39 protein-coding genes and 3 pseudogenes are annotated in these 57671 nt (G+C 39.7%); 32 read left to right on the forward strand and 10 right to left on the reverse strand.

Annotation, left to right across the window (positions count from 1 at the left end; all coding sequences use genetic code 11):
- The first annotated feature begins 189 nt into the window (after positions 1-189).
- The 7 genes from HC179_RS14040 (at position 190) to HC179_RS14070 (ending at position 12269) form a co-directional block, all read left to right on the forward strand.
- Positions 190-8490 carry a leucine-rich repeat domain-containing protein gene (locus HC179_RS14040; RefSeq protein WP_168864862.1) on the forward strand — a complete coding sequence of 2767 codons (8301 nt, stop codon included), beginning with the start codon at positions 190-192 and terminating at the stop codon, positions 8488-8490.
- Between the two features lie 62 nt (positions 8491-8552).
- Positions 8553-8819, forward strand: a complete 267-nt coding sequence (locus HC179_RS14045) for a hypothetical protein (RefSeq protein WP_168864863.1) — start codon at positions 8553-8555, stop codon at positions 8817-8819.
- A gap of 566 nt (positions 8820-9385) precedes the next feature.
- Positions 9386-10207, forward strand: coding sequence for a flagellar hook-basal body protein (locus HC179_RS14050; protein WP_168864864.1), 822 nt, complete (start codon positions 9386-9388; stop codon positions 10205-10207).
- A gap of 24 nt (positions 10208-10231) precedes the next feature.
- The gene (locus HC179_RS14055) at positions 10232-11068 is read left to right on the forward strand and encodes a flagellar hook-basal body protein (protein ID WP_168864865.1); all 837 of its coding nucleotides are present in this window, start codon (positions 10232-10234) and stop codon (positions 11066-11068) included.
- 28 nt (positions 11069-11096) lie between these two features.
- Entirely contained in the window at positions 11097-11399 is a 303-nt protein-coding gene (locus tag HC179_RS14060; protein ID WP_168864866.1) for a DNA-directed RNA polymerase subunit beta, read from the forward strand.
- 79 nt (positions 11400-11478) lie between these two features.
- Positions 11479-11910 carry a 3-hydroxyacyl-ACP dehydratase FabZ gene (gene fabZ, locus HC179_RS14065; RefSeq protein ID WP_168864867.1) on the forward strand — a complete coding sequence of 144 codons (432 nt, stop codon included), beginning with the start codon at positions 11479-11481 and terminating at the stop codon, positions 11908-11910.
- Positions 11911-12029: 119 nt separating this feature from the next.
- The gene (locus HC179_RS14070; RefSeq protein ID WP_168864868.1) at positions 12030-12269 is read left to right on the forward strand and encodes a hypothetical protein; all 240 of its coding nucleotides are present in this window, start codon (positions 12030-12032) and stop codon (positions 12267-12269) included.
- A 61-nt stretch (positions 12270-12330) separates the two neighbouring features.
- On the opposite strand, the gene HC179_RS14075 is transcribed toward HC179_RS14070, so the two are convergent.
- Positions 12331-12798, reverse strand: coding sequence for a hypothetical protein (locus HC179_RS14075; protein WP_168864869.1), 468 nt, complete (start codon positions 12796-12798; stop codon positions 12331-12333).
- A 284-nt stretch (positions 12799-13082) separates the two neighbouring features.
- On the opposite strand from HC179_RS14075, the gene HC179_RS14080 reads away from it, so the two are divergent.
- From HC179_RS14080 to wecB, 16 genes are all read left to right on the forward strand, one after another.
- The gene (locus tag HC179_RS14080) at positions 13083-13829 is read left to right on the forward strand and encodes a YveK family protein (protein ID WP_168864870.1); all 747 of its coding nucleotides are present in this window, start codon (positions 13083-13085) and stop codon (positions 13827-13829) included.
- Positions 13819-14526, forward strand: a complete 708-nt coding sequence (locus tag HC179_RS14085) for a CpsD/CapB family tyrosine-protein kinase (RefSeq protein WP_205825329.1) — start codon at positions 13819-13821, stop codon at positions 14524-14526. Before HC179_RS14080 ends, HC179_RS14085 begins: the two co-directional genes overlap by 11 nt.
- Positions 14527-14620: 94 nt before the next feature.
- Positions 14621-16456: a polysaccharide biosynthesis protein gene (locus HC179_RS14090; RefSeq protein ID WP_168864872.1), complete on the forward strand. Its 1836-nt coding sequence runs from the start codon at positions 14621-14623 to the stop codon at positions 16454-16456.
- A 15-nt stretch (positions 16457-16471) separates the two neighbouring features.
- Entirely contained in the window at positions 16472-17365 is an 894-nt protein-coding gene (gene galU, locus HC179_RS14095; RefSeq protein WP_168864873.1) for a UTP--glucose-1-phosphate uridylyltransferase GalU, read from the forward strand.
- Between the two features lie 184 nt (positions 17366-17549).
- Positions 17550-17657 carry a prepilin-type N-terminal cleavage/methylation domain-containing protein gene (locus HC179_RS20905; RefSeq protein WP_205825330.1) on the forward strand — a complete coding sequence of 36 codons (108 nt, stop codon included), beginning with the start codon at positions 17550-17552 and terminating at the stop codon, positions 17655-17657.
- 67 nt (positions 17658-17724) lie between these two features.
- The gene (locus tag HC179_RS20910) at positions 17725-17898 is read left to right on the forward strand and encodes a hypothetical protein (protein ID WP_205825331.1); all 174 of its coding nucleotides are present in this window, start codon (positions 17725-17727) and stop codon (positions 17896-17898) included.
- Between the two features lie 291 nt (positions 17899-18189).
- On the forward strand, positions 18190-19305 hold the full coding sequence (locus HC179_RS14105; RefSeq protein WP_168864874.1) for an aminotransferase class I/II-fold pyridoxal phosphate-dependent enzyme: 1116 nt from the start codon (positions 18190-18192) through the stop codon (positions 19303-19305).
- Complete coding sequence (locus HC179_RS14110) at positions 19305-19949, forward strand: sugar transferase (RefSeq protein WP_205825333.1); 645 nt, start codon at positions 19305-19307, stop codon at positions 19947-19949. Before HC179_RS14105 ends, HC179_RS14110 begins: the two co-directional genes overlap by 1 nt.
- The gene (locus HC179_RS14115; protein WP_168864875.1) at positions 19946-20569 is read left to right on the forward strand and encodes an acetyltransferase; all 624 of its coding nucleotides are present in this window, start codon (positions 19946-19948) and stop codon (positions 20567-20569) included. Before HC179_RS14110 ends, HC179_RS14115 begins: the two co-directional genes overlap by 4 nt.
- A 20-nt stretch (positions 20570-20589) precedes the next feature.
- Positions 20590-21756, forward strand: a complete 1167-nt coding sequence (locus HC179_RS14120) for a glycosyltransferase family 2 protein (protein ID WP_168864876.1) — start codon at positions 20590-20592, stop codon at positions 21754-21756.
- Positions 21757-21766: 10 nt separating this feature from the next.
- Positions 21767-23044, forward strand: a complete 1278-nt coding sequence (locus HC179_RS14125; RefSeq protein ID WP_168864877.1) for an O-antigen polymerase — start codon at positions 21767-21769, stop codon at positions 23042-23044.
- 2 nt (positions 23045-23046) lie between these two features.
- A complete protein-coding gene (locus tag HC179_RS14130) occupies positions 23047-24411 on the forward strand; it encodes a lipopolysaccharide biosynthesis protein (protein ID WP_168864878.1) in 1365 nt (454 codons plus the stop codon).
- Between the two features lie 221 nt (positions 24412-24632).
- Positions 24633-25568, forward strand: a complete 936-nt coding sequence (locus HC179_RS14135) for a glycosyltransferase (protein ID WP_168864879.1) — start codon at positions 24633-24635, stop codon at positions 25566-25568.
- Between the two features lie 68 nt (positions 25569-25636).
- Positions 25637-26131 carry a serine O-acetyltransferase gene (locus HC179_RS14140; RefSeq protein ID WP_168864880.1) on the forward strand — a complete coding sequence of 165 codons (495 nt, stop codon included), beginning with the start codon at positions 25637-25639 and terminating at the stop codon, positions 26129-26131.
- Between the two features lie 37 nt (positions 26132-26168).
- Entirely contained in the window at positions 26169-27335 is a 1167-nt protein-coding gene (locus HC179_RS14145) for a nucleotide sugar dehydrogenase (RefSeq protein ID WP_168864881.1), read from the forward strand.
- A 58-nt stretch (positions 27336-27393) separates the two neighbouring features.
- Positions 27394-28491: a non-hydrolyzing UDP-N-acetylglucosamine 2-epimerase gene (gene wecB / locus HC179_RS14150; RefSeq protein ID WP_168864882.1), complete on the forward strand. Its 1098-nt coding sequence runs from the start codon at positions 27394-27396 to the stop codon at positions 28489-28491.
- Positions 28492-28552: 61 nt separating this feature from the next.
- Here wecB and HC179_RS14155 read toward each other — a convergent pair.
- From HC179_RS14155 to HC179_RS14170, 3 genes and pseudogenes are all read right to left on the reverse strand, one after another.
- Positions 28553-29182 (reverse strand): annotated as a pseudogene (locus HC179_RS14155) (helix-turn-helix domain-containing protein); the annotation flags it as partial.
- Positions 29183-29296: 114 nt separating this feature from the next.
- Positions 29297-29803 (reverse strand): annotated as a pseudogene (locus HC179_RS21025) (competence protein ComK).
- Positions 29804-29868: 65 nt separating this feature from the next.
- A complete protein-coding gene (locus HC179_RS14170; RefSeq protein WP_168864886.1) occupies positions 29869-30150 on the reverse strand; it encodes a helix-turn-helix domain-containing protein in 282 nt (93 codons plus the stop codon).
- A 397-nt stretch (positions 30151-30547) separates the two neighbouring features.
- Here HC179_RS14170 and HC179_RS14175 point away from each other — a divergent pair, with 397 nt between their 5' ends.
- Positions 30548-31126: a DUF4878 domain-containing protein gene (locus tag HC179_RS14175; protein ID WP_168864887.1), complete on the forward strand. Its 579-nt coding sequence runs from the start codon at positions 30548-30550 to the stop codon at positions 31124-31126.
- A 130-nt stretch (positions 31127-31256) separates the two neighbouring features.
- Here the strand turns inward: HC179_RS14175 and HC179_RS14180 are convergent, their stop codons facing one another.
- Together HC179_RS14180 and HC179_RS21030 are read right to left on the reverse strand one after the other, a co-directional pair.
- On the reverse strand, positions 31257-31553 hold the full coding sequence (locus tag HC179_RS14180) for a hypothetical protein (protein WP_168864888.1): 297 nt from the start codon (positions 31551-31553) through the stop codon (positions 31257-31259).
- Between the two features lie 43 nt (positions 31554-31596).
- Positions 31597-32835: a C39 family peptidase gene (locus HC179_RS21030; RefSeq protein WP_240948535.1), complete on the reverse strand. Its 1239-nt coding sequence runs from the start codon at positions 32833-32835 to the stop codon at positions 31597-31599.
- A 296-nt stretch (positions 32836-33131) separates the two neighbouring features.
- On the opposite strand from HC179_RS21030, the gene HC179_RS14190 reads away from it, so the two are divergent.
- The 5 genes from HC179_RS14190 (at position 33132) to HC179_RS14225 (ending at position 48947) form a co-directional block, all read left to right on the forward strand.
- A complete protein-coding gene (locus tag HC179_RS14190) occupies positions 33132-36263 on the forward strand; it encodes a bacterial Ig-like domain-containing protein (protein WP_168864889.1) in 3132 nt (1043 codons plus the stop codon).
- A 1258-nt stretch (positions 36264-37521) separates the two neighbouring features.
- Positions 37522-44088 (forward strand): 5'-nucleotidase C-terminal domain-containing protein, encoded by a 6567-nt coding sequence (locus HC179_RS21035; RefSeq protein ID WP_240948536.1) that lies wholly within the window; start codon positions 37522-37524, stop codon positions 44086-44088.
- Positions 44089-44255: 167 nt separating this feature from the next.
- Positions 44256-45335, forward strand: a complete 1080-nt coding sequence (locus HC179_RS14215) for an acyltransferase family protein (RefSeq protein WP_168864890.1) — start codon at positions 44256-44258, stop codon at positions 45333-45335.
- Between the two features lie 177 nt (positions 45336-45512).
- The gene (locus HC179_RS14220) at positions 45513-46679 is read left to right on the forward strand and encodes a nucleotide sugar dehydrogenase (protein ID WP_168864891.1); all 1167 of its coding nucleotides are present in this window, start codon (positions 45513-45515) and stop codon (positions 46677-46679) included.
- A 264-nt stretch (positions 46680-46943) separates the two neighbouring features.
- Positions 46944-48947, forward strand: a complete 2004-nt coding sequence (locus HC179_RS14225; protein ID WP_168864892.1) for an acyltransferase family protein — start codon at positions 46944-46946, stop codon at positions 48945-48947.
- 676 nt (positions 48948-49623) lie between these two features.
- Here HC179_RS14225 and HC179_RS14230 read toward each other — a convergent pair.
- The 3 genes from HC179_RS14230 to HC179_RS14240 form a co-directional block, all read right to left on the reverse strand.
- Positions 49624-50391, reverse strand: a complete 768-nt coding sequence (locus HC179_RS14230) for a TerC family protein (protein WP_168864893.1) — start codon at positions 50389-50391, stop codon at positions 49624-49626.
- A gap of 267 nt (positions 50392-50658) precedes the next feature.
- Complete coding sequence (locus HC179_RS14235) at positions 50659-50826, reverse strand: hypothetical protein (protein WP_168864894.1); 168 nt, start codon at positions 50824-50826, stop codon at positions 50659-50661.
- A gap of 168 nt (positions 50827-50994) precedes the next feature.
- Positions 50995-51717: a bacteriorhodopsin gene (locus tag HC179_RS14240; protein WP_168864895.1), complete on the reverse strand. Its 723-nt coding sequence runs from the start codon at positions 51715-51717 to the stop codon at positions 50995-50997.
- Positions 51718-52123: 406 nt separating this feature from the next.
- Here HC179_RS14240 and HC179_RS20920 point away from each other — a divergent pair, with 406 nt between their 5' ends.
- Positions 52124-52915 (forward strand): nuclease-related domain-containing protein, encoded by a 792-nt coding sequence (locus tag HC179_RS20920; protein ID WP_205825334.1) that lies wholly within the window; start codon positions 52124-52126, stop codon positions 52913-52915.
- Positions 52916-52918: 3 nt separating this feature from the next.
- A pseudogene (locus HC179_RS21380) lies at positions 52919-52984 on the forward strand (hypothetical protein); the annotation flags it as partial.
- Between the two features lie 394 nt (positions 52985-53378).
- Here HC179_RS21380 and HC179_RS14250 read toward each other — a convergent pair.
- Positions 53379-54218 (reverse strand): TetR/AcrR family transcriptional regulator, encoded by an 840-nt coding sequence (locus HC179_RS14250; RefSeq protein WP_168864896.1) that lies wholly within the window; start codon positions 54216-54218, stop codon positions 53379-53381.
- A gap of 94 nt (positions 54219-54312) precedes the next feature.
- Here HC179_RS14250 and HC179_RS14255 point away from each other — a divergent pair, with 94 nt between their 5' ends.
- Positions 54313-57393: an efflux RND transporter permease subunit gene (locus tag HC179_RS14255; protein WP_168864897.1), complete on the forward strand. Its 3081-nt coding sequence runs from the start codon at positions 54313-54315 to the stop codon at positions 57391-57393.
- The last annotated feature ends 278 nt before the right edge of the window (positions 57394-57671 follow it).

Consider the following 57671-nt stretch of genomic DNA (forward strand, 5'->3'; position numbering starts at 1 on the left):
CCCCGCGGGGGACTGACCCCGCCCTAAAGCTCTACCGCACTTAATCTCTTCCTTCCTCTCATTAAGTCAAAACTCCCAAAAAACAAGAAAAATAACCCAAAATTATATTCTCAAATTACTAGATTAGAAGTATAATGGAAACTGCGCCAAAAAAGAAATACATTTTATGTAAATGGAGGTTGATACTGGTTGAAAGCTTTTTCTAGTAAGTTCATTAACTTGATTGCTATTTTCACGTTAGTAATCTCCCTATTCAGCCCGGCTATCGCAAGAGCTGAAACGGTAACAAAAGAAGAATCAGAAAAAACAAGCCTTACCATACTAGAGGCAGTGGAAACGGAAGAGGGGACTACCCTTACCTTCCAAGCGATCACTCCGGAAGGTCAAACTCCCACCGACTTCACTCTAGTAAAAAATGGAGTCGAACAAAACATAACACCAGAATTACTAGTAGAGGAGACACTAGAGGGCTACACGAACAGAACTTATACATACATAGATGTAACCATTGTGCCTGAAGAAACGATCCACTACGCGCTAAGCGCAATTAGTAATGAAACCCTTCTATTCAGCAACACGTCCCTTTACGAACCAAAGGCACAAGCTGTCGAAGAAGAACCTGAACAAGAAGAAGCATCAGAAGAACCAGAAGAACCAGTACAAGAAGAACCACCCGCAGAAGAACAAGAAGAACCACCAACAGAAACAGAAAAAGAAAATGACGAATCAAACGAACAAGTCAACCAAGAACAACAAGAATCAGTTGACACACAACAACAAATCGTCAATATTCCTGACGAAAACTTATCGAACCATTTAAAATTAGCCCTAGATATCACAACCGAAGATATCTATGTAAGTGACATGGAGAGGCTAACGCAGTTTACTGCTATGGGATCAAACATTACCGACCTCACTGGTCTTGAATATGCTGTAAATCTTGAAGATCTAAGTATTTACAACAATAACATCACAGACATCACTCCTTTGGAGAACTTAACAAAGCTAACGTACTTGGATATTGAGATCAACAACATCCATGACATAACACCACTTGCCAACTTGACGCAATTGGAAACATTATGGTTGAGCAATAACCCAGTAGAAGATATTTCTACACTTTCAACATTGACTAATCTACAGACGTTATATCTGCATGGTACAAGTATTACCAACATAACTGTTCTATCTGAATTGGATCACTTATTATATGTTTCCCTTTATAATACGCCTGAATTGGACAAGTCAGAAGGCTCGGAAGCAAGTGGCATCATCTCTGAACTGCGCAATCGAGGAGTAGATGTGTCCGTTGGAGATTTTGAAGAGAATTATGTTTGGATCAATCATGAGTACAGCACCGAAGATAGCATACGAATCTACTATGCATATGCTGGAGAGGTGTATCCGGTTGAATATGAAATTTACCTAAATGATACATTAGTCACTACTACAGAAGATACGGCTTATCTATTCACAGACCTTCAGCCTGACACAGAGTATGCAATCAAGGTTGTTGCCTTCCATGATGATGAAGAGCTAGGAACGGCAACAGCAACTTACAGCACAAGAAGCTTACCTTCTGGTGATGTGATTGCATTTGCTGATTCCGCTTTAGAACAAGCGGTGAAAAATTCACTTGGGATTGGTGACCGAAAAGTGTACCAATCTGATATGGACTATTTATGGTTCATTGAAGCTAGTTACCTTGAACTAAAAGACTTATCAGGTTTAGAATACGCGACAAACCTAGAATACCTATTCTTAGATGGAAATGAGATTTCAGATCTTACACCATTAAGTGAATTAGACTCACTCGTTGATTTAACAGTAAGATACAACCAAATTACGGATCTTTCACCTTTAGAAGGACTAAACCTGGAATGGTTGGACGTACAAAACAACCCAATTTCAGACCTTTCCGTCCTGTTAACTTTAGATAACCTGTCTTATGTTAACATCCTTAATCTTGGTGACCTGTCATATGAAGAAGGATCGCCTGAAATGGCAGTGGTACAAGAACTGCTAGATCGTGGTGTAGATGTCTATTATCAAGAAGAACCCTACTTCGTATTGGAGCTTTATACAGATGAAGTAACCGCTGATTCTGCGCTTGTCAGCTGGTTTATAGATAGCAACGTAGAAGCAGCCTACTACCAAATCTATCTTAACGGTGATCTTTTGGACACGTTTAGTGACCAAAGCTCATACTTGGTCGAAGGCTTGACCGAAGATAGAGGCTACGAAATTGTTTTAGAAGCCTATGACGAAAATTCCAATCACCTTGCTACAAGCGGAATCATCGTCTATCCATCTTCCGGCGAAGGGGAGGGAGAAGGAGAACCGATTCCTTTTGAAGACGCAAATCTGGAAGAAGCGATTAGAAACAGTATTGGCATTCACAACAGACAAATTACATCCGGTGATTTAGAGAACGCTGAATATCTTAACATTTCCGGATATGAAATCACTTCATTGGAAGGTCTGCAGTTTGCCACCAATTTAAAGGCTTTAAACGCAGACCATAATAACATTAAAGATGTTTCTCCGTTGGCGGAGTTGACGCAGTTGACAGATCTCGTCCTATGGAACAATCAAATAGCAGACATCTCAAGTCTGGAAAAATTGACGAATCTAACATTCTTGGATCTAGACACGAACAATATCAGCGACATTACAGCATTAAAGAATATGGACAAATTGGAAATCCTGTGGTTAAAAGATAACCCAGTCACAGACATTTCCCTGTTACTTGAACTGCCTTCCTTAACCGATCTATATCTCGAAGGAATTGCTGTAGATTTCTCTGAAGGAACAGAAGGCTATGACATCATACAGACCCTTATGGAAAACGGGGTGAATGTTTCCTATAGTTCTGGTGGTTATGAGCCTGAATTCATGGGTTACATTAACTACACATCTCCAACATCCATTGGCGTGGACTGGATGACAACTATTCCGTTTGAGCAAATTGATCGTGTGGAGCTTGCTGTAAGTGGCGGAGAACCGATTACGCTCGGACCGGAAGAAAACTATTACGAAATAACAGGCCTTGAGCCGAATACGACGTATACAATCACATTCCGATTAGTTACAACCGATGGAATGGATTATACGCATCAGTTAGAAGCAAGCACAACAGACCAAACCAATGAATTCTGGATGGATTTAATCAGTATGGAAACTACAGCTGACTCCGTTCAATTCAGCTGGGAAACTTCTGTTTATGCAGGCTTCAACATTTACCTTGACGATGTACTTTACGGAGATACGTGGGATAATACTTACCAAATCACCGGCCTGACAGAGGGTCAAGAATATAAAATCAGAATAGATGCCTTGGATGAAGCAGAAAACATCTTAGGTGATATCACATTCTGGGTAACGCCATACGGAAGCGGCGAAGGAGAAGGCGAAGGGGACCCAATCACCATCGAGGACCCGAACCTGGAAAACAAAATTCGTGAAGTCCTGAACGTCTACGACAGAGACCTGACAACAGGCGATATGGAAGAAATAGAAATGCTAGATGCAGGGGACCTTGGGATTGAATCCTTAGAGGGACTTCAGCATGCAGTAAATCTTGCATACTTAGATGTGAAATTCAATGACATCACCGACCTTACACCTTTAAAAGACTTAACAACTCTAATTAATCTTGTAATTTGGGGCAATAGCAATATCACGGACATTACGTCCTTAACAAACCTGACGAATCTAACGTACTTAGATGCAGATGAGACGGCTATTTCCGATCTTACTCCATTAAAAGACATGGACAATCTTGAAACATTATATTTTTCTAGCACAGATGTAACAGATTTATCCGTTTTGTTAGAGTTAGATTCATTAACATTTGTTTCAATGTATGCAATTCCTGCAGACCTATCTGAAGGAACACCGGCATACCAGGTCATACAAACCCTAATAGCCAACGGCGTTGCTGTCTTCTATGACCAAATGGAAGCAGAAAAAGGAATATCAGCCATGACAGCCATGGTCACACAAGATTCCATTGCCATTGAATGGTGGACAACGAACATCCCAACGGAGGAAATTAATCACTTCGAAATCCTCATAGACGATGAGGAACCAATTGTATTGAATGCAGATAGTACAACATATTCGTTTGAAAATCTCACTCCAAATACCGAATACTATATCGAAGTGAAACTCATTACGACAGACGGATCAGAGTATGCAGTCTATCTATATGAGAGTACATCTTATGAACCAACCCTATGGCTGGACCTCTATGCAGAACAAGTAACAGCGAACTCTGTCCAGTTAGTCTGGGACACTTACGGTGACCTGACCGCACATCACTATGGAATTTTCGTAGATGGCCAGTTACATGGGAACACATTTGATAACTTCTACACAGTAGACGGTCTAACAAGCGGAACTGAATACGAAATTAGAGTAGCTGCACTTGATCGAGAAGGAAACGTTATGGACCAAGCCTATCTATATGTCACACCAAACGGTGAAGACGATGGTGCTGGCGAAGGCGACCCGATTACCTTCGAAGACAACGTCCTGGAAGAACAAATTCGCTTCCAACTGGACATCTATGGACGACAAATCACAACCGGCGACATGGAAAAATTAACAACATTCTATGCTCCATCCATGGGCATCACATCTCTAGATGGACTGCAATATGCGGTTAACCTTGAAGGCCTTGATGTTGCACATAACCAAATTACAGACATCTCGCCTATCGCACAGTTAACAAACTTAACAAGCATAGTTATTTGGGATAACAACATTTCGGATATTGCTAGCTTAGAACTGTTAACAAACGTAACGTATCTTGACATGGATACAAATAATATCAGTGACATCACGCCATTAAAAGGCATGCAAAACCTTGAAGCGCTATGGCTGAAGGATAATCCGATCACGGACATATCCGTTTTACTGGACCTTCCTTCACTGATGGAACTGTATATGACTGGTATCCAAGTGGACTTCTCCCAAGGCTCTGAAGGACTAGAAATAGTCCAGGCACTTATGGACAGAGGAGTAATGGTACACTATGACGGCCAACAAGAAACGATAGAATTCTATGGCTATGAATACCTTCTGACAGAAACAGAAATCGGGCTGGAATGGTGGACAAACCTGCCAACAGAGGAAATTGAACGATTTGAAGTGACAGTGGATGGCGGCGAACCAACCGTTCTTTCCGCCGATACAACATCACTTTTACTAAAAGATCTGCAACCTGCAACAACGTACCAAGTAGTATTCACGATGTTTACACAAAGCGGCACAGAGTACACGTCTACTCTGGAAGTGACGACGATGCAAACTCCTGAAAACTATAAAGACGTAACATTGGTAGCAAGAGACAGTAAATCATTAACGGGCGTTCAAGGACTTTACTATGCCATTAGCGGCGTAGATCCAGCAACGCACAACCAGTACCACTATGGCTACACCAATGCAAATGGTAAATTACGTGACTATAACGGCCCATCTGGCGTGCATAAATTGCCGGTTGGAACATATGAAGTCACACTTTACGGTCACCAGGATTATGTAGAAGATATCTTCTTAGTGACAATCACAGAAGACGGAGACTACATCACCAATCCGATCGAGCTACTCGTAGAAAAGATCGAAATGGAAACGGCAGAAGTACAAGTAAAAGTAACAGATAAAGCAGGAAACCCTGTAACAAACCTAGAATACATCTCTCTGTACAGCAGCAAAATGGTCAGTCAATTTGGCTACGATCATGGCTACTACACAGACTGGAGCCTGACAGGTGAAAACGGCGTGTATTCCTTAGGTACACTTGCTGCAAGCGATGATTACAACCTAAGCCTGCAAGCAACAGACTACAAAATGCATGACGAGTACAACGTCACGCTCCTTGAAGGAAACAACACATTAGAAGTGGAGCTGTCCGAAGGGGCAAAAGTAACCGGAAAAATCGTCGATGCGAACAATAACCCGTTACTAGGAGCTTACTATTATGCATACGGAAACACTTCTTATGCTTATGGCCAGACACAATCAGAAGGCGAAATGAAGCTTTCCGGCATCGCAGTGGAAGACATGACGCTTGAGATCAACATGCCTGGTTACCAAACGAAACAGCTTTCCATCAAAGCAACAGACTTTGACGGAGAAACGCTGAATCTCGGCAGCATCGTCATGGACCCAGAGCAATACGTACACGGGAAAGTGTTGAATGAAAAAGGCGAGCCTGTACGCCAAGCATATGTGTACCTCTATGAAGAAGGCGCAAGCTGGAGCTCTTATTGGGCGCGTACCGATGCAACTGGTTACTTCAAAGTAAGAAATGTCGAAGCTGACACTACCTATACGTTGAAGACAGAAGCATACAACCAGCCGCAAGCAGTAAAAGAGGTAACTGCATCAACAGATGAATACACAATTATTCTAGAAAAACCGGCAACAGGTAGCTTTGCTGGAGAAGGAAACAGCATCTCCACGAACAAGCAAACCGTAACAGCTGGTTCTACCGTAGAATACAGAATCAACTACAAAAACAATGGCAATGCCAAAGCGGAAAATGTCAAAGTGGACTTCGCATTACCAGCAGGAGTGACCCTGATCGAAGAATCCATCCTAGCAAGTAAAAAAGATGGATCCACAATCGACAGAACGACAGTCACGCTTGCAGAAGTAAATGCAGGAGAAGCTGGCACAATCTCCTTTAAGGCAACAGTGGATGCAAGCTACCAGGCGGCAAACTTTGTCACGACAGCAAGCATCACAGCCGGAGAAAACCAAACGAACCTTTCCACGACGACAAGTGTGAACTTTGTCACCTTGACGGCACCTGAAGCAACTGCAACATCTACTGTAAAAGTATATGGAGCGGCAAAAGCAGGTTCAGAAGTGGAAATTTACGATGGAAATGTTTTAGTTGGCAAAACAACTGCACAAGGACGCTTCTGGTATGCAGATGTGCAGCTACAAACAACAGCTGGCGTGGATAGCGAACACATCCTGACAGCCAAGGTGAAAAACGGCGAACAGACTGCTTACTCAAGCCCTGTCACCGTAAAATACATCCCAGCAATCCCAACCGTGAAAGATGTAACGATTGATGCAGGATGGAACCAAGATATCAAGCTAGATCCAAACACAGGCGTGGCAACATTCGCCATTGTAGAATTCACACCAATCGATGTGGAAATCGCCTTTGATATGGATATTGAAAAAGGCAAGATCCTTTTCCTTGGAGAAGAATATGCCCTAGAAAAATCAGGAGATGTGTACAAGACAAATATCCCTGGTACTTGGAGCTCCTATGGCGAGCAAATGTTTGAATTAGAATACACAGTAGGCGAAAATACAATCCGTCTGCCATTGATGGAAGTCATCGTGTTAATCGACCCATCCGGCTATGTGTTCGAAGGAAGCATGGACAACCGCTTATCCGGAGTAACAGCAGAAGTATTTGAACGCGACAGAAACTTTGATGAAATTTGGAGATCTTGGAACGCAGCATTCTTCGGCGGCCAGGTGAACCCACAAATTACGGACAAAGACGGCCGCTATGGCTGGGATGTTCCAGAAGGATTCTGGAAGGTAGTATGGACAAAAGAAGGCTATCACACATACGAAAGCCGAATCGTCGAAGTACCGCCTGCAGAAACCGAGTTGAATGTACCAATGGTGCGTAACTATGACCCTGTCCTAGAAACGATTACACCAACAGACTCCACGCATGATGTTGCCCTAGACAGCAGCGTCACAGTGGAATTTGATCGATTGATGAACGAAGAAAACATCCAAGACTACATTAAAGTGTTCAACACAAAGGATAATTCCGAAGTGGAAGGGACGTTCACATTAGAAGGCTACAATGGCTACCGTGAAACAGCACCAAACTCCGGTTACTTTGAAGAAGACGAAAGCATCAAGCTTTCCAAAACTTTCGTATGGACACCAACAAATAGCTTGGAAGCAGGAACAGAATACCGCGTAGAAGTATCTGCTCAACTAACTGACTACGACGGAAAAGTACTTGGAGAAACACAAACAAGCACGTTCCAAACAGTAGCAGCAGAAGAAGAGCCAGGTGACGGAACCGAAGAGCCAGGTGACGGAACGGAAGAGCCAGGCGATGGAACCGAAGAGCCAGGCGATGGAACCGAAGAGCCAGGCGACGGAACAGAAGACCCAGGTGAGGGAACCGAAGAGCCAGGCGACGGAACAGAAGAGCCAGGTGACGGAACAGAAGAACCAGGTGACGAAACAGAAGAGCCAGGCGACAGCAACGAACAACCAGGCACAACTCCTGGTAAAGACAAAGCACCTGCAAAAGATAAAGAAAAAGATAAAAACAAAGCGGACAAAGACGTGAAAAAGGAAGACAAAAAAGAGCAAAAAGGCTCCAAACTTCCAAACACAGCCACACCGCTATACAACTACCTATTGTTAGGAACACTCCTCACAATAGCAGGCGCAATCATCTTCCTATTCAACAGAAGAAGAAACGCCTAACCAAAACCAAGGCGGGGAACACCAACACGTTCCCCGCTCCATAAAAAAGGAGAACACAAATCATGACAAAAAAACTAACCAACCTACTACTGCTATCAGCCCTCATCCTAACACTATCAGCCTGCTCCAACGACTCCAAACAAACGGACGCCCAAGCTGAAACCCAAACACAAACCACCCAAACAACCGAAGACCTACAAGCCCAAATCAAAGAACTAAAAATCGAAAACAGCAAACTAAAAACCGAAAACGCCAAACTCCTAAAAAAAATGCAACACCAACAAAAACAAACCCAAACAACCAAAAACACAACCAACAACAACAATTAACAAACAACAAAACGAAAAAGAAAAAACCTTTGGGGGTCTGACCCCCAAAAAAGAACCCAAAAAATAACAAAATCCCCCTCGCGGGGGTCTGACCCCGCCCCTAAGCTCTTATCTCTTCTAAACAAAAGTCAAACCAACACCCCAAAGGGCTCTGAACCCCTCTTAAGCCCCAAAAACCTAGTCCTTTAACCTCAAATGCCTATGCCAACCCCTAAAAAGTTATAAACACCTCACGAAGGGTATATACATAACACAACCCTACAATTCGGAGGTGTCCCAAATTGATCCAAAACCTAATCATAAAGTGGCACACAATCAGAGCAAGCTATCACGAGATCCTCATACAAGACTGCCTAGACGAAACCCTAAAACAATCCCTAATCAAAAAACGTAACTACCATAACCAACAACTTCAAAAATACACACAAATAAGCGCCTAAACCAAGGCGCTTATTTCCTTTCCCCCAAACATTCACAAAATTACATATATCGACAATTCAAAATTTATACTATAATAGAAATTAGACAAATATGTACGTTATCAAAACCAAGAGGTGAACCCTATCATGTTACGTGGATTCCACACAGCAACAGCAGGAATGCTCTCTCAACAACGCAGAATGGAAATGCTATCAAATAACCTATCCAACGCCAACACACCAGGCTACAAAACAGACCAATCATCCCTAAGAGCATTCCCTGAACTACTGCTCAAAAAAATGGAGCAGGCAAGCATCCCGACAACCAAACCTATTTCATTCAACCAGAACCAAACCATCGGAGCTTTACATACAGGAGTTTACCTCCAGGAAACAGCACCAAAACACACCCAAGGCGACCTGCGTCCAACTGGCAACCAAACAGACCTTGCCATCCTAAATCAAACACTACCTGAAGGAGCATCCATCTTCTTCACAGTCGAAAACCAGGACGGCACACCAAGATACACAAGAAACGGTAACTTTGCCATCGACCAGCAAGGATATCTAACAACAAACAATGGCTTATTCGTCCTAGACGAAAACAACCAAAGAATTCAACTCCAATCCGACACGTTCCAACTACAACAAGACGGCACCATTCTGGAAAATGGTATTATCAACTCTAGGATCGGCATCGCCCTTGCACCAAACGCCAATGGCCTCACACGAGATAATAACGGTCTATACAGACTGAATAATGGCGAAGCCTTACCGAATACCACGAACATACCAGGAACTGCTTTCCAGATCCTACAAGGCCATATCGAACGTTCAAACGTCGACACCGCCCAGACAATGGCAGACATGACCGCTGCCTTCCGAGCATTCGAAGCAAACCAAAAAGTCATCCAAGCTTACGACATGAGTATGCAAAAAGCAGCCAACGAGATCGGACGAATCAACTAACACATCCAGAAAGGAGGAACCTAAATGAACAGAATTATGCTGAACGCAACCAACACCATGAACCAGCTTCAAAAGCAGCTGGACACAATCGGCCATAATATCGCCAATGTAGACACGGTCGGCTACAAAAATCGCCAATCAAGCTTTCAAGAGCTATTGGTTCAACAAACCAACAACCAGACACTGAACCAATATGAAACAATAAGAAATACACCGACGGGAGTCCGTCTTTCATCTGGAGCAGGGCTTGCGCAAACAAAACTTAACCTCTCACAAGGTTCTTTAAAAACAACCGACCGTATGCTGGACTTTGCCCTAGCTAAAGAAGACCAATTCTTCACAGTGCAGGTAACGGAGAACGGAGCAACAAGTACCCAATTCACAAGAAATGGTGTATTCTATTTATCACCGATCAACAACACAGAAGTGATGCTCGTAACAGCAGAAGGTCATCCTGTGCTGGATAGCAGCGAGCAACCAATTGTCTTGCCTGAAAATGTGAAAGAAGTTAAGCTTCAACCTGAAGGGGTTATCTTAGCAGAGTTAACGAACGGACAAGCAGTTGCGAGAGAACTGGGAATGGCCCAAGTCATCCGTCCGCAAATGCTACAGGCAAGACCGGGTTCCTTATTTGCGCTACCGCCTGCGGATGTTGCTAACCCACAAGATGTTGTGGGAGCCATCCAAGGTGCGGACCGACAAAACATCAGCATCAGACAAGGAATGCTCGAGCAGTCCAACGTGGACCTCGCATCAGAAATGACAGAAATGACGCTCATGCAGCGTTCTTACCAATTTAATGCTCGGTCCGTTCAATTCGGTGACCAAATGATGGGTCTTGTGAACGGGTTGAAATCATAATGAATACAGGCAAAGAGGAGGTTGCGCAATGGAGCAAAAAGAATCAAAAAAGAGCTTAACTAGGGAAGAGTTGCGCAAAGCTCAGAAAAATAAAGCAAAACATCAAGAGGAAATAGCAGCATCAGAGGAACAGGAACGCCCAGAAAAATTAAAATGGCGTATCCGTCTTATTCCGATCTGGTTGCGAATTCTAATCCTCATCGCAGCAATGGCAGTAGCTGTTGTCGCTGGAGCGATGGTAGGCTATGGAGTGCTTGGAGGAGGAGATCCAATGGATGTCCTTGAAAAGGAAACCTGGCAGCATATATTTGATCTGGTCAACAAAGAATAAGGAAGCCTTACATAGGACTTCCTATTTTTTATGCCTTCCTTTATAATTGTAAGTAACTATTAGTAGGAGGTCTTAAAACATGCTTGATATTAACCAAATCAAAGAAATCATTCCACATAGATACCCGTTCCTTTTAGTCGACAGAATCATTGAAATGGAAGAGGGCCAACGCGCAATCGGCATCAAAAACGTAACAGCCAATGAAGAGTTCTTCAACGGGCACTTTCCTGAGTTCCCAGTTATGCCTGGTGTATTAATCGTAGAGGCCTTGGCCCAAGTCGGAGCTGTAGCCATGCTGAAAAAAGAAGAAAACAAAGGGCGTCTTGCTTTCTTCACAGGTATCGACAACTGCAGATTCAAAAAACAAGTAGTGCCTGGGGACCAGCTTAGACTGGAAGTGGAAATGACCCGTGTACGCGGCAGTATCGGCAAAGGAAAAGGTACTGCAACGGTAGATGGACAGCTTGTCTGCGAACTGGAAATGATGTTTGCGCTAGGACCAAAGCAGTAATTTGAAGAAATTTGCAAAAGTCATGCAAGCTTTCTCGAAAAATGGGGAATATAAAAAGGGACCAAGCAACTTGAATTAAATAGGTCTTGAAATTCCATTTATGAAAGGAGAAGGTTTATATGAACAGCAAATGGTTATTAAAATTAACTGGTACTGCTTTAGCAGCGATGCTAATTACAGGATGTGCAGCAAACAATCAGGATGTTCCTCCGCCAGAAGAAGAGCCACCAATGGAAGAACCTGCAGATCCTGAAATGGAAGATGAGAACAACATGGAAGAGGAAATGGAAGAAGAAGGTAATGAAATGGAAGAAGAGATGGATGAAATGGAAGAGGACATGGAGAACGACGAGCAATAATCTCTTTGTTTCATACAACGGGGACAGTTCACAAGGCTGTCCCTCTTTTTATATATGGGGTTTACTCTTTATAGTCCCACACAATCCTCCACTCATCTTCTTCCTGAACCACATATACATACTGCACAAATAAAAAATGTCCATACTTCCCATGATACTCCTGCCTCACTTCAAACTTATACGCAGTATCAAAAGCTTCCCCATCCTTCTCGAACCTCCAATCCGAAAGCTCAATCGGTTCGCCAACGTCATATGAAAAAGTATCTGCACCAAAGTGCCCATTGAAGACATGTGCCCGATCTTGCGCGTAGGCCCCTCTGGCAAACCTTGCTTGCATCGATGAATGTAACAACTCCCAAGACCTTCCGTAATTCGCCGTACTCTCATAGTCGTAAAAATTGGCCACGATATTCTTTGCTTTTCTTTCCTCATCTAAGAAGAAAGCAGACAATAGTATATATAATAAAAAAATAAACAACCCTAATCCGATAATTGGAACAAGTATATGGTTTTTTCTTCTCCTGCGCATTGTCATCTCCCCTAAGTTGTCCCCGGCATATAATTCAATATATGCACCCCCATAAAAATTATTTGTTGTTCGACAAACATCCTCATACATTCGACAAATTCCGATATAATTGAAAAAAATTTCATTAATTTTATTGGGATTTCTTAATATTTTCCTCTTTTATTACAAAGAAATTACAATTAATATGTAGATATGCCAGAAAAACTGAACTATAATAGTGTCTATGTGAAATAAATTGAAGAAATATGTAGAAAAGTAATTTAACTATAAAAACGGAGGCTCACATGGAAGAAACAATCAGTCTAAAAGAAATATTCCAAACAATAAAAAAACGTTTATGGCTCATCGTACTCTTAACCGTCGTATTAACAACAGTCAGTGGAGTAGTGAGCTATTTCTTATTAACTCCAATCTATCAATCTTCTACGCAGCTATTAGTCAATCAATCTAAAAATGAACAAGGTACGGTAGATGTAAACCAAATCCGTTCCAATGTGGAAATCATCAGTACGTATAATGTCATCATTAAAAGCCCAGCCATTCTTGATACAGTAAGTACGGAATTAGGTGGGGAAGAAACGGCATCATCCCTCAACTCTATCATATCAGTAGGTCCAGAAGGGACTTCTCAAATACTTAAGATTACAGTGGAACATCCAGACCCAGTCATGGCAGCAAAGATTGCCAATACTACGGCTGAAGTGTTCCAAAGCAAAGTGATGGATCTGATGAATGTAGACAATGTGACGATCTTATCACCTGCTCAAATAGGTGAAAATCCTTCCCCAATCAAGCCCCAACCTATACTTAACATGGCAATTGCCTTCGTAATAGGATTGATGGCAGGTGTGGGACTAGCATTCTTATTAGAGTTCCTGGATAACACAGTAAAGAACGAACAAGATGTAGAAAAACTATTAAACCTACCTGTCCTTGGCTCTATCACCGTTATTGAAGACAAAGACATCCAAGAAGCAATGCAAAGGAACCAATTAAAAGCAAGAACAAGAGGTGAGACAGTTGGCTCTTAGAAAAAAACTAAAGAAAACGACAAAAGCAACCACTAGCAGACACTTGATATCAGACAAGCTGCCAAAGTCTCCGATATCTGAGCAATATAGAACAATCCGAACAAATATCCAATTTTCCGCGGTAGACCAGGAATTACGTTCCATCATGATTACCTCCACTGGTCCAGCAGAAGGGAAATCCACAACGGCAAGTAACCTAGCGGTAGTGAATGCGCAGCAAGGAAAAAAAGTATTGTTTATTGATGCAGACATGCGTAAACCAACTGCACATTACACTTTCCAACAGGATAATTTCAGAGGCTTGACGACGGTATTGACAAGGCAAACGTTCCTAAGTGAGACAATTCAGCCAACTCGTATTGATAACCTTGATATTCTGACAAGTGGCCCGATTCCTCCTAATCCGGCTGAACTTCTTAGTTCCCGTGCGATGGACGATCTGCTTGCTGCCGCATACCAAAGTTACGATCTGGTTGTAATCGATACCCCTCCTGTACTTGCGGTAACAGATGCTCAAATACTAGCAAATCAATGCGACGGAACAGTTCTTGTAGTAGCAAGCGGATCCACAGACCAAGAAAGTGCCGTGAAAGCAAAAGACCTATTGGAATCTGCAAAAGCTAAATTGCTTGGCGTCGTATTAAATATGAAAAAGAAAAGTGACAATTCGTATTACTACTATTATGGCGGAAAATAAGAGGATTCTTCATCCTCCTATTTTTCGGAAATGAACCATGACTATATTACTATAATTATAATAATAAATTCAAAAGAAAAGGAGGGTTCCACCTATGACGTACAAAAAGAGGTTATCCTTACTAATTATTGTTGATTCATTAATTGTCCTATCATCCATCTATGTGAGTTTCTGGATGTTGATACCCGATCTTAATATTTTCAGCTCCAAAACGTTGCTTCTAAGCTCGTTAACCTTAGTCATTTGGCATCACCTATTTGCTTATACATACAAGCTTTATCATAAGGCATGGGAATATGCGAGTATTGGAGAGTTAATGGGGATTACAAAAGCTGTGACCTACTCCGTTACGGTAGCAGGTTTTGTGCAACTTCTAGTTATCGGCAATGTATACGTTCGTGCACTCATCATTACCTGGATGCTACATATGATTCTAATCGGTGGATCCCGCTTTTCTTGGCGTGTATACCGAGACTTCTATAATAAGAAAAACAAAAATAAAAAACGCACCCTCATCGTCGGTGCAGGTGCAGCAGGAACAATGGTAGCCCGACAACTCCTTCAAAACAGAGATGCGGAGCTAATTCCGGTGGCATTTGTCGACGATGACCCGAAAAAACAAAAGCTACAAATTTTAGGCGTACCGGTTAATGGTGAAGTCAGTGATATTGAATCTGTTGTAGAAGCAATGGAAATTGACAACATCATCATAGCTATCCCATCCCTAGGAAAAAAAGAAATCAACACCATCTACCAAGAATGCGTAAAAACAGATGCAAAAACAAAGATTATCCCGATGCTAGAAGACCTAATGTCAGGTAAAGTTTCTGTCAATGAGTTCCGGGATGTAGAAGTAGAAGACTTACTAGGAAGAGATCCGGTAAAACTTGATATGGCAAGTATCTCGGAATCTATCACGGGGAAAACAGTTCTCGTAACAGGAGCAGGTGGGTCCATCGGATCGGAAATCTGTCGTCAGATATCTAATTTCACTCCGAAAAACCTAATCCTACTCGGTCACGGAGAAAACAGCATCTACTCCATTGAGTTGGAGTTGCGTACAACATACGATACAACTATAAACATCTATACTGAAATTGCAGATATACAAGATAGAAGTAAGATTTTCTCAATCATGGAAAAATACAAGCCAGATGTTGTTTATCATGCGGCAGCTCATAAGCATGTCCCATTAATGGAACGCAACCCGGAAGAAGCAGTGAAAAACAACATCTTCGGGTCTCAAAATGTTGCAGAAGCGGCGGATACCTTCGGAGTTAATACATTTGTGCTCGTTTCTTCCGACAAAGCAGTAAACCCGACCAACATCATGGGATCCACTAAGCGTTTTGCAGAAATGGTGGTCCAGCAGCTGGCACAGGAAAGCAAGACGAAATTTGTGGCTGTTCGCTTTGGGAACGTACTTGGAAGCAGAGGAAGTGTTATTCCTCTATTTAAAAAGCAGATTCAGGCTGGCGGTCCGGTAACCGTGACACATCCAGATATGACTCGTTATTTCATGACCATACCAGAGGCATCGAGATTAGTTATCCAAGCCGGCACCTTAGCTCGCGGTGGAGAGGTCTTTGTATTGGATATGGGAGATCCGGTAAAGATTGTCGACCTTGCGAAAAACTTAATCACTCTTTCCGGCTACTCCATCGATGAGATTGGAATCAAGTACTCCGGCATTAGGCCTGGAGAAAAGATGTACGAAGAATTACTGAACGAAAATGAAATTCATAAAGCGGATGTTTTCCCGAAAATCCACATTGGGAAGGCGCCGTTAAAAGATCAAGAAATATTAGCTTACTTCTTGAGAAACTTCGAAACGATGAGTGAGACTGAAATGAGGACCTATCTTCTTTCAGTCGCGAACAACAGAGAAGAAGAGTTGCAACACTTATTCAAACAAACAGTTTCTATATAAAAGGAGGAAATCGACATGCAAAAGGTACGAAAAGCCATTATTCCAGCAGCAGGACTAGGGACAAGATTCCTTCCTGCAACCAAAGCACAGCCAAAAGAAATGCTGCCAATCGTGGATAAACCGACCATCCAGTTCATCATTGAAGAAGCAGTTGCTTCTGGAATAGAAGATATCATCATTGTAAGTGGTCGCGGCAAGCGTGCAATTGAAGATCATTTCGATAAATCCTATGAGTTAGAAGAAACGTTGGAAAAGAAGGGCAAATTTGAGCAGTTGGAAGAGATTCAAGCGATTTCGAAGCTAGCAAATATCCATTATATCCGACAAAAGGAACCGCTTGGCTTGGGACATGCAATCGGGTGTGCGAAACGTTTTATCGGAGACGAGCCATTTGCGGTACTACTTGGGGACGACATTGTATACTCACCAGAGAAACCATGCTTGAAGCAGTTGATCGAAGTGTACGAACGATATAACTCTTCCGTTTTAGGTGTCCAACAGGTGCCGATGGAGGATGTATCCAAGTATGGTGTCATCTCCAAGAAAGCTGGAGAGATCGCCGAGCATTGCTTCCATATTGACAGCTTAGTAGAAAAACCAAAAATGGAAGATGCCCCATCTAACCATGCCATAATGGGAAGATACATACTTAGACCTGAGATTTTTGACATACTCGAAACACAAGCCCCTGGTGCTGGTGGAGAGATTCAATTAACAGATGCGATTAAAGAATTAAATGAAAAACAAATGGTCGTAGCTTATGAGTTTAGTGGAGTACGCCATGATGTTGGAGATAAGTTTGGATTTATTAAGGCCCAGTTGGATTTTGCCTTAGAGAGAGAGGATTTACGAGAGCAGATTATCGAGTATATGGAACTACTAGTAGAAAAAGCGAAAACTAGTGTTTAAGTAGAAGAAGTAATAACAAGGTGATGTCTCCTTACCTTTATCATTGGGGGCACTCGGTTGCACTGTGGGTGGGGAGTGATCTCCACCTTAGATACGAGGAGTTATCAGTGGTGTGGTGTGAGGTGGGGTTAAATGCCCCTTTATTTTTTTGTGTATAAATACATCATAGGGTTGGTGTAAATACATGGTGAGGAGAAATGAAGGTTTAACGTTAGTAGAAATATTAGCTGTTGTGGTGATCTTAGGGATATTGGCAGGTATTGTAGTTACCTTCGGTACTTGGGCATATTAGGAAGGCTGAGGTTGAGGTATGTGATGTTAATACTTCAGAGTTAACAAAGAACTATCATCAAGAATTGGTGCTGGTAGGTAAGGAGCATAGTGATGTAGAATTTGTTTCTTTTTTACTAGAACATGGTAATTATGTTTGTCCAGTAGGAGGAACTTATAATTATGTTGATGGGGAAGTTGATTGCAGTGAGCATGATGAAGTAGACCAAACGGAAGATGATGGAGAGGTTCCGTTTATGTAAAAGAATTAGGGAGAGTATAGAAAAGACATCGTGGAGATTAGGGAGATGTGCTCTCTTGATTGAATGGGATATATAAATAGGAAGAAACACAGAAAAGGTGGTTTATGCAGAGGATATTTCTTTTGTATTTGTTTGCTGGATTAAATAGATACTACGAGGTGACTATCAGTAGTAGATAACAATTTTGGAGGTTTAGTAGTTGGTTAGAAGGGAGATCTTCTAAATAAGTCCTAATCTACTAAAATAATAACTTATCATGGGAAGGAAGTCTAGAAGATGGAGTCGACAAGAGTGAAAGAAAGAATATTCCTCTCTTCACCACATATGAGTGATGAGGGTTATGAAATGCAATATGTACAGGAAGCTTTTGATACTAACTGGATTGCACCCCTTGGTGAAAACGTTAATGGGTTTGAAAGAGAATTAGCGGAGAAGGTTGGTTCTAAAGCTGCAGCTGCACTTTCTTCTGGAACAGCTGCTATTCATTTAGCTCTTAAAGCAGCAGGAGTTGGAGAAGGGGATATTGTTTTTTGTCCAACGCTTACTTTCTCGGCAACGGCAAATCCAATCATCTATCAAAATGCGATTCCTGTTTTTATCGATAGTGATTATGAAACATGGAATATGAGTCCGAAAGCTTTGGAAGAAGCGTTTAAGAAATATCCTGAAGTAAAGGCAGTTATTGTCGTTCATTTATATGGCTTATCTGCTGATATGGATAAGATAATGGAAATTTGCAAGAAACATAATGTTGCGGTAATAGAAGATGCTGCTGAGTCTTTAGGTACTTACTATAGAGGTAAGCATACAGGGACTTTTGGAGATTATGGCATCTTCTCTTTTAATGGAAATAAGATAATAACTACTTCTGGTGGAGGGATGCTTGTTTCTAATAATGAAGAGAGAATTGCTAAGGCGAGATTTTGGGCTACTCAATCAAGAGATCAAGCAAGACATTATCAACATAGTGAATTAGGATTTAATTATAGGATGAGTAATGTTGTTGCTGGGATTGGTAGAGGACAGCTCAAGGTTTTGGATCAGAGAGTTGCGAAGAAGAATTCTATTTTTGAGTTCTATAAAAAAGAACTTGGTGGGCTTGAGGGTATTGAATTCATGCCTAGCAATGAATGGAATGAACCGAATTATTGGTTAAGCTCGATAACATTGTCTGGTAAAGTAAGGCCTATTGATATATTTGAAGCATTGGAAACTGAAAACATCGAGTCAAGACCAGTATGGAAACCAATGCATATGCAACCATTCTTTGAGAAATATGACTTTGTTGGTGAAGGTGATTCGGAGAAACTGTTTGAGAATGGTGTTTGTTTGCCGTCTGATACGAAGATGACGGATGAGGACTTAGAAAGAATCGTTAAAACTATTAAAGGGTTGTGGTTTAAGTAATGAATAACTCCAAAGATGGTATATATAGGAGATTTATAAAAAGACCGATGGATTTCATCTTATCATTAATTGCGATTATTGTTCTTAGTCCGATACTTCTTATAGTTGCAATTCTTGTGAGAATTAAATTAGGTAGCCCTGTTCTTTTCAAGCAAAAGAGACCTGGGCTTAATGAAGAGATTTTTATGATGTATAAGTTTAGGACTATGACGGATGAAAGAAATGATAAAGGGGAGTTACTGCCAGATAGTGTTAGGCTAACAAAGTTTGGTAGGTTATTACGTTCTACATCACTTGATGAACTACCGGAGCTTTTTAATATTTTGAAGGGTGATATGTCTATTATTGGCCCTAGACCATTATTGGTGCAGTATTTACCGTTATATAACAATCATCAAAAACGACGTCATGAAGTCAGACCTGGGCTATCAGGTTTGGCGCAGGTTAGTGGTAGAAATGCGATTAGTTGGGAAGATAAATTTAATCTCGATGTCGAGTATGTGGACAATGTAAGATTCATTGAAGATTGGAAGATAATTTTTTTAACCATAAAAAAGGTTTTTGTCAGAGAGGGAATTAATTCAGAAACTGCTGCTACGATTCAGCCCTTTAAGGGAAACAAAAAGGAAAGAATGGAAATATGAAAAACAAACTTTTAATAATTGGTGCTAGCGGCCACGGGAAAGTTGTTGCAGACATTGCATTGAAAATGAATAAATGGCAGAACGTTAAATTTTTAGATGATGACAAAAGCATTAAATCGTCTATGGGTTTAAAGGTCATTGGGACTTCAGACGATGTTTTTACGCATATAGATGAGTACGATATATTTGTTGGTATTGGTAATAATGCTACGAGACAGAAAATTCATGAGATGCTTGAAACATTTGGGGCTAGTATTCCAGTATTAATTCACCCGGATGCGGTAATCGGAAATCAAGTCGAGATAGGGAATGGGACAGCTGTAATGGCAGGAGCAGTAGTTAACTGTTGTTCTAAAATAGGAAAAAGTTGCATTATTAATACCAGCTCTACAATTGACCATGATAATAATATTGAAGATTTTGTTCATATCTCACCTGGAGCACATTTAGCAGGTGCTGTCAAAGTTGGAAAAGGGTCTTGGTTAGGTATCGGCAGTTTAGTTAGTAATAATATAAACATCACTAACGGATGCAAAGTAGGTGCTGGTTCGGTTGTGGTTAAGGACATAGATGAGCCTGGTGTCTATGTCGGAGTACCAGCAAAAAAGTTAGACTACTAAAAGTATAAGGGAGAAATCAAATGGAATTATTATATAAAATTTTATTTTATATAAGTGGATTTATTATAGTATGGGCAATGGTTGGTTATCCAGTATCGTTGAAGTTTATTGGGAAATTATTAAAGAATCGAAGGCTTAATAAAGATTATAATCATCAACCTACAGTAACTGTAATGGTAGTTGCCCACAATGAAGAAAAAGTAATACTAGAAAAGTTAAATAACATTATAGAGTTAGACTATCCTCGAGATAAAATTGAATTCTTAATTGCTTCAGATAATAGTACTGATAAAACAAATAATATCGTAAAGCAATTTATAAAAGAACATCAAAACCTGAATATACGACTTTATGAGGTTAAAGCAAGAAAAGGAAAAACAAATGCTCAGAATGAAGCGCAAAAAACGGTAACAACTGAGTATTTAGTCATGACTGATGCTAATTCAATAATGGATAAAGACTCTGTTAAAGAACTTATGTCCTCTTTTACTTCAGATGATATTGCTTACGTATCAGGAAGATTATCTATCGTAAATCATGCATCTAGTGATGTGAGTAATGCTGAAGCAAGTTATTGGGATAGTGATCTAGCTACCCGTGAGATTGAAGGTAGAATACAGTCAATAACTGCGGGTAATGGGGCTTTATATGCTTGTAGGACGAGGGATTACTATGACTTTGATCCAATTCAATGTCATGATAGTGCAATGCCACCGTTATATGCACTCCAAGGTAAAAGGGCAATTGCAAATCATGATGCTATCGCTTATGAGAAAGCTGGAGAAGTTATAGAGGATGAATTCGGGCGTAAAGTAAGGATGAACCGTATTATTCTTAAACATATATTACCTGATTTGAGAATACTAAACATATTTAAGTATAAATGGTTTTCATATTTTTATTTTGGGCACAGAACATGTAGATATTTATTATGGATTTCTCATTTATTAGTATTTATAACTAATGCTTTACTAATACAAGCGTCCTTGCTTTATATTATAACTTTTGCAGGTCAGGTGCTGTTTTATCTTTTGGCACTAGTAAGAGCAATTACAAAATCGAATAATAAGTATTTGACTTTAGTTTATTACTACTGTGTAACCGTACTTGCGCAATGGGTAGGAGTCTATAATATATTGACTGGAAAGGCAAAGCCGTTTTGGGAGAAGGCAGAATCTACAAGATAAGGAGTAAAAGATGAGCAGTACACTTGGAATTTTACAGCTGGTTTTAATCGTATTAATCATATTATATGAATACAAGATGAAATCAATTTTGATTTTCTTATGGGGGGCACTTCTTATTTTATTCGGAGTACCTCATTTTCTTGAAGTTTTATTTCGTTCAAGTGGTTATACTATTCAAACACTAAATACTGCTTCCTTATTCGTTATACTCTTCAATTTTTTATATATAATAACCAGGTCAATCTTATCAAAAAACCAGAATATTGAATTAGTAGAAGATGAGTACAAAAATAAGGGTGGAAATAGAAAACTAGTTCAACTTCTATTCGGTACATTTATTGTTAGTGTATTAATCTTATATATATCAAACTATATATTTTTCGGCAAGGTTTTTGGTGTTTCCTGGGGAGAATACATCAATGTAAATAGAGAATTAGGATTATTAAATCCTTTTAAAATCTCCTTATATTTGTTTTTTGCAACTGCAGGTGTTGGCTTGATTTTTTATGAAAATTCTAAAAAGATGTATCTTTTAGTTTTAGGAATTATCCTAACATACTCCTTAACTACTGGTAATAGAATAACTATCTTACCCTTACTAATATCTAGCATATATCCCTTCTTATATAACAAAAAAGTGAAATTAACTTCTGTTTTTTATTTAGCAATATTTGGGATGTTAACGGTGTATATAGTATATTTCTTAAGACTTATTAGAATATATGGTGGTTTTGGGGATATGTTAGAAATGAGGTCGTTGGGTGAGTTGAATTCAGAAGTAATGTCTATGCTTTTATCGGGTGATGGGGAACTGTCTTTGAAAAATGCATTCTATTTTTTCATAGAGCATAATAATAACTTTCCAAATTTCCTAGAAGGTCATACTTATTTAAGAATTCTATTAATGCCTTTTCCTACTAGTTATACTTTTGGACTAAAACCTCCAGATTTTACAATAAGTATGGGTAGTGCGTATATATCTAATTTTAATAACAATTCTTATTCAATGCACCCAACCCTCTATGGAGATTTATTCGGAAACTTTGGAATGGTAGGTTTAACTACCTCTATTATCTTAGTAATAATACTGACCTTTTTTAACAAATGGCTCACTAAAATCAAATCTAGTAACAGTACATTTTATTTTCCTGTATTTGTATTGGCGGGTACTATGCTAGTGATTATAGGAAGAGGTTCAGTATACAATGGTGTTTTTTACTTCGCTATTGGATATATTATCATAAAAATATTAAGTATCATTACAAAATTTAAGTTGAAAAGGTATTAAATATGCTGGATTTTTTAAAAAAACTTTTTTCATTCTCTATTGGTAGTTTCGGAGCAGGCATTATAGCATTCATAAGTATTCCATTTTTAACCAGGGTGATGACCCCCGAAGAATATGGAAGGGGTATGCTTTTTATTTCTATCGCGATGGTTTTTAGTAATATTTCAATCATGGGGTTAGATCAATCCTATGCTAGGTTTTACGATAAAGTGAATCCTAAAATTTTACTAAAAAAAATCAGTATACTAACTATACTATCAATAATTACATTTGGTTTAATAATATTAATTAATAAAGATTCAATTAATCATTACTTTAAAGGTGAATATCAATATGCATATTTATTAATTTTTTTCCTGTTTGCCCAAAATATATTCAGGTATATTTTGGTTATTGTAAGGATGGAACAAAAAGGTTATATGTTTTCCTTACTATATATTGGCCAAAGGTTTACTGAACTAACACTGATAGTAATGTTTATATCTTTATTTTCTGCGGTGCATTTGTATCTAATTTATAGTTCAATTATAGGATTTTTTATTCCATCTATATTGGGTTTAATTTTTTTATTTCGATTAATTAACACACAAAGTAAATTTGTTGAGTTGGAAAATTCTGTAAAAATTGGATCCCTTCTAAAATTTGGAGTACCTTTAATGGTGTCAACTGTACTAATAACTATTGTACTAAATATTGATAAAATGTTATTAAGTTTATTTATTACAGATCATGAGTTAGGTATATATACTTCTGCCTTACAAATTGCATTATCACTAAATATTATTCAATCTGCGTTTAATTCCTTTTGGGTACCCTATGCTTATTCTGTTTACCAAACAGACGGTTATAAAGATAAGTTCAACTCAATTAATAATTTATTAACTGTATTTATGGTCATAGTTGCGATTGTGTTAATAAATTTCAAAGAGGCTTTTTCGGTGTTGTTAGGGGAGAATTTTGAAGAATCAACCTCTCTTATTCCAATGTTAGTTTTAATGCCTGTATTTTATACTTTATCTGAAACCGTATCTATAGGCATAAATCTATGTAAAAAAAGCTATATTCACTTTAGAATCTCCTTTTCTATACTGATTTTTCAATTGTTTTTATTACTTATACTGATTAACAATTTAAATTCTATAGGAGCCTCAATTGGTGTTGGTACTACTTTTTTATTTCTATATATATTGCGCTTGTTTATAGGACAAAATTATTTGCGGTTTATCAAGAAATCAAAAATATTAATAGCTATAGTAATAAATTTATACTTTTATGCTTTATTTGTAACGTTTTTTGATATTATCCAGCTCTCAACACTACTTGTAGTACTTCAATTCCTGCTACTGTTCAAATTGATTAGACAATAATATTGGGAGTTTAGTTTGGTGTATGACTATCTGTAACAATCAAGGTTAAAGAGGTGAGGGTAATTAATATTTTAGTACTGAGTGAAGATTATCCAAGTTTAAATAATAAGTACGCTATGTCTTATGTTCACAGTCGAAATCTAATTTATAAAAAGCATTTTAATGTAAGTGTTCTAAGTTTCAAATCAAAAGTTAATTATTCTTATGAAGGAATAAATGTAATGTCTTTAAATGATTTTGAGAAATCTGAAAAAGATTATCATCTATTAATTTCTCATGCTCCTAATGTGAAAAATCATGTAAAATTCATTAATAAAAACTCTAAGTTGTTCAGAAAAATTATTTTTGTAATTCATGGGCATGAAGTATTACCATTAAATAATTATTATCCAGAAAACTATAAATATAACAGAAGTTTCTTCAAGAAAAGCATGCAATCAATTTATGATAAATATAAACTAAGAACTCTTTCTAAGCTATTTAATAACCTTTTTGAACAAAACAAAGTTAAATTTTTCTTTGTAAGCTCTTGGATGAAGGAACACTTCCTTAAAAATATTGAAACATACCAGGATAAGGTAGAAAACAATTCAGAAATAATATTTAATGCTGCTAATGAAGCTTTTATAAGTGAAAAATACCAATTTGATGAAAACAATTACTTAGCTGACTTTGTTTCTATAAGGCCATTAGATCAACCTAAATACGGTATCGACCTAATTGTAAAATTTGCAGAAAGCAATTCTAATTATACTTTTCATATTTACGGAGAAGGTAGTTATTTTGATTATCACGCAATTCCTGACAATGTGAAAGTAATTAAAAGTTTCATTGAGCAAAAAGATATTCCTGCTCTATTAAACAAATATAAATGCGCTTTAATGCCAACAAGATTGGATTCTCAAGGTGTTATGGTATGTGAAATAGCCACTTATGGAATGCCTTGTATAACCTCTGATATACCAATTTGTAGAGAAATGTTAAATGAATTCCCGAATGTTGTTTTTATTCCTAATTCCCAATTCGGATATGATAATAACTATAATTCTGTTTTAGAGCTACATAATATTAAAAACTTACCAGATAAGTTTCATAATAATAATACAGTTAATAAAGAAATAGAAAAAATTAAGAACATTATTAATAGTGAAGCATGATCAATACTAGTCATGTTTATTACCACTAAATCTAATATCGAATCAGTTCTTGCAAAGAGGTTAATTCAATGAAAATATTCTCAATAAAATTTTTAAAAGAAAAATGGAAAATTTCTGGTTATGGAATTTTGAGCATCGGTATTTATAGATTGGGTAATTATATTTATAGTAATCTTCGCTACCCATTGGTTTATCCTATATTAATTAGCTTTTATAAATTATTAGATTTATTGATTGTTCAGGGTTTTAATAACTCAGAAATACATTATCCAACCAAAATCGGGGAGAACCTTAAACTGCCGCACGGTGGGAAAGGTGTTATTATTAGCTCTAAAGCTATCATTGGAAATAATGTAACGATATATCATCAAGTTACAATTGGCACTATAAAAGATAATGGAGAAGCTCCTAGAATAGAAGATAACGTTTTTATAGGAGCTGGAGCAAAGATATTGGGTGCAATAGTTATAGGAGAAGGTGCTAAAATTGGTGCAAATGCAGTTGTGACCAACGATGTACCTGCAAATAGAACCGCTGTGGGGATACCTGCAAAGGTGAAGTGATCAAAAATTATAATTATTTATTTAGGAAGTGTTACTTTTGAATATTACAATTGCTGGTATCGGTTATGTAGGGTTATCTAATGCAATTTTGTTAGCTCAACACAATGAGGTTGTTGCAATAGATATTTTGCAAGAAAAAGTAGATATGATAAATAATAAAAAGTCTCCAATAATAGATAATGAGATTGAAGAATTCTTAGCAACAAAAAATCTGAACTTAACTGCAACAACGGACAATTATAAAGCATTTAAGGATGCTGAATATGTAATTATCTCTACACCTACCAATTATGATCCGGAAAGAAATTACTTTAATACTAGAACTGTGGAGGCTGTTATCGCTAACGTATTGTCTATCAACCCAGATGCAGTGATGGTAATTAAATCTACAGTTCCAGTAGGTTATACAGAAGCAGTTCGAGAAAAGTTTGAGACAGAAAATATTATTTTTTCACCAGAGTTTTTAAGAGAAGGTAACGCATTATATGATAACTTGTATCCTTCAAGAATTGTTGTTGGTGAACAGTCTGAAAGAGCCAAAGTATTTGCTGATTTGTTAGTAGAGGGAGCAGTTAAAGAAAATATTGACGTGTTATATACGAATTCAACAGAAGCTGAAGCTATTAAATTATTTGCAAATACTTATCTAGCAATGAGAGTTTCATTCTTTAATGAGCTAGATTCTTATGCAGAAATTAGAGGTTTAAATACCAAACAAATTATAGATGGTGTTGGTCTAGATCCACGAATAGGTAATCATTATAATAATCCTTCTTTTGGTTACGGAGGCTACTGTCTCCCTAAAGATACGAAGCAATTACTAGCAAACTATGAGGACGTACCAAATAATATTATGGCAGCAATAGTAGATGCAAATAGAACAAGAAAAGATCACATTGCTGATATGATTATTAAGAGAAGTCCTAAGGTTGTTGGAATCTATCGACTCACAATGAAAATGGATTCAGATAATTTTAGACAATCTGCTATTCAAGGAGTTATGAAACGTATAAAAGCAAAGGGAATTGAAGTCGTTGTGTATGAGCCAGCGCTGCAAGAGGATAAATTCTATAATTCTAGAGTAATTAATGACTTCGAAGAATTTAAGAAAGTATCAGATGTAATTGTTGCGAATCGATTATCTGATGATTTACGTGAAGTAGAGGATAAGGTATATACTAGGGATTTATTTAGTAGGGATTAGTAGTTTGCTAGCCGATTTGTTTGTGAGTGAATAATAAAGGAAAAGTTGGTTGATAAGAATGAAAAAGGTAATGGTAGTTTTTGGGACAAGACCAGAGGCTATTAAAATGTGTCCTTTGGTAAAAGAATTGAAAACAAGAGAGAAGTTAGATACTATTGTTTGTGTAACGGGTCAGCATAGAGAAATGTTAACCCAAGTTCTAGACGCATTTAACGTTGTTCCGGATTATAATTTATCAGTAATGAAAGAAAAGCAGACGCTATTTGATGTAACAATTAATATTTTAGAAAAAATGAAATCAGTGCTTGAAGAAGTTAAGCCGGATGTAGTTTTAGTTCATGGCGATACCTCTACAACCTTCGTTACATCTTTAGCTTGTTTTTACTTGCAAATTCCTATTGGACATGTTGAAGCAGGACTAAGAACTTATAACATCCACTCTCCTTATCCTGAAGAATTCAATCGTCAAGCGGTAGGAATAGTATCAAAGTATAATTTTTCTCCAACCGAAATGTCCAAGGAGAACCTATTAAAAGAGGGCAAAGCTCCCTCATCTATTTATGTTACAGGTAATACGGCTATTGATGCACTTAATACTACAGTTAGAGAAGATTATTCTCATGATCAAATTGAATGGGCATCGGATAGTAAACTCATTATGATTACTGCTCATAGAAGAGAAAATCTCGGTGAGCCGATGCGGAATATGTTTAAAGCAATTAAAAGAATTGTGGATGAATATCCAGATATAAAAGCAGTGTATCCAATCCATATGAATCCGATTGTCAGAGAAGCTGCTAATGAAATACTAGGAAATAATGATAGAGTAAGAATAATTGAGCCATTAGAAGTGTTAGATTTTCACAATTTTCTCTCGAGGTCATATTTAATACTTACAGATAGTGGTGGAATTCAAGAAGAAGCACCGAGCCTAGGTAAGCCAGTTCTAGTTATGCGTGATACTACTGAGCGACCAGAAGGTATAGCTGCTGGAACATTAAAATTAGTAGGCACAGATGAAGAAAACATCTATAAGAATTTTAAATTACTCCTTGAAGATAATGAAGAATATGAAAAAATGAGTAAAGCAAGTAACCCTTATGGTGACGGATATGCAAGTAAAAGAATTGCTGATGTTCTGGAGGGAAAAATGTAATTAAACTTGAAGGCCCGCTGAGTAATGACTTGGCGGGCTTATTTGTGTTGCTTATTTTTTCCTAGAAATGTAATTCCTCATAATCAGTTCCTCGTAAAATAATGATACTCGCCTCAATGTCTAAATGAATGGGTTTAAATTGAATATATTGCTCAGCTAGTACACGTCTATCCATAACTATCGAATATTTTGTAATCGGTTTATTGTAAACAGCAAGCCTTCCAAACCTTAGTAGAAGCTGTTGCCTTCCCATCCCCATTCCAGTTGGATACTTACTTACATCTCTCGTATAAAAGAAATCAATATGCCATATTTCCTTCCCTTTAGTTGCAACAATATCTCCTACAGAGCCATGACTGTGCCGTTCTATATTATATCCCTGTGAAATTAAGTTTGGGGTTATATATCTGATCGCTCTTTCCTCGAATTCTTTAATATGATCTAAATGTTGCGATCTATCCTCCTTTTTAATCACTTTCACTTCAAAAGCAGATTCTCCAGTATAATCTTTAGTCAAATCAGTAAAATATTCAGGTTTTACCTCTAATGCTTCTGATATGGCAAAAATCTTATCATATGAAATATTTTTAATGCGTCCCGTTTCATACACCTGTATAGAAGATTTGCTGATGCCAGTTTTCTCGGCCAAATCTTGATATGTCATATTTAAGAAGAGACGTCTTTCCTTTAAGCGTCTTCGTAGAGGTGCTTACACTAAAAAGCTTAGGGACGGACCTCTGCTTCCTCAGTATAAGCAAAGGGTCGAGTGAAAATTTCCTAGACCTTTTATAATAATAACGCTATCTTACCGAACCGGACGCCTTCTCCCATCCGTAATAAAACTATAACTAATCTTCTGCTCAGTACAAAAGATAGAATAGATAACAGCAGCTTTATGAATCTGCTGCCTCATTGTTTGAGAAGATACTGAAACTTGCATTTCTGTGTAGTTATGGAATTTGAGGTAACAAGAAGTATGTTTCGTATGGATGACCTCTTTAATTTGGTGATACATGATTCATGCACATTGTGAATGATCAGGGGAGTGGGTGGGGAGGGCGATGATGCCATACACCTCCGAGATAAGCACAGGAGTTTTTTGAATGAAGTTGGTCAACTTAGTGGCAGCATCACGTCTGCCATCAAAAGTGGCACCATATTTCACACAACTCCTGCCCAATATCTCAGCAGGTCGTTCACTTGAATAGTAGACTCCCTCCATATCAATAATCTTCGTCTGATACTGAGGATGTACATGAGGCTCAATGGCTATTGTACTCTTATTAATCATATAATCATTAACTATCTCCATATGTCATCTCCTTAAAGGGTGGATACCCTTATGTAATATGTAAATCTACATTCAAACGCTGAAAACTAGTTATTTTCATCTCCATGTTTTTCTGGATTCTCATAGAAACCAGACTCCATCAATTCCTTATGCGTTTCATCAATTAACTTATCAATACTTAATTGAGCACCAGTCCTTAACTTATACATCGTCATAAAATTAGGAACTCTTTTCCCATTTTCAAACCTTGTCAACGACTTCTGGCCAATATCTGCATCCTCCTCCATCTGCTCCTGACCTACATCTAACAAATCCCTGTGACGCTTAAGAACTCTTCCAAAAACTTTTATAACAACCTTCTCATCCAATTGGTCACAGCCCCTTTTTAAACCAATTATCGATGTCGAATAATGACAACAACACCGCCAACAAGGCACCTTTTGGGATAAGAAGGAAATATGTCTTTGGATTTGAGGGGATATGTTTGTAAAACAATTTTACATAATTGAATTAGGGATCCATATGGAACCTGAAAGGTTGAATACACGCACTTAAGTAAGCTTTTCATGGGGTAACATTGGCACGCACGAAAGAGAACAAAAACTTGATTGCCCTTCAAATGTAGAACTCAAGTAGTAAAAAAGTAGTGAGTTTATATGGATATTTATTACTATATAACCTATGATTGGGTTATGCAGTTGAGGAACCTAATTCGTTCAACATTCATCAGAGGCTGCTAAGATTATTAATCAAGGAGTGTAGAAATTGTCGCTAAATCATTGTACAAATTGCAATCATCCATTCTCAGAAGGACAAAAATATTGCGGGAATTGTGGAGTGGGATTACTAGAACAGAAAAGTGAATCTAATAAGACAGTAGACTATTATGTTAGTCCAAAGTCGCCAATCCTATCTACTTTTCAAGGATTACTTAAGAAAAAACAAAATATAACTATTATTGGAATAGTGTTAATTGCTCTTTTAGTTCTTTCATTTATTCCTGGAAAAAACACACCCTCAGATGTAGCAGAAGAGTTTATTATCCTTACACAAACCGGAGAATATGAAAGCGCGGAAGCATTATGGTCACAGGATGGGATAGATTACATGCTCTCACAATTGATGGGAGATGAAAGATGGATCGTACAAAGCATGAGAAACTTTACTCACCGAACCGACGGTGACTTGATTGAATATGAAATTACGGATGAAGAAGAAATGGAAGAAGGTATGAAGGTAGTATACGCCAATTTTGAATTTTCCAATGGAAGAAGAGAGACCGCAGAACTTGCCATGGTTAACGAAGACGGAGAGTGGAAGGTATTTGCTTTTAATAGTTATTAAAGTTGCTTGATAGAGTGATAGATTGATTTGCAGTATTTTACCGTAATCCTTTCATTCTAAATTGATCTGCTGCAGTCCACCAAATCTAAAAAACCCAAGCCACAAAAATGGCTTGGGTTTTAAAGCTATATCACGCATTACTTCTCCATTTGTTACTAAAATCCAATACAAGCGCCATTATAATGGAAATAACGAACACCACAGATAAAAAAATAATACCTAAAATGTCATATATTCCAGAAAGTGCTTGGGCATATAGATTTAGTTTCAGTTTAACATAGAGGAATAGAATCCCTATTGCAGACGTTATTGCGGGAACATATAAGCTTATTTTCGGATACTTTTTCTTCCCAACAAAATAAATGAAATAAGATACTAAAATGGTTAGACTAACTACAATAAATAAACTTAAAAAGGCATCCATCATATCCATCCTTTTAATAGAAAATGAATTTCATTAAATCATTTTATTATGGATATATTCTGGTAATACTTCCACAGCATGAGAATGCATTTTTGTCTATATATCTAGTTGAAGTTGTCCAGTTATCCCTAACTTGTATTAAATTTACATCAGATCTACCACTTTTACCATAGGATAAATAACCTATTGCCGTCACCGTATGATTTTTATAGTAACCATTCGCCATATTGATTAAATATGGGCGATTATTATCACTTTCTCGCTTGAAGTCCGACCATGACCATACATATAACGAACTGCTATTACCACTTGTATAACCATATTTCGCCCAAACCTCTTTAGCTATGGTTGAAATTTTCGTAGGAGGTGTTCCTCCAGAATCTTTATATCCGTGCTTAAGTGCAATGGTTCTCACATCGTTATAGATGGTAGTTACGTTGGAAGGAATACGAGAATACCCAACACTTTGATAATGCTTAAACACTGCTGTTAAAGATGTTATCGTGCAGTTATCAGGTCCACCTGTAAAATTGCTTTGCAATAATGCGGGGACATAACTGACGTATTTTGAACTTTTCAGGCTCCATCCCGTCCCATATCTATCTGTTACATAATCATAAGGAGCTGTAATACCCGCATAAGAACCATCTGCAGAAGACAATTGCCCTTTGTATCCTAACATCCATTCATCAATATCAAACTTAAACTTCTTTACCTTTTCTTTTATTAGTTTCTTTTCATTGCCACTTTCATTCTCTCTACTCTTTTCTTTTTCTACCTTAATCTGTGAGAATTTCTCCTTTATTCTTTCCTTTTCCACTTCTACAGCTTCATATTCGAAGTAGCGGTTATTTTTGGATACAAAGTATTCAAGCCCATCCGTGTAATAAACCTTATCAAAATCTTCTCCGACATTTTCATAATATAATGGTCTTTCGGTATATGAAAATTCATGAATGACATACTCATCTTCATCTCCAAGATAGATGGTTACGTATCCATTATTTAGATTACCTAATGTAGCAAGTTCAAAAGTTAATCCAATCACATTCTCCGTTTCATCATGCAGTTTTACTATTTTGCTAATCCTGGTATCTTGGGACCAACCCGTACCCTCATTCGTTTGAAGATCATTGGCAATGAATTCAATTAAAAATAACCCAGCTTGATTTTCCAATGTACGATCATTGGTATTAAAAGCTTTTACTACATCTGCATGTAGAGATAACATGCCCAATAACACCACAAGACTTAAAAACATTCCCATCTTTTTTCTACTTAGCATTATTCTACTCCTTTAATCTTCAAATTAAAGAACCGGCCAGTACTTTAAGACTATTATGCTAGTATTTTAGACACAAATCTACGGATATTCCTAGAAGAATATTCCAAAAATGCCAATTAGTTCTCCAAAACCTCACAAAAAATAATTCCCCCACCCTCTACCATTCTCCCAAAATCTAACTATAATTAAAATTAAAGGAATACTTTGGCTCCAAACATACAGAAGATAGGGAGACCCCTTAATGCTGGATAAGTAGAGCAAAATAGTCCATTAAATAAGGTAACGGGGGAGAAAGAATGGCAAGAGGATGGAAGAGTTTTTTGTTTTTTCTAGTAATGCTGCTAATGGTAGCTGGGGGAATGCCTGCTTATCAAGCTACCGCCAATGAAGGTATTCTTACAGAAGTTCCTGAGGGATACATAGGGATTTACACGGTAGAAGACTTAAACGATATTAGATCTAATCTAACTGGCAAGTACATCTTAATGGAGGACCTCGATCTGACGGCTGCGACAGCCGAAGGGGGAGAGTTTTACCGCGATGGTGCTGGCTGGGAACCGATTGGTACCGACCCCGAGCCTTTCAGGGGTATTTTTGACGGAAACGGGTACAGCATTAAAGGGTTGAAGGCACACCCAAAAGCAACAAATAGCTACACCTATGCAGGCCTGTTCGGCTATACGTTTTATGCTGAAATGAGAAATATTAATTTAGAGAATGTGGATATACTAGCAACCAATACATCGACGATAAGCAATAGCTCCTATGCTTTTGCAGGAGGACTGGCAGCATATGCCCATAATGTCAAAATCGAAAATGTAACAGTTTCTGGGAACGTTGATGGGCAGTCCCAATATTACGGCATATCCGGAGGCGTTGTCGGAGTAGTATATACAGATTCCTCATATACGGAATCTACGCTTCTTAACGTTACCAACCAAGCAACAGTCAAGGCGAAAAGTGATGCAGGTGGAATCGCCGGCGATACTCTTTCAACACGCATCACAAATGCAACCAATAAAGGGGCCGTCCAAGGAGAGCGCCGTATAGGTGGGATTGTGGGATCCGCAAGAACCCAAACCTATATGGAGGACGTAACCAACCATGGCGCTATTACCATTACAGGCTCTGGCACAGGTGGGGGCATCAGTGGAACCCTGCACGTTTTTTCCTATATCAAAAACGCCTTAAATGATGGAGATGTGACAAGCAGCTCCCCATCCGTCAGAACCGGTGGGATAACCGGGACGTTGAATAATGTCACCATCATGGACAGCCAGAACAAGGGAAAGGTGACCAACACGGGGGAAAACTCCGATGGTGGAGGGATAGCTGGTTACAGCTACAACCGATCTACTATTACGAGAGTTTCTAATGCTGGTGAAGTCCAATCAACCTCCAATGCCGGTGGGATCATCGGGTCCAGCAACTCCACTAACATAACGGAAACCTATAACGCTGCAAAGGTAGGGGGCGCGTCCTTTAGTGGAGGAATTGCAGGCTATCTGAATGATTCCACGGTAAAAAATAGCTTCAACTATGAATCTATCAGCGCACTGAATGGTGCAGGTGGAATAGTTGGCCGCGGTACTTCTGCTACAACCATCATGAACAGCTATAACATAGGGTCAGTCCAAGCTTCATCCACTGTCGGCGGAATTGCCGGCGAATTTAACGGAGCGATAAGCGATTCCTATTTTATTGACAATATTGCCGATGGTGTCGGAACCGGTTCGGAAGTGGAAGGGGCCAGAAAGACCAACCAAGAGCTGCAGGATATCTCTACCTATCCAAACTTTGATTTTACGGATACATGGAAAATAGGAACACACGCTAGCTATAAGTACCCAGAGCTAGTACGTGTCACTTTTGAAGGGGAAGAAAAGCTTAACTATCTAAAACTGATCACTCCTCCTGATAAAACGACATACCTACAAGGGGAGCAATTAAATCTTTCGGGCACCACCCTGCACGCCATAACGAACCATGGCAAGGAGTCGAATATTCCTCTCACACCCGAAATGACAAGTGGATTCCAACCTGATACACCTGGAACCCAAACGGTTACCATTACCTATGAAGGCATGACAACCAGCTTTTCCGTAAATGTAATCGCAACCTATAACGTAACGTTCAAAGATTGGGATGGTACCATCCTAAAAGAAGAAGTTGTACAAACGGGGAAAGCTGCAACCGCACCGCCACAACCGGAAAGGGCAGGATACAAGTTCATTGGTTGGGATCAAGATTTTTCAACCATCACTTCACACACAACCATAGCGGCAAACTATATAAAAATACCGGATACACCTGCCAATGTGAAGGTGACGGTAGTGGATTTTGATAAAATAACCGTAACGTTCGATAAAGTAAATGAAGCGCACGGATACGAGGTGTATATTGGGGAAACCCCTGATGACTTCTCTACTTTTCTAGTGGATCCGAGCTTAAGTAAAAAAGAATTCGACGGACTTGCTCCAGACAAAACCTATTACTTCTATGTTCGCAGCTATCTACAGAATGGACAGGACAGAGTATATAGTGCTCCTACCACACAATACAGCGGGCAGACCGCACTAAAAACAATTAGCACCCTGCAAACCGAAGCAACAACCTATAATAAAATTAAGCTGAGCTGGAATCAAGTGGACAGTGCTCACGGCTACCGGGTTTACCGTTCCACATCGGAAAATGGAGCCTATAGTAGGGTCGCAACCATCTCAAGCAACAGCACGTTGGAATACACGAATACCGGGCTTTTAACGGGAAAAACCTACTATTACAAGGTGCGCACCTATCGTGTCGAGGGTGACAAAACAATCTTCGGGGCATACTCAGAAGTAAAGAGTGAGAAAACATCACTGGGGAAGGTTGACGGACTTAGTGTAGCCTCCGCAGACTACAACAAGTTAAAGGCCAGCTGGAATCAGGTAAGCGGTGCCAGCGGGTACGAAATCTACCGTGCTACAAGCAAAACAGGTAGCTACTATAAAGTAGGTACCGTCACAAGCGGTAGTACCAAGACCTTTACCAATTCCGTACAAAAAACCGGAAAGAATTACTACTACAAAGTCCGTGCCTACCGCATGGTAAATGACCAAAAAGTCTACGGATCCTTTTCCGATATCAAAAGCGGCAAAACCATATTAGCAGTTCCTGCAAGCTTCAATGTCGTGAAGAAAAACAACACAACCGCTACCCTAACCTGGAACAAAGTATCCGGTGCATCTGGCTATCGGATTTATCGCTCCACATCCAAGACAGGAACCTATACGAGAGTCGCAAGCATCACAAGCGGAAACACCGTCAAATATGATAATACCAATCTCGTAAAAGGCAAAACCTACTACTACAAAATTCGCGCCTACAGAGTCGTAGACGGAAACAATGTCTATAGTGCATATAGTGAACCAGTTCGGTTGAATTGAGAGTGGGTGTTCAACACATTAGAATGTAAAAATGTAAAAGCAAAGGGCTGGGACAAAAGTTTTTTAATCTAAATGAGACCCGAACTAATTTGAAATCTCAAATTAGTTCGGGTCTGTTTTCGTTTAAAAGATACATTTAGTTTTTTGGTTGCACCAGCTGTTGATTGGAGCAAAAGGCGAAGACTCCTGAGGGAGATAGCGGTAGCTTGAGACCCCGCAGCGGAGCGAAGAGGCTCAAGCACCGCCCCTAGGAAAGCGAGGCCATTTGTGGAAATCAACAGCGGTATTTAGAGTCGATACCTATGATAACTATATTGTTCGTCTTTTATTAAGGTTTTTTATTTTTGTCCCAGGCTCTTTTATGATTATATTTTTCTTCAATAATTATTTTTAAACAAACGTTTGTATCATTTTATTTTTGGTGTTGTTATACGTGGTGTGAAAATAGGTCGGGGTATATCGACTATTTTTGAATGGTATGGCGAAATAAGTATGGAAGCAGGGGGCGACCCGATAGTAAAATTACGAAACTAAGCTTCTATCGCTATTTATAGTGGATTTTAATAGAAAAAACTCGTGTTTTTTAAAGAAAATAGGCCTATTTTCACAGGTGAAATTCGGTTCGGACATTTATCTTCTTGCTTCGGACAAATAAGTGGATAATAGACTAGGGTTCGGTCAAATGAGTAGTGACGTTCGGTCACCTTTCAACGACCTTCGGACACCTTAAAATTTCGTTCGGTCAATTGTCGCCAATCTTCGGTCAAATTACCCAAAACTTCGGTCGAATTTCCCCAATCTTCGGTCAAAAATCAAAAATCTTCGGACATTTAACATTGAAGGGACAGGCACGTCGACACACTTTTTGCCCCCTCAGCCAACCCCTGAAACCCCTTCAGGAAAGAAAAGGAAGCGCTATCAAGAAGAAATTGTATTTACAGATAATTCTCTCCAATCTATAATGGGGAAGGGGGTTTTTGTTTAATTAAGTTAGAAAAAGTCGAAAATCTGGGAATCTAGCTTTTATTTTCCGAATATTATCATTCTTATATTTTGCGGTAATTCTACAAATCTTCACATTAAATTAACACTAGATTCATAATATGACTTTAAAATAATGTCTGGGTGGGCTTGGTTGCATGCAGAAAATGTAGGTAATAAGCCTTATGGGTATAGAACAATTTCCCCTAAAAGTAATGAAGAAACCACCATGAGTCAACATAAGGGTCGATTAATTTAAGAATATGGGAGGAAGAAAATGAAAAGACAACACAAAAGAAGTATTAGTATTGTCACATTGGTGTTCTTGATCACAAGTTTATTTTCACCAATTGCTAATACTCAAGTAAAAGCAGAAACTGTTGTTGCTACGGATCTCATTATTTCGGAGTATATAGAGGGATCAAGTAATAACAAGGCTATAGAACTATTTAATGGAACAGGTAGCGAGGTAGATTTAAGCGGCTACACACTGGAACATTACAACAACGGTGGTTCAGCAACTACAGGGACCACAACAACCGACAAGATATTAACATTAGAAGGAAAACTTGCAAATGGTGATACATACGTCATTTCTCGTTCTGATGCGCATGCTGATATCTTAGCTGCCACAGACAGAATAGACACCAGCAAGCAAGTCATCAACTTCAACGGAAACGATCAAATTGTCCTGAAAAAAGATGGACAAGTCGTAGATTCCATTGGCCAAGTTGGCTCCGTTGATACGCAACTAACTGATGTTTCCCTAGTTAGAAACAGCGATGTTTCAAAAGGTGATACCATCATCGACGACGCTTTTGATAAAGAAACAGAATGGACTAACCTAGGAAAAGATGTTTTCGATGACATAGGAAAACATACCTTCGGAGCTGCTGACCCTGGTGAACCTACTGACCCAGAACCAGTTGTTCCAACCATTACCGTTGCAGAAGCACGTGAGCTTGGTGTTGGTGAAACGGTAACAATTGAAGGAATTGCGACAACGAATACCGGCCTTTGGGGCGGCGATTCATACTATATGCAGGATGAAACGGCGGGGATGTTTGTTTATAACAGTCCGCAAAGTGTAAAGCCTGGTGATAAAGTTAAAATTACCGGTGAATTAAAGACTTACAACAATGAGTTGGAGATTATTCCGACGAAACAAGAAATTCTTTCATCTGGAAATGAACTGCCTACTGCTCAAGTTGTGACAAAAGTGGATGAGAGCACACAAGGTGAATTTTTAAAACTTGAAAACGTTACAATTACTGGCTTGACAAAAGAAAATTACGGAACAGCTTCCTTCCAAGCAGTCTTCGAAAGTGGAGAAAGCGTTGATGTCATCCATGACAACCGCACAGGTTCTAATTATGATGAACTGATCAAACACTACAAAGAAGGCGATAAAGTTCATCTAACAGGACTCGGCTCTATCAGTAGTGCTGGTTTTCACTTAAAAACTACTGGTCTAGATAGCTATGATTTAGTGAATAAACCTGCCGTATATGTAACTCAACCAGAAGGTGTTGTAGAAGCAGGTACGAAAATCGAATTGAAATCCGGTACAGAGGGTGCTGTAATCTATTACACGACAGATGGTTCAGCTCCAACTACAGCTAGTACAAAATATACGGAAGCAATCGCTTTAGAAACTGGTGAAACGACCATTAAAGCAATCGCGGTTGCAGATGGTACAGAGAGCGAAGTATTCAGCTTTACCTACACGATCCTGAATACAGAAGGCATCTTCATCCATGACATCCAAGGCAAAGGCCATGTGTCCGAATACAATGGATCTTCCGTAACAGACATCACTGGTGTTGTCACACATGTTTTTGGTACAAGCAGCTTTGTGATGCAGGATGTTGAGAATGCAGACGATGACAGCGCAACATCTGAAGCTATTGAAGTATACCAAAGAAACCATGGTGTTAATGTTGGGGATACCGTTTCAGTAGATGGAACAGTGACAGAATACGGTGGAGGCACTAACCTTTCCAAAACACAGATTACAGGAACTGCAGTTGAAAAGACTGGTACAGCGGACCTTCCTGCACCTCTTGTTGTTGGAGAAGATATTATCCCTCCTAACAAAATCATTGATAATGACAAATTGGAATCCTTTGACCCTGAAGAAGACGGCATTGATTTCTGGGAATCTGTTGAATACATGCGTCTATCCTTCCCTGATGCACTTGTAGTTGGACCGCCTTATAACGGTGATGTTCCAATTATTGTGGGAAGCACAACAAACAATGAACTGAATGTGATGGGTGGATTAAATATCGCAGCAGACGATTATAACCCGGAAAAAATCATGCTTGATAACGTCGGGAACGACTACAAATCCGGCGATCAATTTGATGGCGATGTTATTGGTATCCTATCCTATGCAAGTGCAGGCTACCAACTAGTAACAGACAAGAGCAAATTGCCTGCTGTCATTCCGTCATCTATTAAAGCAGAAGTGACACACATTGACCCTGCAGACGACAAATTGACAGTAGCAAATTACAATATCGAAAACTTCTCAAACAACACAGCCAATACTCCAGATGAGAAAGTGGCAAGAATCGCTAACTCATTTGTAGAAAATATGAAATCTCCTGACATTATTACTCTAGTAGAAGTTCAGGATAATGATGGACAGACTGATTCTGGTAATACAGATGCATCCGAGAGCTATGAGCGCTTGATTGCTGCAATCAAAGCTGCTGGTGGTCCAACGTATGCATGGACAGATGTTGCACCTGAAAATAATACAAACGGTGGTGCACCAGGCGGAAACATTCGTGTAGGTTACCTGTACAACCCTGAACGCGTGGACTTAGTCGATGCTACTAAAGGTACGGCAACTCAAGCGAATGCATGGACTGCAGAGGGTAACCTGACTCTTAATCCTGGGGTAATCAACCCTACAGCATTCACGAACACTCGTAAACCGATCGCAGCTAAATTTGAATTCCAAGGTGAGCGTGTCGTTGTAATCGGAGCTCATCTGAATTCTAAAGGTGGAGACCAATCTCTATGGGGAGCAAATCAGCCTCCAAAATTGGGCTCAGAAGCGGAGCGACTACAATTAGCGCAAGCAATTAACGATTTCGTAGATGCTGGACTTGCAGAAAATCCTGCTCTTAACATTGTCGTTGCTGGAGATATGAATGATTTTGAATTCACGCCAGCCCTTGAAACACTTAAAGGCGGAGTACTGACAAATATGGTAGATGTAGTTCCTGCCGAGGATCGTTTCTCTTACTTCTACCAAGGAAACAACCAAGTATTAGATCATATCTTAGTTTCTAATAATCTAGTATCGAATACAGCAGTTGATATGATCCATATCAATGCGAATTTCACGGAAGCACAAGGACAGGCATCTGATCATGATCCTATGTTGGTGCAACTTGATTTAACAAAACCAGCGGGTCCAGACCTGACAATTTTCCATACGAATGATACTCATTCCGCATTGGATCTAATGCCAAGGACTGTCACAGCGCTAAAAGAACTTAGAGAAGTATCTCCAAACGGACTTCTGCTTCATGCAGGTGATGCATTTACTGGAACATTGTACTTCAATGAATTCCAGGGTACAGCAGACCTTGCCATGATGAAGCTGATGGATTTTGACGCAATGACTTTTGGTAACCATGAATTTGACTTAGGTTCTTCACCAGAAGGCCATCAAGCATTAGTTGACTTTGTTAAGGGAGCAAACTTCCCATTATTAGGTGCAAACATTGATTTCTCAAAAGATGCAAAGTTCGACGGGTTATACAGTGACTCCATTGAATCAGCATATGAAAATGGAAGAATTTACGATGGAATCATTAAAGAAGTAAACGGGGAGAAAGTTGGTATCTTCGGATTAACAACAGAAGAAACAGCGGATATTTCCAGCCCGGGATCCATTGAGTTCCAGAACTATCTAGAAGAAGCTGAAAAAGCAGTTGCATATTTAGAATCTCAAGGAGTAAATCGTATTGTCGCATTAACACATATCGGATATGACGATAATGCAGCGGTTGACAATGACCTGGTTCTTGCTGAAAAAGTAGAAGGCATTGACATAATCGTCGGTGGACATAGCCATACAGCTTTGAAGGAACCAGTAGTAGTAGCGAATGATGCAACACCAACTATCATCGTACAGACAGGAAATGCAAACAACAACCTTGGTGTGTTGAATGTTAATTTTGATGAGAATGGTGTTATTACCACACATGATGGCCGTATCATCGCAATCACGAATAATATTGCTGCTGATCCAGAAGCAGTAGAAGTTCTTGCTCCATTTAAAGCACATGTGGATGAAGTAGCGAAGACAGAAATCGGCGTGTCTACACCTAATGCTTTAGAAAACCCACGTACGGGCGGCGACAACACAAAGCCAAGTGTACGTAGAAATGAAACAATCCTAGGTAACCTGATTACTGATGGAATGCTTGCAAAGGCTAAGGATTTCACTGGCAAAAATGTCATCATGGCATTGCAAAATGGTGGAGGAATCCGAGCTGCTATCAACGCAGGAGAAATCACTGTAGGAGAAATCATGACAGTTCTTCCATTTGCCAACACATTGGCAACGATGGAATTGACTGGCGCAGAGCTTAAAGAAGCATTCGAAATCAGCTTAAGTCAATATCCAGGAGAAAATGGCGGTTTCCTACACGTAGCAGGAGGAAAGGTAGAATTTGATTCTACTAAACCTGCAGGTGAACGCATCGTGTCCGTCAAGTATTTAAATCAAAGCGGTCAATATGTAAAAGTTAAAAATAGTGAAACATACACCATCGCAACGAATGCATTCACAGCAAAAGGCGGAGACGGCTATAATGTCTTTGCAAATGCTTATGCAGAGGGCCGTGTAACCGATCTAGGTCTATCCGATTGGGAAAACTTCCGCGATCATTTGAAAATGGTTGGAAGCGAAGGAATCCCGACGGAAACAGAAGGTCGAATCACAGATGTAAAAGGTTTATTTGATTTAACAGTTATGCATACGAATGATACGCATTCAGCTTTGGAAAACATGCCAAAGACTGTAACAGCTGTAAAAGAAATCAGAGCAGAAAACCCGGATGCACTTCTTCTTGATGCAGGAGATGCATTCACTGGAACTCTATATTTCAATGAATTCCAAGGCGAAGCGGAACTTGCCTTGATGAATCTGATGGGCATCGATGCCATGACATTCGGTAACCATGAATTTGACTTAGGTTCTTCAGCAGAAGGCCATCAAGCACTGGTTAACTTTGTTAAGGGAGCAAACTTCCCATTCGTAAGTGCTAACGTTGATTTCTCAAAAGATGCGAAGTTCGATGGACTATTCAATGACTCCATTGAAGCAGCATATGTAAATGGCGAAATCTATAATGGGATTATCAAGGAAGTGAACGGCGAGAAAATCGGTATCTTCGGTTTAACAACGGAAGAAACAGCTGATATCTCAAGCCCGGGCTCCATCACTTTTGAAAATTATTTAGAAGAAGCAGAAAAAGCAGTTGCGTCCCTTGAGGCACAAGGCGTTAACAAGATCATTGCATTGACGCATATCGGATTTGACGACAATGCAGCAGTTGATAATGACTTGGTTCTTGCAGAACAAGTAGAAGGTATCGACATTATCGTAGGTGGACATAGTCATACTGCATTGTCCAAACCTGTACTCGTAGATAAAGATGCCACTCCAACTGTTATTGTCCAAACAGGAAATGCTAATAGCAATCTAGGCTTGCTAGACGTAAGATTCGATGAAAATGGTGTCATAATTGAAAATGACGGAAGCTTAATCAAAGTCAGCGGCAAAGTAGCTGATCCTGAGGCAGTAGAAGTATTGGCGCCATTTAAAGCGCATGTTGATAAGGTAGCCAATGAAGAAATCGGCGTATCAACACCGATCGAATTAGAAAATCCGCGTACAGATGGCGACAATACGAAGCCAAGTGTACGTAAAAACGAAACAATCCTAGGTAACCTGATTACCGACGGAATGCTTGCAAAAGCAAAAGAATTCACTGGCAAGAATATCATCATGGCATTGCAAAACGGTGGAGGAATCCGTGCAGCGATTAATCAAGGACCAATCACTGTAGGCGAAGTTATCGCAGTTCTTCCATTTGCTAACACATTGGCAACGATGGATCTGACTGGTGCCGAGCTAAAAGCAGCATTCGAAAGAAGCTTCAGCCAATATCCAGGGGAAAATGGCGGTTTCTTACATGTAGCCGGAGGGGTAATAGAATTTGATTCCACTAAACCTGCAGGCGAGCGTGTAGTATCCATTCAATATCTGGATGAAAACGGTCATTTAGTGGAAATTAAAGACGAAGAAACTTACACCATCGCAACAAATGCATTCACAGCAAAAGGCGGAGACGGCTATGATGTCTTTGCAAATGCTTATGCAGAAGGCCGTGTAACAGATCTAGGTCTATCCGATTGGGAAAACTTCCGTGAGCATCTAGTGAATATTGGAAGTGACGGAATCCCGACTGAGATTCAAGGTAGATTTGTAGATGTAAGTTTAAACCCAGGTGAAGAACCAGGTGAGGAGCCGGGTGAAGAACCAGGTGAGGAGCCAGGAGAAGAACCGGGTGAGGAGCCAGGTGAAGAACCGGGTGAAGAGCCAGGAGAAAATCCAGGTAACCAACCGGGTGAGAATCCAGGTAACAAACCTGGCGATAATACGGGTGAAAAACCAGGTAACAAACCAAGCGAAAAACCAGGTAATAAACTTCCGAATACAGCAACAAATACGTTCAATGTGTTACTGACAGGATTAGTTTTAGTTCTGGCAGGTGGAGGGTTATTCTTCTGGAATAGGAGAAGAACTGCTTAAAGTGGGCTGATGGGGGCAGCTACCCCATCGACCTAGAAAAGAGACTCAGTAATGAGTCTCTTTTTTGTGAAAAAAAGTGAAGAATGTCGCTTTATGGAAGTTAATGACATTGATATTCCACCTAAAAGGTTCTATTATCATAAGTTGAGGAACTAGGAGGTGGCTTCTTGAAAAAGCCTATTAATGAAATATATTGGATCAGGGCGATAGCCTGTTTGAGTGTGGTGGCCATTCATTCTTTTACTCGAACCAAGGGTAAGTTTGATCTGCCGGATACCACGATAGATTTCATTGTAAATTTACAATTGATGATGATGTTTGCGACGCCAATGTTCGTCCTCATTTTTGAAGTGATTGTTGGGAACGCATATCATAATAGAATACCAAAAGGATTCTTTAAAAAACGTTTATTGTATTTATTTTTACCTTTTGTTTTTGTGCCATTTTTATATGTCTTATTTAATGTGATTTATAATGATTTTGCCATGAGTAATGTTTTGAGAGCTTTACAAAGAGATCTAATTTTTGCGGGCTGGCACGGTTATTTTATCCTCATCATCCTGCAATTTGTGGTCATTCATGCCTTATTTGTAAAATATCTCAGGAAGATCCCAATGTGGATCATGCTTATTGTGAGTTTCGCACTTAATGTAACCTATCTCTATATGACCGAATTCCATCGGGATATGTTTCCGATGATCATGCAGGAGAACTATTCTTACATTCGTTTGGTATTTGTAGGTTGGATCTTCTACTTTACAGTCGCTTACTATGTAGGAAAAAACCTGGATAAGGTAAGAGCTTCTCGAAAATGGGGACTGCCTCTTGCATTTGTCGCTACAGGTATTAGTTTATATTATGTTTACGATATGCACTATTCAGGAACCATTACAACGCTAGGATCTGTTCGTCTGGATATTATGTTTTACACCGTAACATTATTCTTTTTCCTATTTTTCTTATTTTCTTATGTATCCAAGGTACCAAAAGTTGTAATGTTCATCAGCAAATACGCATTCTCTATTTATTTATTGCACTTATTATCCTTTAATATCGCAATGAAATATCTGCCTAAAATGAACATTATCTTATATTCATTCACACTATTTCTCATAGGCATCTTCGGATCTGTTTTGATGGCCAGACTTATATCCCTATTCCCATTTGGCAAATTCATTATTGGACCTCTTAAAGATGCAGTAAAGCAAAAGCGAGTCACCAAAGAACAAGAGAGAGTGGCAGCTTGATGGGTTATGGGACACGCTACGCGACCCGTCAATAATTTAAGTATAGACAGATGGAATGGTATATCCTTTCCATCTGTCTTTTTTTATGAAGTGAATATTTACATTTAATCCATATTATCCTAACATCTGCTTGCTATGCTTAGAGAATAAATAACCTAAGTTAAGGTGGCGGTAGGTATGAGGATAGCAGTAGCTGGTACAGGATATGTAGGGCTTTCTAACGCATTGCTGTTAGCGCAACATCACGAAGTCATTGCTGTTGATATTATAAAGGAGAGAGTCGACCTCCTTAATGAACGTCAATCACCAATCGTTGATGCAGAAATAGAGCAATTCCTAAAAAGAACGGACATTCATTTTACCGCAACAACGGACGCTATAACCGCATTTAAAGAAGCAGATTTTATCATCATTGCCACACCGACAGACTATGACACAGAGAAGAACTATTTTAATACAAGCTCTGTGGAATCTGTCATTGACACCATTTTAACTGTGAATCCAGATGGGGTCATGGTGATTAAATCCACCGTACCTGTTGGGTATACTTCTAAAATCAAACAACAATATAGAACAGATAACATCCTATTCTCACCTGAATTCCTAAGAGAAGGAAAGGCTCTCTACGATAACCTTTATCCTTCAAGAATTATTGTTGGTGAAAGATCGGAACGCGCCAAGACGTTTGCAACTTTATTAAAAGATGCTGCTTGGAAAAAGGATGTATCAATATTGCAAACAGATTCTACCGAAGCAGAAGCAATTAAACTATTTTCCAATACTTATTTAGCCCTTCGTGTCGCCTACTTCAACGAGCTTGATACATATGCAGAAGCAAAAGGACTCAACACCAAACAAATAATAGAGGGTGTCAGCCTCGACCCAAGAATAGGGGACTTCTACAATAACCCTTCTTTTGGTTACGGTGGTTACTGTTTACCGAAGGACACCAAACAGCTCCGGGCAAATTACAAAAACGTACCCAACAACATCATTGAAGCCATTGTGTCCGCTAACAAAACCCGAAAAGATTTCATCGCAGCTCAAATCCTTGAGAAAAACCCGCATACAGTCGGGATATTCAGACTTACGATGAAATCAGGGTCTGACAACTTCCGGTCATCTTCCATTCTCGGAATAATGAGGCGATTAGCCCTACAAGGAGTAGAAATTATCATCTATGAGCCCGTATTATCAAAAGAGAGATACCAAGAATACGAAGTGATATCAGATTTACATAGTTTTAAAGAAAGAGCAGATATCATCATTACAAACAGAATGGAGCCTGCTCTCAAAGACGTGAAAGAAAAAGTTTATACACGGGACATCTTTTTGAGGGATTAGTGGTATGGGGGCAGGCGCGCTGCGTAAGTGTCTGATACCAACTATCTTGCAAATGCAAAAGACCTACTTTTATGGAAATCAGACACAATAAAATCAAAAAATGGTTTTTAATTGATTATTCTTCCATTTTACTATACTATAATACTAGCATTTAATTTTTATCTTACATCATATAACTGATGTTATGGTCAGCTATCCCTCTGTGAACGATACAAGGGGTGTTTGACCATTTTTAATTGGATGGAGAGTAGAGGTATAAATGAAATGGATGATTTAAGAGTTCCACAAAAGAAGTTTCGTCCGGAACTGGAAGGAGTCCGGGCTGTTGCGGCATTTCTTGTCGCTATCTATCATATTTGGCTGGGGTCCGTTTCCGGTGGAGTGGACGTTTTTTTTATTGTATCCGGATATTTGATTACCACATCCCTATTATCAAAAATGGAAAGGGAAGGCCGTATCCGAATTTTTGAATACCTGCTAGGGCTAGGGAAGCGCCTGTTTCCCATCGCTTTCTTTGTTCTATTCACGTCCACCGTGCTGTCTTTCCTGTTGTTGCCGCAAGCACAGTGGAGACAAATTATTTCTGAAGTATTTTCCTCAGCCTTCTATTTTCAGAACTGGCGCCTTGCCACGAACGCCGTTGATTATTTGGCTCAGAACAATGAGGCTAGCCCCTTCCAGCATTTTTGGGCGCTATCCATTCAAGGGCAATTCTATGTAACCTGGCCATTGATTATTTTCCTGGCCTTTTATGTGGCCAAGAAACTATTTAAAACACCTTTTCGCAAGACACTGCTATCAGTATTATCTGTGATTTTTTTGGCTTCCATTACCTATTCGGTCTACATAACGACTACCAACCAGCCATGGGCCTATTTTGACACTTTCGCACGCGTATGGGAGTTCAGTCTAGGCGGTATGTTAGCAATATTGATACCTTATCTAATAATTGAAAAACGACTGGCTGCTATATTGGGATGGGTTGGATTATGCATTATCGGGTTCACGGGTATCGTGTTGCCTGTTTCTACTGTATTCCCTGGATATGCAGCATTATTGCCGACATCTGGTGTCATCTTAATCATCATTGCAGCGGAAAATGGCAGTCGTTACGGCGTAGAAAATCTACTGGGTTCCAAGCCATTTTTATATTTTGGAAGCATTTCATATGGATTTTATTTGTGGCACTGGCCACTTCTAGTCTTCTATTATGCATATTTCCAGACAGATTCTGTACCGATTAGAGATGGGATTATCCTGATCATGGTCTCTTTCCTCCTGTCGGTACTATCCACAAAGATCCTGGAAGCTCCAATAAGGGGCTTGTCCATTAAAGAATCCAAGTGGAAGCTGGCATCTCTGTTGATCCTGATCATGCTGCCTGTGTTGGGGGCCAATACATGGTGGGGAATGTATATGGATAAGTCGGAGGCTGTATTTAAACAGAATTATGATATTCAGGATTATCCTGGCGCACGAACCATATATGAAAATGTGGATGCCACTCCAGGATTGACACCCATTACCACACCTTTGGAAGCAACAAGTCAGTTACCTTCGATGTATACAGATGACTGTTATGTCAAGATGAAGGAAAGTGGAGTGAAAATGTGTTCTTACGGGGAAACAGAGGACCCTGACTATACGATAGCACTTGTAGGAGGCTCTCACTCTGGTCATTGGTTCCCGGCATTAGAACAGTTTGCCGAGGATTTAAAGCTCCAGATAGATGTTTATAATAAAGACGCCTGCAGATTTTCTACAGAAGATTTCAATGGACAATTGTCCGACACTTGCATGGAATGGAATGAGCTGGTGATAGAACCATTAACAGAAAATCCACCTGATTTACTATTTACGACAGCTACCGTGGATAGTGGAGATACCATACCAAATGGATACATTGAGATGTGGGAAAAATTCGAGGGCGTGACTACAATTTTTGCACTAAGGGATAACCCGAGGATGGCAGAGAACATTCCAGCATGCGTGGAAGTTAAAACCCCAGAAGAATGTTCTATACCAAGAGATAAAGCGCTGGCAGAGAAACCACCATGGGAAAACACTGAAAATATCCCAAACAATGTGTACTTTGCCGACCTATCGGACTACTTTTGTGATAAAAACACTTGTCACTCTGTTATTGGAAATGTCCTTGTATATCGTGACACTCATCATATCAGCACACTATACTCCATGACGCTTGCAGAACCGTTAAAATGGGAGATTGAAAAAGCGATAGAATACCTTGAAGAGAAAAAGGGCTGAGGGGACAGGGACGCCGATTCTTCTAAGCTTTAAAGCGTCGTCGTAAAGTATGGTGTGAGGATTTAAGGGTCTTCACACCATACTTTTTGGTTTGAATATAGTGAGCGACAAATGGTTCTTTCTTCTGTACAGCTGAAAATGCTGAAATTTTAATAGAAATGCTTAATTTTTGCTGTTTGGATTTGGTTCGGTCATTTATCCTCCTGCTTCGGACAAAAAAGGTTCAATTAGAGTAAGGGTTCGGACAAAATGCAGCGACGTTCGGTCACCTTTCGACCGCCTTCAGCCACTCTAAAATTTGGTTCGGTCAATTTCAGCAATACTTCGGTCAACTTTGCCAAAACTTTGGTCAACTTTCATGAATCTTCGGTCAAAATTCCGAAAACTTCGGACATTTGATCAAACACGGGTAGAAGTGAGGAATATGGAGGGGATAGGCACTCTAACCCGTTTTTGCTTTAATGTAAAAAAGTATGGTTTATGCTATTTTTCTTAGATAACTTTTTTCAAACAAACGTTTAATTAATTTAATTTCTGAAGTTGATAAATGTGTATTTAAAATACATCGAGTAATATCGACTATTTTCGCATAGTATGTTGCGATAATAGTTTGTAGAAGGTGTTGAATATTTCAAGAAATGGGTTGCAGGTCTCCGTGTCCCTGCAACCCAACACATTAATTTTCAACCTGCACCTTTGGTTTCTCTTTAGAAAGAATCCACCCAAGTACCCCAATCAACACAAGCACAACCCAGAACGTAATCTTCCAAGGTGCTCCCTTAGCAAAGCCTTCCGAGAGGATCGCCAATTCAGGATGCGAAAGGGCGTATACCCCTAATTTTACCCCAACCCAACCTACCACAAAGAATGCAGCGGTCTCCAATCCAGGACGTTTTTCAAGCAAGGTGACAAAGTATCCGGCCGCAAATCTCATGATCACCAATCCGATAATTCCACCTGCAAGGATGACGGCAAAGTGTCCGCCGTCCAAACCACCGATTGTCGGAAGGTTTGTTGTCGGTAGCATAACCGCAAGTGCAACCGCAGCAAGAATCGCATCTACAGCAAAGGCAATGTCAGCCAGCTCTACTTTGATAACAGTCATCCAGAAGCCAGAGCCTTTCTTTTCCTCCGCATGCTTTATGAGCTTAGGCTTTAATACATGCTTTTTCAAAAGATGATACACAGCAATCCCCAACAAATATAATGCCCCTACAGCCTGCACCTGCCAGATGTGGACAAGGTAGGAAATAAGGAATAAAGATCCAAATCGGAACACAAATGCCCCTGCTAAACCGTAAAATAAAGCTTTCTTTCGTTGATTTTCAGGTAAATGCCTTACCATCGTTGCAATGACAAGCGCATTATCCGCCGCAAGAATTCCTTCCAGACCAATGAGAATGAGCAACACCCAACCGTATTCAAGCAACAATCCAATATCCAATTATTATCTTCCTCCGCTCCATTAATCTATTATTTATCTTTATCATGTAAAACAAGGTTCATTTAAATGGCTGGTGATGATGGTAATGCCAATGATCTTGGTGGGGTGTGCAAGTCTAACGTTAAAATGGATATTGCATACAATTTCAACGTGACAATAAAGGTTAACCAGATTAATAAATTTTTTTCAGAAAGGTGTTTCAATTAAGATCACTTTTCTCCTTTTTATGGGTTTTTGATTATGGTTCCTTAGCTATCGAAGTGTTGTTTAGATCGCCAATCCCTCCCTGAAAAATACAAAAAAACCTTTACCAACTAAATGGTAAAGGTTTGGAAATACACAAATATATCCCTTTACCATGATGGCAAAGGTCTCGCAAACAACGTCAACGTTGCCAGTTAAGCCGGTGATATTGCTATCACGTATTGTCGACATAACTGTCAGCTACTCCCCTTTGGAGTATATGGGCTCAAAGCTTGAGCGTAGCACTAACTCATGTGCTATTGAGAGTATCATATAATGTTCTGAATTATTTTGCAAGAGAAATTTTAAGAGGGGTGAGGGGACAGGCACGGTGACTCGGTTCCTGTCCTCTTTCACCACTCATTGAATGGGCTGGGGTACTTTTGACGAATTCTTTCCTAACCTCTGCAAACCAAGTAAATCAATGAGGCTGAAACCAGCTTTTGAGAAGATGGGTAAAAACACAAAAAGTATGGTATCCGTTACTTGGCCAAAAAGATGAACACCAGAAGGGCCGAGAATCCAGAATGTAGGGTATCCAAACCAAAGAATGGTCAAGTATCCGGCCACAATGAGGTAGAAGCGATGTAGATTAACGCTTTGTGACAGGGCCTTTCGTCTAAGGGGCCACCAGATGATATACATGATAAACATCAAGCCTACCCAACCTAACCCATACCAAAAGTACCTTACTGGAGTGGGAGATAAGTCAGCAATCAAGCCTGTCAAAATCATAAACACATCTGCAGCGATCAGCCCACCAATTAGCACCTTATCTTTTGGCATATAATGCATTGCCGTAAAAGCTAACGCCACAAGTAAAAGCGGTGTTGTCACTAACCAGTCCAAATATCGTGCATAATAGGTTACTTTGTCTCCTATGGTGACATGCCCCTGCCCCAACGCCATGGCCGAATAAGCAGTTCCAGACCAAGCGACAATAATGAAAGCAATAAGAAATTCGGCTCTTGGCAACTTTTTTCGTTTAAACCCCATTATTGCAAAAATGACAGCAGCAATGAACATGACAGCAACATAAAACCATAAAAGATTAACCTCAAGGGGATACATCTCAGTGTACAAACAATTCAACTCACTTTATCGGTATTTTATATGTGGTTATTCTTTCCTGGAATGAGGAGTTTATTCTTTGGGGGCTGAGGGGGCAGGCACGCTGACCGGTCTTCACTTTAAAGAAGTCAAGTGAGGTTTGAGGGACATTTGGTTTCATGAAATTTTTCTTGAATAATTATTTTTAAACAAACGTTTGATTAATTTTGTTTTTGGTGTTGAAAAATGAGGATTGAGAGCGTATCGAGTAATATCGACTATTTCCGCATAGTTTAGTGCAATAATTTTTGGGAGGATTATAGATTCGTATATAGTTCTTTTTATCTATTTTCTTACATAAAATACTAGATTTATACAATTTTCTACCCTAAAATTGGAATTGAATTAACTTATATTCCAAATCAAACGAGGTGTCTCTTTGTCCAATTATCAGAAAGCTGCAGTTATTTTATTAAGTATTATTATCGTGTTACCATTGTTGTATTTTATAATCCCTATTGTTTTGCCGTTTCTTTTTTTAGCTGGAATGGTCTATTTAAAAGCCAACTATGCAAGGATAAAAGGGGCGGTTGGGGAGCGGGCTGTGAACAAAGAGTTAGAGAAGCTGGGCCCGTTATTCACCGTGTATCATGATTTATATGTGCCAAATGAAAATGGAGGTACGTCGCAAGTCGATCATGTAGTAGCTTCGCCGACTGGCATCTTTGTTATTGAAACCAAACATTACGAAGGATGGATTTTCGGAAAGGAAAATCAACGTAATTGGATACAGGTGATCTATAAGCGCAAAGAGAAGTTTTTAAATCCAATTTGGCAGAATTATGGGCACATTAAGGCGTTGAAGGGTTATCTCGGAGAGCAGCATAACTACCAATCTATTATTGCTTTCTCCAGCAGGTCCACGTTGAAGTTTGAAGATAATTTCAGTTCGGCAAGGGTTGTCCAAATTCCGCAGCTAAACAAGGTCATAAAGGAATCGTTAAGGCGTGATATTAGTGAGGTGGAGCTGCGAGGAATTAACAAAGCCTTGGAACAATTGGTCATCCAGGATGGGAAGCAAAAGAGAATTGTACATCAAAGGCATGTAGAAGCGATAAGAGATAAACAAGCTGGGAAAGTGGTTGTAAAACCAATTGTGAAGAAGCAGACTCTTAACGAGACGGATTTAGAAATCTGTCCAAAATGTGGTGGTAAGCTTTCAATTAAGTAGGGTAAATATGGATCTTTTTATGGGTGTAATGGATATCCAGTATGTAGATATACTACTAAGATTTCTTGAGGGAAACGGACTGAGAGATTGGGTGTGCCGACCCGTAACAAAGATTTGCTCGCTATAGTGGGTTTTGATAGAAATACATGTATTTTTAGTTGAAAATGACTCAGTTTTGGTCGGTGATTTCTGGTTCGGACATTTATCCCCTTTCTTCGGACAAAAAAGTGGAAAAAGACTAGGGGTTCGGTCAAATTAAAGAGACATTCGGTCAACTTTCAACCACCTTTGGACACTTCAAAATTTCGTTCGGTCAATTTCGGACAAACTTCGGCCAACTTTGCCAAAACTTCGGTCAACTTCGGACAAACTTCGGTCAAAAAACCAAAAACTTCGGACATTTAACTAAACACGGGCTGAGGGGACAGGCACGCCGCCCCTCAGTGGGTCGCGTTGCCAGCCCCTAAAACCCAAACCACCGATCCAACACCAACGCCAACCATTTCCCCTCAGGATGAACGCGGACATTCTCAATCAAGCCTTTTCTGACTGCAAGCGGCAGCGAAGGTTCTATTATATCCTCCCTCAGCATCTGCACCGATTCTTTAACCACACGATTTTCGGTCTCCCCTGCATGCCTATCCATCAGGGCAAGCACTTCTTCCTTAGATTCAGAATCCCCAATTTTATCAGCATTCTTCAGATAAAACTCCAGATCCTCTGTAATGAATGGAATATTAGAATGCTTCGCGAGGCTATCTGTTTTCTCAACAAGAGACTGACAAAGTAAGTTCATATCCAAATCAACCTCGTAAAACAGGAATAGTTCTGAATATATCCGGATAAATCCCTTGATGCAGTAAACAATGTCATATTTGGTTGCTCGGACCTGGTCGCCATATATATTTTCCACCATTGCCAATATGCTTTGAGACGTTTTTATGTCATAGGCTCTAGATTTCATCAGCAATTCCTGATTCAAAGAATGTGGCATTTCTTTTATTAGCACTCTTGCGAAGTCGGCGTGTTGTGCAAAATAGTGAAACATCAGTTTGTAAAACTTAAAAAGTAAATTCTTATCGTTTGCACTACCTGTGACTAAGTGGTCAGTCTCTGTTGTGACCATCTTGAAAAAGTAGTCGAGCATCTCCATGATCAACTCATCTTTTGATTTAAAAGATAGGTAGAAGGACCCTTTGGATATACCGCATTGCTCTGTTATTTGTTGGATGGAAGTAGCTTCAAAGCCTTGTTTGGCGAACAGTTCTGTCGCTTTTTCCATAATTAGTTGTTTTTTAGACATGTATTTTCTCCTATACATTTCGTTGACATATGACCGTATAGTCATTATTATATGGAATAGAGTATATTAAGTCAATATAAGGGTAGGTGCAACCGTGAGAGGGTTAGTCAATTTTGTAATTAGAAACAAGCTGGCAGTATGGTTACTGACTATTATCATTACCGTAGCAGGAATCTATTCCGGTACAAAGATGAAAACGGAAACGATTCCGGATATCTCCATTCCATTTTTAATGGTGATGGATGTGTATCCTGGAGCCACACCAGAAACTGTGATGGAGGATGTCTCGATTCCGCTTGAGCAGGTGGCGGAAGGACTAGACAATGTAAAAGCTGTTTATTCCAACTCCTATTCTAACATGGCAAACTTACAGATTGAATATGAATATGGAACAGATATGGATGAGGCAAAGCGAGCATTAACCTCCGCATTGGCTGATGTGGAACTACCAGAGGGTGCGCAAGAACCAATGGTCAATTCCATCAGCATGAACATGATGCCTGTTGTTGCCCTAAGTGCAAGCAGTGATACAGAGGATATCGTGGAACTATCGGCAACTGTCGAAGAATCCTTGCTTCCGAAGATCCAAAAGCTTGAAGGCGTTGCGTCCGCGACGATTGCTGGACAGCATATTGAAGAGGTCGAGCTTCGCTATGACACAGAGCGCATGGCGGAACTTGGGTTAACAGAAGACAATGTCAAACAGATGATTCAAGCAAGCAACTTGGATGTTTCCTTAGGACTTTATGAGTTCAAAGAGGGAGAGGAAGCAGTTTCTGTTGACGGGAAATTCATGACTGCAGCAGAACTAGAGGAAATGCTGATTCCAGTCACTCCGTCCGAAACGGTTCAAGTTCCTTTTGTAAAATTAAGCGAAATTGCTGAAATCGAAGTAATTGGTAAAGTGGAATCTGTCTCTAGAACGAACGGAGCAGACGCTATTGCGATTCAAGTGTTGAAACATCCGCAAGCAAACACGGTGGATGTGGTGAATCAAGTGAAATCCTTGATGGAAGAAGAGCAGGAACGCCTTGATGGTCTAGTGATCGATGTGACCCTCGATCAAGGGGAACCAATCGAGAAATCCGTGACAACAATGGTAGAAAAAGCATTGTTTGGTGGCGCGATTGCAATCTTAATCATCCTTTTATTCTTAAGGGATATCAAATCGACCCTTATCTCCATCGTGTCCATTCCGGTGTCCATTTTCATGGCATTCTTACTTTTAAACTGGATGGAAATCACGTTGAATATCATGACGCTTGGAGCGGTGACCGTCGCAATCGGTCGTGTTATCGATGACTCCATCGTTGTTGTGGAAAATATATACCGCAGATTGCATTTGAAGGAAGAAAAATTAACAGGCCGCGCACTTGTCAGGGAAGCAACGCTTGAAATGTTCAAGCCGATTTTATCCTCGACGCTTGTGACGGTTGCTGTTTTCGCACCGTTAATTTTCGTAGGTGGAATGGTAGGCGAGCTATTCATGCCGTTCGCGCTGACGATGACCTTCGCGCTAGGTGCATCACTAATTGTAGCGGTAACCATCGTTCCGGCGATGTCGCACTTCCTTTTCAAGAAAAAGCTTTATAGCGAAAAGACAGAAAGCGGCCATAAGGAAATTGGAAAACTTGCAAACTGGTACAAAGGTGTATTGAACTGGTCCTTGAACCATAAAATCATTACGTCTATTATAGCGGTTGTTTTACTTGTAGGAAGTCTTGGACTGACTCCACTTATCGGATTCAGCTTTTTAGGAAGCGAAGAAGAAAAAGTCATGTACTTAACGTACACACCAGAAGCAGGGGAGCTAAGAGAAGAGACCCTTGCGAATGTGGAAGAAGTCGAAAAAGCTATGATGGAACGTGACGATATTGACATTGTCCAGCTATCAGTCACAGAAGGAGCCAATGAACAAATGGCCATGATGGGTGGCGGATCTGACGGTGTGTTAATGTACCTCATTTTTGACCCTGACATGGAAAACTTCCCAGAAGCAAGAACAGAAGTGGAAGACTATGTGTTCAATATCGGCCAATCTGGTGAATGGAAAAGCCAAAACTTCGCCACTGGAGGAGCGATGGCATCCAACGAAATTAGCTACACATTCTCAAGTGAAAACCTTGATAACCTCAATGAAGCAGTGAAACAAGTAGAAGACGCGATGAGCGGAGTAGATTTATTAGAAAATGTATCTTCCACTGCGGAGGAAGCGTATGTTGAGCACACTCTGAAGGTCAGTCAGGATGAGTTGCTTCAATATGGACTGACAGCAGGACAAATCGTGATGATGCTTAGTCCACAATTTGAAGAAGTGCTGACAAATGTAGAAAAAGACGGCAAAACCCTTGATGTCATCGTAAAAGAAGAGCAAAAAGAGCAGCCGAAATCAATTGAAGAATTGTTAGAAACTGAAGTTCCGACTGCTATGGGTGGGACGATGCCTCTTTCAGAGCTTGTTGAAGTAGAAGAAGGAACCACGTTGAATACCTTAGCTAGATCAAAAGGCGAATACTACGCTTCTGTCAGCGGAACGGTCATTGGAGATGACGTTTCCAAAGCAACTGCAGAAGTGGATGAAGCCATCAGTGACGTGGAACTGCCGAACGGCGTAACGATGGAAGTTGCCGGTGTGACAGCAGACATGCAAGAAACCTTCACACAACTGGGGCTAGCGATGCTTGCAGCAATTGCGATCGTTTACTTCATCTTAGTTGTGACATTTGGGGAAGGAGTAGCGCCATTTGCGATCCTATTCTCCTTACCGTTTGCAGTAATTGGAGCCTTTGTCGGATTGTTGCTGGCAGGAGAGACGATTTCGGTTCCAGTTATGATGGGACTACTCATGCTGATTGGTATCGTTGTAACGAACGCAATCGTACTTGTTGACCGCATCATTCACATGGAACGTGACGGGATGACGATGCGCGAAGCCATCCTAGAAGCAGGCGCAACCCGCTTACGCCCAATCTTGATGACAGCTATCGCGACGATCGGAGCACTAATCCCACTAGCAATTGACGGTGGCGGAGGCCTGATTTCAAAAGGTCTAGGTATTACCGTTATTGGTGGACTGACGAGTTCTACGCTGTTGACACTAATTATTGTGCCGATTGTGTATGAGGTGTTGTCGAAGATGTTTAAGAAGAACCGTAGGGAAGTGCAGGAGAACTAGATAGTAGATTGAGTGGGAGAGGCGTCCGGTTTTTGGACGCCTCTTTTTTGGGGGTTGAGGGGACAGGTATGGTTACCAATAACAGGGGAACGGTAACAGAGAGCGGCTCTCAAGGCCCGAAGCCCGAGTGTCAGCAGAGAAACGGTAACAGAGAGCGCCTCTCAAGGCCCGAAGCCCGAGTGTCAGCAGAGAAACGGTAACAGATAGCGCCGCTCAAGGCCCAGCTCGAGCGTCAGCAGAGAAACGGTAACAGAGAGCGGCTCTCAAGGCCCGAACGC

The sequence above is a fragment of the Bacillus sp. RO1 genome, from assembly GCF_012524115.1.
In the GTDB taxonomy this organism is placed as follows: domain Bacteria; phylum Bacillota; class Bacilli; order Bacillales; family Bacillaceae_I; genus Sutcliffiella_A.

What these genes read in the sequence shown, in the direction of transcription:
- HC179_RS14045 (WP_168864863.1), top strand. Translation starts at nt 8,553, where the DNA reads ATGACAAAAAAACTAACCAACCTACTACTGCTATCAGCCCTCATCCTA.
- HC179_RS14050 (WP_168864864.1), top strand. Translation starts at nt 9,386, where the DNA reads ATGTTACGTGGATTCCACACAGCAACAGCAGGAATGCTCTCTCAACAA.
- HC179_RS14055 (WP_168864865.1), top strand. Translation starts at nt 10,232, where the DNA reads ATGAACAGAATTATGCTGAACGCAACCAACACCATGAACCAGCTTCAA.
- HC179_RS14060 (WP_168864866.1), top strand. Translation starts at nt 11,097, where the DNA reads ATGGAGCAAAAAGAATCAAAAAAGAGCTTAACTAGGGAAGAGTTGCGC.
- fabZ (WP_168864867.1), top strand. Translation starts at nt 11,479, where the DNA reads ATGCTTGATATTAACCAAATCAAAGAAATCATTCCACATAGATACCCG.
- HC179_RS14070 (WP_168864868.1), top strand. Translation starts at nt 12,030, where the DNA reads ATGAACAGCAAATGGTTATTAAAATTAACTGGTACTGCTTTAGCAGCG.
- HC179_RS14075 (WP_168864869.1), bottom strand. Translation starts at nt 12,798, where the DNA reads ATGCGCAGGAGAAGAAAAAACCATATACTTGTTCCAATTATCGGATTA.
- HC179_RS14080 (WP_168864870.1), top strand. Translation starts at nt 13,083, where the DNA reads ATGGAAGAAACAATCAGTCTAAAAGAAATATTCCAAACAATAAAAAAA.
- HC179_RS14090 (WP_168864872.1), top strand. Translation starts at nt 14,621, where the DNA reads ATGACGTACAAAAAGAGGTTATCCTTACTAATTATTGTTGATTCATTA.
- galU (WP_168864873.1), top strand. Translation starts at nt 16,472, where the DNA reads ATGCAAAAGGTACGAAAAGCCATTATTCCAGCAGCAGGACTAGGGACA.
- HC179_RS20905 (WP_205825330.1), top strand. Translation starts at nt 17,550, where the DNA reads ATGGTGAGGAGAAATGAAGGTTTAACGTTAGTAGAAATATTAGCTGTT.
- HC179_RS14110 (WP_205825333.1), top strand. Translation starts at nt 19,305, where the DNA reads ATGAATAACTCCAAAGATGGTATATATAGGAGATTTATAAAAAGACCG.
- HC179_RS14115 (WP_168864875.1), top strand. Translation starts at nt 19,946, where the DNA reads ATGAAAAACAAACTTTTAATAATTGGTGCTAGCGGCCACGGGAAAGTT.
- HC179_RS14120 (WP_168864876.1), top strand. Translation starts at nt 20,590, where the DNA reads ATGGAATTATTATATAAAATTTTATTTTATATAAGTGGATTTATTATA.
- HC179_RS14125 (WP_168864877.1), top strand. Translation starts at nt 21,767, where the DNA reads ATGAGCAGTACACTTGGAATTTTACAGCTGGTTTTAATCGTATTAATC.
- HC179_RS14130 (WP_168864878.1), top strand. Translation starts at nt 23,047, where the DNA reads ATGCTGGATTTTTTAAAAAAACTTTTTTCATTCTCTATTGGTAGTTTC.
- HC179_RS14135 (WP_168864879.1), top strand. Translation starts at nt 24,633, where the DNA reads ATGTCTTTAAATGATTTTGAGAAATCTGAAAAAGATTATCATCTATTA.
- HC179_RS14140 (WP_168864880.1), top strand. Translation starts at nt 25,637, where the DNA reads ATGAAAATATTCTCAATAAAATTTTTAAAAGAAAAATGGAAAATTTCT.
- wecB (WP_168864882.1), top strand. Translation starts at nt 27,394, where the DNA reads ATGAAAAAGGTAATGGTAGTTTTTGGGACAAGACCAGAGGCTATTAAA.
- HC179_RS14180 (WP_168864888.1), bottom strand. Translation starts at nt 31,553, where the DNA reads ATGATGGATGCCTTTTTAAGTTTATTTATTGTAGTTAGTCTAACCATT.
- HC179_RS21030 (WP_240948535.1), bottom strand. Translation starts at nt 32,835, where the DNA reads ATGCTAAGTAGAAAAAAGATGGGAATGTTTTTAAGTCTTGTGGTGTTA.
- HC179_RS14190 (WP_168864889.1), top strand. Translation starts at nt 33,132, where the DNA reads ATGGCAAGAGGATGGAAGAGTTTTTTGTTTTTTCTAGTAATGCTGCTA.
- HC179_RS21035 (WP_240948536.1), top strand. Translation starts at nt 37,522, where the DNA reads ATGAAAAGACAACACAAAAGAAGTATTAGTATTGTCACATTGGTGTTC.
- HC179_RS14220 (WP_168864891.1), top strand. Translation starts at nt 45,513, where the DNA reads ATGAGGATAGCAGTAGCTGGTACAGGATATGTAGGGCTTTCTAACGCA.
- HC179_RS14225 (WP_168864892.1), top strand. Translation starts at nt 46,944, where the DNA reads ATGGATGATTTAAGAGTTCCACAAAAGAAGTTTCGTCCGGAACTGGAA.
- HC179_RS14235 (WP_168864894.1), bottom strand. Translation starts at nt 50,826, where the DNA reads ATGTCGACAATACGTGATAGCAATATCACCGGCTTAACTGGCAACGTT.
- HC179_RS14250 (WP_168864896.1), bottom strand. Translation starts at nt 54,218, where the DNA reads ATGTCTAAAAAACAACTAATTATGGAAAAAGCGACAGAACTGTTCGCC.